The following is a 57,671-nucleotide window of genomic DNA, read 5'->3' as shown; positions in this document are numbered from 1 at the left end:
CCGCGACCGACGGGCTGCCGGTCGCCGACGCCATCGGGCTGGCCTTCGCGGTCGCCGCCTCGTCCTTCTGCCCGCTGCTGGTGCTCGGCATCTGGTGGCGCGGACTGACCGACGTGGGCGCGCTGCTCGGCCTGGTCGCCGGCGGCGGGCTGGCCGCGGTCGCCGTGGTGCTCACCAGCGTCCGCGGCGCCGGCCACGGCTGGAGCGCGGCACTGCTGGAGCAGCCCGCCGCCTGGACGGTGCCCGTCGCCTTCGCCGTGATGATCGCCGGGTCGCTGCTGACCAGGCACCGGCTCTCGCCGGCCGCGGTCGACCGGGTCATGCTGCGGATGCACCTGCCCGAGGAGGTCGCCTCCGGCGACCTGCCACTGCCCGCGGTCCGCCCGCCGACCGCTGGGCGCAGCTGAGGTACCGCCCGCCGTACCCGCGGCACCGCCCGCCGTACGGACCGCACCACTCGGCGACCGACGGTGACGGGCGTCTCGCCGGGGGTGAGCCCCGGTCCTAGCGTGTGCCGCGACCGAGACGGTCTCCCCACCGCCCTGCCGTTCCTCAATGAGGAGGGAAACCGCAGATGAGCACTTCTGCGTCCGCGCCCGCCATCGCCGACCCCGGCCCGCTGGGCCTGGCCGGCTTCGCCGCCACCACCTTCGTCCTCAGCTCCTTCAACGCCGACCTGATCGACGGCAGCCTGCTGCCGGTGGTCCTGCCGCTCGCCCTGTTCTACGGCGGGCTGGTCCAACTGCTGGCCGGGATGTGGGAGTTCAGGAAGGGCAACACCTTCGGCGCGACAGCGTTCTGCTCCTACGGCGCCTTCTGGCTGTCGTACGCCGCCTATGTGAAGTTCGTGGCGGGCACCCTGCCCGCCGACACCGCCCACCAGGCGACGGGGCTCTTCCTGCTGATATGGGCGATCTTCACCGTCTACATGACGGTCGCCGCCCTGCGCACCAACGGCGCCCTGCTCGCGGTCTTCGTCGCCCTGGCGGCGACCTTCGTCGTCCTGACCATCGCCGAGTTCGCCCAGTCGACCGGCACCACCAAGGTCGGCGGCTGGCTCGGCCTGATCACCGCGGTCCTCGCCTGGTACGCCTCCTTCGCCGTGGTCACCAACAGCACCTGGAAGCGCGCCGTCGTCCCGGTCTTCGCCGAGGCGACCTCGGGCGGCACGCCGGCGGGCGGCCCGGTCGAGAGCGCCCACTGATGACCGACGAGACACTGTCCAACCTGCTCAGGGAGGACCGGCGGTTCCCGCCGCCGGCCGCCCTGGCCGAGCAGGCGAACGTCACCGCGGCGGCCTACGACGAGGCCGCCGCGGACAGTGAGGCCTTCTGGGCGGCCCAGGCCGCCCGGCTGGACTGGGCCGAGCCCTGGACGCAGGTGCTGGACTGGAGCCGGGCGCCCTTCGCCCGCTGGTTCACCGGCGGCCGGCTGAACGTGGCCGACAACTGCGTCGACCGGCATGTACGGGCCGGGCTCGGCGACCGGGTCGCGTTCCACTGGGAGGGCGAGCCGGGCGACACCCGCACCCTGACCTACGCCGACCTCAAGGACGAGGTGAGCAGGGCCGCCAACGCGCTGCTCTCGCTCGGCGTCCGGGCCGGCGACCGGGTCGCGATCTACATGCCGATGATCCCCGAGACCGTGGTCGCGATGCTGGCCTGCGCCCGTATCGGCGCCCCGCACACCGTGGTCTTCGGCGGCTTCTCCGCCGAGGCGCTGCGCGGCCGTATCCAGGACTGCGACGCCCGGGTCGTCGTCACCGCCGACGGCGGCTACCGCAAGGGCGCGGCCTCCGCGCTCAAGCCCGCGGTGGACGCGGCGCTGGAGGAGTGCCCCGACGTCCGCAGCGTGCTGGTGGTCCGCCGCACCGGGCAGGACGTGGCGTGGACGGAGGGCCGCGACGTGTGGTGGCACGACCTGGTCACCGCCCAGCCGGCCGACCACACCCCCGAGGCCTTCGACAGCGAGCACCCGCTGTACATCATGTACACCTCGGGAACCACCGCCCGCCCCAAGGGGATCCTGCACACCACCGGCGGCTACCTCACCCAGGTCGCCTGGTCGCACTTCGCGGTCTTCGACGTCAAGCCGGAGACGGACGTGTACTGGACGGCCGCCGACATCGGCTGGGTCACCGGGCACTCGTACATCGTCTACGGCCCGCTGGCCAACGGCGTGACCTCGGTGCTCTACGAGGGCACCCCGGACACCCCGCACCAGGGCCGCTGGTGGGAGATCGTGCAGAAGTACCGGGTCACGATCCTCTACTGCGCGCCGACCGCGATCCGCACCTTCATGAAGTGGGGCGACGCGATTCCGGCCGGCTACGACCTGGCGTCGCTGCGGCTGCTCGGCTCGGTGGGCGAGCCCATCAACCCCGAGGCGTGGATGTGGTACCGCCGGGCCATCGGCGGCGACCGCACCCCGGTCGTGGACACCTGGTGGCAGACCGAGACCGGCGCCCAGATGATCAGCCCGCTGCCCGGGGTGAGCACCTGCAAACCCGGCTCCGCGCTGCGCCCGCTGCCGGGCGTGTCCGCCGAGGTGGTGGACGACGCGGGCGAGCCGGTGCCCAACGGCTCGGGCGGCTACCTGGTGCTGACCAGGCCGTGGCCGGCGATGCTGCGCACCATCTGGGGCGACGAGCAGCGCTACGTCGACACGTACTGGTCGCGCTTCCCCGGCCGCTACTTCGCCGGCGACGGCGCCAAGAAGGACGAGGACGGCGACATCTGGCTGCTGGGCCGGGTGGACGACGTGATGAACGTGTCCGGGCACCGGATCTCCACCACCGAGGTGGAGTCGGCGCTGGTGTCGCACCCGATCGTCGCCGAGGCCGCGGTCGTCGGCGCCACCGACACCACCACGGGCCAGGGCATCGTCGCCTTCGTGATCCTGCGCGGCGACGCGGCGGACAAGGGCGCCGAGGAGGACCCGGCGCAGGAGCTGCGGGCACATGTGGCCAAGGAGATCGGGCCGATCGCCCGGCCGCGGCAGATCCTGGTGGTCGCGGAACTGCCCAAGACCCGCTCGGGCAAGATCATGCGCCGGCTGCTGCGGGACATCGCGGAGAACCGGGAACTGGGCGACGTCACGACGCTGACCGACTCCACGGTGATGGACGCGATCCGCGAGAGGCTGCCGGAAGGCTCCTGAACTCCCCGGCGCCGCCTCCCCGGTGAACCCCGGCCTCCGGCCGGACGGGGGGTGGGCGGCCGGTCCGCTGCTACCGCGGACCGGCCGCCCACGCATGTGCGGCGCGCTGTGCGGCCGTTCAGCAGCCGATCGGCGAGGAGCCGACCGCCACGTCGTCGAACCACAGCGTGTCGTCACCGGTGCCGTAGCTCTCCCAGCCGAGCCGCAGCGCGGTCGGCCGCGGCGGGGTGGTGCGGGACAGCCACTGCTGGTCGATGTCGGCCGTCGGCACCCCGTCCACCCGCAGGCCCGGCACGTCGTTGCCGTTGAGCCAGGTCTCCAGGTCGGGCGAGGTGGTGCCGATGGCGAACCGGAGGCACTGCCAGCTGCCGGTGGGCAGCGGGGTGCTCAGCGCGACACCCGCCGGGCTCTGGGCGGGCAGCGTCGCGTCGTCGCTCTCGCGGTTCCACTGCAGGGCGCCGTTCTGGCCGCCGACCCGCAGCGCGCGGCCGGACTGCGAGGAGTCCGGCATCGAGACGAAGGCGACATGCGCGGAGGGCAGCGCGGTGGTGTGCCGCACCCACATCCGCACGTACATCGTGGGACCCACCGACGACAGGTCCTGGGTGTCGGCGATGAACATGTGGTTGCAGTAGCCGGCGTGGCCGTCCACCCGGATCGACCTGCTGCCGCTGTGCGCGACCGCGGTGTCGACGGTGGCGGTGCCGCTGCCCGAGCAGTCGGGAGCGGCGGTCGTCCACTGGCCCGACGGCGCGGTGCCGGTCTGGTCCTCGAAGTCCGAGCAGATCACCGCGCCCGAGCAGCCGGCCGGCGGGTTCGTGGTCGGCGGTGTCGTCGGCGGGGTGGTGGGCGGTGTGGTGGGCGGTGTGGTCGGCGGGGTCGTGGGGGGCGTGGTCGGGGGAGTGGTGGGCGGGTTGGTGGGCGGCGACCCGTTCGCCGTGCAGCCGAGGCCGTTGAGGGTGATCACGGTCGGCGAGGGGTCGGCAGAGCTCCAGGTGCCCTGCACCCCGAAGTCGACGGAGCCGTTGGTCGGGATCGACGCGTTGTAGCCGGCGTCGGTGGCGGTGACCGCGGTGCCCGACTGGGTGACGGTGGCGTTCCAGCCGCTGGTGATGTGCTGGTCGCCCTGGTAGCTCCAGGTCGCCTTCCAGCCGGTGATCGGGGCGGCGAGGTTGGTGAGCTTGATCTGTGCGGTGAAGCCGCCGGTCCACTCGTTGACGGTGTACGTCATCGAGCAGCCGGTTGCGGCGCCGTGGGCGGTGGGCAGGGCCACCAGGGCGGGCAGCAGCAGCGCCACGGCCACCACCGGCCACAGCCACGGTCTGACGACTAACCGCCGCGAGGATGCGCGCACGGGGACCTCCTGGGCATGTGGGGGGAGTTCCGCTCCCGCACAGGAGTGTGGGAGCGCTCCCACACTATGGAATCGTGTCAAGCCCCTGTCAATGCCTCCTGCCGCCGCGGCCGGAAGACGGCGGCGGGGCCGGCGGCGCACCCCGCGCCACCGGCCCCGTCCGCACCGCCCTGCCCGCTCAGCCCTTGCTGGCGCCCAGCGACAGGCCGGCGATGAACTGCTTCTGCAGCAGGATGTAGACCACCAGGGTCGGCACCGCCGCGATCATCGCGGCAGCCGCGATGAGGTTCTGGTTGCTGACGAACTGCCCCTGCAGGTTCGCCAGCGCCGAGGTCACCGGGCGCTTGTCGCCCGACGACATCAGGGTGATCGCCCAGAAGAAGTCGTTGTAGATCCACGTCGTCAGCAGCGTGGCCAGCGCCGCGAGCGCCGGCCGGCACAGCGGGATGGTCAGCCGCCAGAAGCGGGTCCACAGCGACGCCCCGTCCACCAGCGCGGCCTCGTACATCTCCTCGGGCACCGACTTCATGTAGTTGCTCAGCACGAAGACGCAGAAGCCCAGCTGGAAGGCCACGTTGATGGCGATCAGGCCGAAGATGGAGTTGTACATCAGCCCGCTGTCGCTCACGAAGTGCGGCAGGGTGATCTTCAGGTACAGCCGGTAGAGCGGGGTGATGATCACCTGCTGGGGCAGCAGGTTGCCGGCCGTGAACAGGATCAGCAGCGCGACGTTGAACTTGACGTCCACCCGGCTCAGTACGAAGGCCACGCCCGACGCCAGCGCCAGCACGATGACCACCGCCGGAACCGTGATCATGACCGAGTTCCAGAAGAAGTGCAGCATGTCCGACTGCGTCCACGCGTCGCTGAAGTTCTTCAGCGTCAGGTGGTGCGGCATCGAGACGTAGCCGTACTTGCGGGTGTCGCTGTACGGCCGTACGGCCACGTACAGCGCGAACGCGATCGGCAGCAGCCACAGCACCGACGCGACGATCAGGAAGGCCTGGGAGGCCACCTGGCCCCACGGCCGGGTCCTCCTGCGGCCGGGGGCGGACGGCGCCGCCGCCTTCCCCGGCCTGGTGAGGGCTTCGGTCGTCATGATGCTTCCTCCCGGCGGAACGTCTGGTACAGGAACACCGAGATCGGCACCAGCGAGATGACCAGCAGCACCACGCCCAGCGCAGACCCGAAGCCGACCCGCTGGGTCTCGCCGACGATGTTCGAGGTGACCAGCACCGACAGCAGTTCCAGGCCGTTGATGCCCTTGTTGGTGATGTAGACCAGGTCGAAGGCGCGCAGCGACTCGATGACGGTGACGACCATGACGACGATGTTGATCGGCTTCATCACCGGGAAGATCACCCGCCAGAACGTCTGCCAGGCGTTGGCGCCGTCCATCAGCGCCGCCTCGCGCAGCGTCGGGTCGACCGCCTTCAGGCCCGCCAGGTACAGCACCATCACGTAGCCGGACTGCCGCCAGGTCGCCTCGACCAGCACCGACCACAGGTTCAGATGCGGATTGCCGAGCCAGTCGATGGCGTTGCTGTCGCTGGTGCGCCCGAGCACGGTGTTGATCAGCCCGTAGTTCTGCGAGTACATGAACTCCCAGATGATGCCGACCAGCGCGAGCGAGAGCATGACCGGCAGGAACAGGATGCTCTGGTACATCCGGCTGCCCCGGATGCCACGGTCGATCAGCACCGCGAAGAGCATGCCCAGCGGGGTGGCGATCAGTACGAAGACCGCCAGCCAGATGAGGTTGTGGCGGACCGCGGGCCAGAACTCGGGGTAGATCGTGGCGGCCTGGTGGTAGTTCTGGACCCCGTACCAGCAGCCGTTGTTCAGGATCGACGGGACGTTGGGCTTGCAGGTCTGGGTGTGCAGGCTGCCCACGCCGTTCCACTTGGTGAACGACAGCAGCGCCGTCCCGATCGCCGGGAACCACACGAAGGCCAGGTCGAGCAGCAGCGGTATGCCCAGCAGTACCCCGACCACGACCCTGTCGCGGACGCTGAGCCTGCGCACACCACGGCGGCGGCGCGAGGCCGGGGCCGGAGCCCCGTCCTGCGCCGCTGCCGCGGTGTCCGCGTGGGACGTCGAACTCATGAGGTATAGATCGCCTTCGCCTGCTGCTCCGCGCTCTTCTGCAGGGCGGCGATGTTGCCGGAGCTCGGGTCGTCGATGAACTTCTGGATGATCGAGATCATCGCCTTGGCCATGGCCGGGTCCGCGTCGCGGTCCATGAACTGCGCGACGGCCTTGCACTTGCCGATCTCGGTGACCGACTTCTTCTGGATCGCGTTGTACGTCGGCACCTGCAGGCCGTTGGCCAGGCCGACGTCCCACTGGTCGGTCTTGAGGTACTCGGCCTCGGCCGGGCCGGTGCCGATGTACTCCAGGATCGCCTTGGCCGCGTCCTTGTTCTTGGACTTCTTGCTCAGCATGAAGCCGTCGGTGGGGGCGTCCATGTAGTCCTGGCCCCACTTGGGGTTGATCTCGGGGAAGACGAAGAAGTCCAGGTCCTCCAGGTTCGCCTTGTCCGTCACGTACTGGGCGGCGACCTGGTTGGTGCCCTGGAACATCATGCCGGCCTGCTTGGCCTCCAGGGTCTTGGCGGCGTCCTGCCAGATGCGGCCGTTGGCGCCGGACTGCATGTACGGCATCAGCTCGGCCCAGTGCTGGAAGACCGTGGCGACACCCGCGTCGGTCCACGGGATCTTGTGGGTCATCAGCTGCGTGTGGTAGTCGTACCCGTTGATCCGCAGGTTGAGGATGTCGAAGGTGCCCAGCGCGGGCCAGCCGTCCTTGTCCGCGAACGCGAGCGGGATCAGGCCGTCGGTCTTCATCTTCTTGGCCAGCGCGATGTAGTCGTCCCAGGTGGTCGGGACGGTGTAGCCCTTCGACGCGAAGACCGACTTGTTGTAGAAGACCACCCACGGGTAGTTGTACAGCGGCACCAGGTACTGGTGGCCGTCGAGACCGGTGGACAGCTGCTTGGCCGCGGGGCCGAAGTTGCCGCCGATCTTCTCCCAGACGTCGTCCAGCGGCTCGGCCAGGCCCTGCGCCGCGAAGTACTGCATGCGGTAGCCGGCGAACCAGGTGAACAGGTCGTCCGGGGTGCCCTGCAGGTAGCTGGTGATGTTGTCCTGGAAGGTGTTGTGGTCGACCGTGTTGACGTTCACCTTCACCTTCGAGGACGCGGTGGCCGCGGTGGTGAGCGCGGCGAACGCGGTCTTGGCGGCCGGGTCGGAGTAGTTCGACCCGAAGGTGACGGTGCTGCCGGCCACCGAGCCGGTGCTCTTCGAACCGCTGGACTTCTTGTCATCAGAGTCCGAGCTGCTGCACGCCGTCAGCAGGCCGCCGGAAACTGCCGCGAGCCCCGCGGCACCGGCCGCGCCCCTGAGCAGATTCCTCCGCGACGGGGACGGGCTGCTGCCCGTGCCGGTTCCCGACGTCTCGACGTCCGACATGGTGCCTCCATGTGTGTGTGGGCGCTTATAGGGGACTTGTGGGAGAGCTGAAGGCGAAATGCTGACGGAGCGGAGGCTCTGACGGGTCTACTAGCGCCGAGCCGTTTCCAACAGAAGTCACCAAGATGAAACGCCATCGCAACTGCAGGGTAGTTCTACGCCACATGCAGGGGGCCGTCAACGCCCTGATCCTGATGCGTTGCCGGACCGTGATGTCCCGTCGGTGTTGAAACATGTTTGCTTCGGTTGGCATCGCGCAGCGCGACGCACAGCGGCCGCTGTACGCCCCGTGAAGGGCGTACAGCGGCCGCTCGGCGCCGCGGGTCACCCGATGAGCAGATCGGCCGTCCTGCTCGCGGGCGGGACCCCGTCCTGGCTCACGGTGACCGTCAGCCGCAGCAGGTCGGCCGTGCAGTCGGCGAAGACCAGGTAGGCCGTCGACGTCACGACCCTCTCATGCGGGCCGAAGGTGACCGATCGCGGCAGCGGGTCGATCACCGGGCAGCCGGCCGGCACCCCGGTGGAGCTGCCGGACAGGAAGCGGGCGGCCCAGGTCTCGCGGACCGTGACGTCGTGGTCCGAGCAGTTGGTCGCGGTCAGGGAGGCCGTCGAAGTGCCGCCGGCGGGCACCGACGGCGGGTCGAAGGCGAGCCCGTCGAGCCGGACGCCGCCTGCGGCGGTGGCGCACGGGGCGCCTGAGGTGGGGGGATCGGCGGGCGCCGCCGCCGTGGCGGAGCCGGCCGACACCGCCGCGGCGGCGAGGCAGGCGGCTGCGGTGGCGAGGACGGAGAGTCTGCGGGGCACTGCGGGTCCTTTCCTTGTGCCGGGCGTGAGGGGCCGCCCGGGGACCGAACTGACCGCACCAAAGTGCGGCCCCGCAGGGGGCGTTGGCAACGCCCGGGACGGCACGGCGGGCGGCCGCAGACCCGAACCGGCCGTCCTGCGGCCGGGCCTTCGCCCCAGCTCGCCGCACCGCCGGTCCGCCGCGGGCCGAAGATACGCCCGCCATACAATGGACGCCCGGTCGTACGCCTTCCCGGCAGCAGCCCGGCAAGCGGCAGCATCCGCTGCGGATCGGAGAGATCATGCCCCGGTACCGTGGTTCGTTCCCGTCCCGGTCGATGGCCTGAAAGGCTCCCATGAAAGCTGAGATCGCCGTGTCCGCCGGTGCGCGGCACACCCGGATCCTCGGGGTCGGCGCCTACCGCCCGCGCCGGGTCGTCGACAACGCCGAGGTGTGCCGGCACATCGACTCCACCGACGAGTGGATCCGGTCGAGAACCGGCATCGTCACCCGCCGCTGGGCGGGACCCGACGAGACCCTGGGCGTCATGGCGGAACAGGCCGCGAGCAAGGCCATCGCGGCAGCCGGGCTCGCCCCCGACGCCATCACCTGCGTGATCGCCGCGACCTTCACGCACCTGAAGCAGACGCCGGCGATCGCCACCGAGATCGCCCACCGCATCGGCGCCACCGGGGCCGCGGGCTTCGACATCTCGGCCGGCTGCGCGGGCTTCGTGCACGGCATCGTGCTGGCCTCCGACGCGGTGCGCGCCCGCGGCGGTCACGTACTGGTCGTCGGCGTCGAGCGGATGACCGACATCCTCGACCTGACCGACCGCTCCACCGCGTTCATCTTCGGCGACGGGGCGGGCGCCGTCGTCGTCGGCCCGTCCGACACCCCGGGCATCGGGCCGGTCGTGTGGGGCGCCGACGGCTCCCAGGCCGACGCGATCACCCAGAGCGTGCCGTGGGACGCGCTGCGGGACGCACCGGGACAGCCCTTCCCCGCACTGCGGCAGGACGGCCAGCGGGTCTTCCGCTGGGCCGTCTACGAGATGTCCAAGGTCGCCGTCCAGGCCGTCGAGGCCGCCGGCATCACCCCTGACGACCTCGACGCCTTCGTGCCGCACCAGGCCAACGAGCGGATCATCGACGCGATGACCCGCTCCATGGGCCTGCCCTCGCGGGTCGCGGTCGCCAAGGACATCGTCACCACCGGCAACACCTCGGGGGCCTCCATCCCGCTGGCGATGGAGTCGCTGCTCGCCTCGGGCCAGGCCGTCACCGGCGACACCGCCCTGCTCCTCGGCTACGGCTCGGGGCTGTCGTACGCGGCACTGGTGGCCGTCCTGCCCTGACCCGGGCCGCGACCGGCCGCCCCGTGGGGCGGCCGGTCCCTCAGCCGCGCGGCGCCTCCGCGGCCAGGAAGCCGTCCACGACCGCCTGCACCACGTCGGTGCCGAACTCCGCCCCGGCCAGCAGCCGCCGGTAGACCAGCGGGCCCGCGAGCCGGTCGACCGCCAGGTCCACGTCGAGGTCCGCGGGCAGCTCGCCCGCAGCCCGCGCCCGCTCCAGGATCTCCCGCTGCACCCGCGAACCGGCCGCGTACAGCTCCTGCTTGAGCCGGGCGAAGACCGGGTCCACCCCGGCCCGCTCGATGACCGCCCGCATCCCGTGCTCGCTCACCGGGTCGTGCAGCAGCCGGCGCAGCGCGTCCAGCTCGCCCACCAGGTCCGCGCGCAGGTCGCCGGACGGGGTGATGTGCGCGGCCTGTATGCGCTGCACGACCGCGTCCCGCAGCATGCCGGAGGTGTCGGGCCAGTGCCGGTAGAGGGTGGTGCGCCCGACCCCGCTGCGGGCGGCCACCGCGACATGCGTCACCGCGGCCCACCCCTGCTCCACCAGCAGCTCCTGCGCGGCGGCCAGGGCCGCGGCCCTGCTCCTTGCCGCGCGCGGGTCGGGGCCGCGCCCGGGCGTGCCCGGCGGCCCGTACGCAGCGGAGGACGTGGACATCGCCGCTCCCCTTCTCTCGCCCGCCCGGGCCACCCCGGGCGGCTCCCTACGGTAGGGGACGCGCCGGGCCGCGGCGCCGACGGCCCGCGGGCACCCTGCCGTGAGCCCGCGGGCCCCCGGGTCACAGCACGGCAGGCACCGCCGCGTCCCGCTGCCCGGCCGGCACCCGGATGGCCAGCGCCGCGACGGCCGCGGCGCCCAGCAGGACGCAGCCGGCCACCAGGAAGCCCACCCCGTAGCCGTGCACGAGCGCGCCGGCCGGGTCGGCGCCGGGCTGCGCCAGCCGGTGCCGGGTCGCGGTCGCCGCGACGGTGCCCAGCACCGCGAGCCCGAGGGCGCCGCCGACCTGCTGGGCGGTGTTCAGCAGCGCCGAGGCCACCCCGCTCTCCTCGCCCCTGACCCCGGCGACCGCGGTCAGGGCCAGCGGTACGAAGCACAGCCCGAGCCCGCAGCCGCCGATCAGCAGCGGGCCGAAGACGTCGGCGCCGTAGGTGCTGTGCGCGTCGATCCTGGACAGCCACAGCATCCCGCCCGCCGAGACCGCGGTGCCCGCGGTCAGCAGCGCCCGCGGTCCGGTGCGGCCCACCAGGGCGCTGCTCGCCGTCGCGCACACCGCAGCGCCGACGGCGAAGGCGAGGAAGGAGAAGCCGGTCCTGAGCGGGCTGAAGCGCAGCACGACCTGCAGGAAGAGGGTGAGGAAGTAGAACAGCACGATCAGCGAGGAGCCGACCGCGAGCATCACCGCGAAGGCGCCCGACCGGTTGCGGTCGGCGAAGATCCGCAGCGGCATCAGCGGGGTGCGCGAGCGCACCTCGATCACCAGGAAGGCCGCGAGCAGGGCCGCGCCCGCCGCCAGCGGCGCCACGGTGGCCGCGCTGCCCCAGGAGTGCGAGGCGGCGTTGATCAGCCCGTAGACCACCAGCGACATGCCGCCCGTTGCGGTGCTCGCGCCCGGCAGGTCCAGGCGCCCGGCGGCCGGCTTCGACTCGCGGAAGGCGAGCGGGGCCGCGACCAGCACGAAGGCGCCGACGGGCACGTTGATGAAGAGCACCCAGCGCCAGCTCAGCTCGTCGGTGAAGACCCCGCCGAGCACATTGCCCAGCGCGCCGCCGACCCCGGAGACGGCTCCGTAGACGCCCATCGCCCGGTTGCGCTCTGCGCCCTCCGCGAAGGTGGCGGTCAGCAGGGCCAGTGCGGCGGGGGCGATGAGCGCGCCCGCGACGCCCTGCGCGGTCCTGGCGGCGAGCAGCCAGGCCTGGCCGGTGGCCAGGCCGCCGAGCAGCGAGGCCGCGGTGAGCAGGGCGGCGCCCGCGGCGAAGGTCCTGCGGCGGCCGTAGCGGTCGGCGACGCGACCGCCGAGCAGCAGCAGGCCGCCGAAGGCCAGCGCGTAGGCGTTGACGACCCACTCCAGGTGGGCGGGGGAGAAGTCCAGGGCGTGCTGGATGGACGGCAGGGCCACGTTCACGACCGAGACGTCGAGGACGACCATCATCTGCGCCAGCGCGATCAGGGTCAGCGCCAGTCCCTTGCGGGACGCCGGCCGCCCCGCTGCGGCCCGCACGGACGGCGGGCGGGTGTCGGTCATGGGAGGTCTCCTGTCCCGTGCTCGGGGAAGTGGGGCATGATGCCCCGCATCTATGGAACAGAATGCCCCGAAAGTTGGCTGTGGGGCAAGCTGCCCCACAGGGCCGGGTGCATGCGGACAGCGTGAAGGGCGGAAGCCTGCGCCCTTTACAGCGTGGGGGTCAGCTGCCGGCGGCGACCGCGTCCAGGGCGGCGGTCAGCCGCGGCGCGGTGAAGTCCCTGACCCAGGTGAGGCGTTCGCCCTCCGCGCCGCGCGGCACCGTCTCCGCCAGCATGATCAGGTACAGGTAGCAGCGGTAGAGGGCCAGTCGGACCCTGGCCGCCGCGTCGAAGGACGTCCGCCCGCCGGCCGCCCCGTAGCCGGCCAGGAAGGCCGGGTCGTCCTCGGCCGGGTCGTCCATCAGCGACAGCGAGGCGAAGTCCGCCAGCGGGTCGCCCCAGAACATCCGCTCGCCGTCGATGAGCGCGCCGACCGTACGCGACCCCGGCGCACCGTCCAGCAGGACGTTGCCGGGCCACAGGTCGTAGTGGACCAGCGCGGGCTCCGTCACCTCGGCCAGCGCCGCGGCCCCGCCCGCCAGCACCGCCCGTATCCCGCCCGCGGGCCGCGGCAGCCAGGACCCGAAGGCCTCGGCGTCGTCGAGGATGGTGCGTGTCATCGCCTCGAAGGCCGGCGCCCAGCGGTCGGTCAGCGGGGCCACGCTCTGCGCCGGGTAGCCGAAGCCGGGGCCGCGCACCGTGTGCAACCGCCCCACCAGGGCGCCCAGCTCCTCGCGCAGCCGCTGCTTCTCGCCTGCCGCGAGCGACCCGGCGACCTCGTACCACGGCACCCCGGTCGCGTGCGTCATCAGCAGGAAGGGCGGCTCGGCGGCGTCCTCGGCCCACTCGTTGTGCACCACCCGCGGCGCGGGCACCCCCACCGCGGCGGCGGACTCGTAGAAGAGCGCCTCGCCGCACAGCAGTTCCGCCTCGTAGCGCAGCCGGGGCCGGGCGGGCGGCGGCGGGACCTTCAGGACCAGCCGGCTGCCGTCGTCCAGTTCCACGCCGTAGAGGGCGTTGTACGTCCCGCCGGTCAGCGCCGTCCGCGCGACCACCCGCCGCGCGTCGACACCGCCCCTGGCCAGCAGTGCGTCCACCGCCCCGTCGTCCACCGCGTGCACCGCCACCGGCCGCCCCCTTCGTCCTGGGGCACCCTACGCCGCCGTGCCGCCGCCGCGGACGTACACCCGCCAGGGTGCCGGGGCTGCGGCGGGCGGGTGCTTCTCGCGCCGCGGGGATTGGGCTCCGCCCCGGTCGGACAGGCAGATCAGCGGAAGATCAGGACAGCGGGGACGTGACAGCGGGGAAGGACCGGGATGAGCCAGCAGACCACCGAGCCGCGGCCGGAGGGGCAGGCGGCGAACGCGGGCGGCACGGGCGCCGCCACCGGCCGCCGCCGGCGCCGGCTGCTGCCGTGGAAGCACCGCCGCGACCTCACCCCGGAGCAGCTGCGCCGCCGCCGGCTGGTCACCCGCGGGATCACCGGGGTCTGCGTGGTCTGCGTCGGCACCCTCGGCTGGTCCGTCGGCCAGGCCCTGACCTACCCCGGCAAGGACAGCACGGCGGCCCGCCTCGCCGAATGGGCGCGCGACCACGAACTCGGCTTCGTGGTGAACAAGCTGGAGGACATGCAGTACTCGATGAACCCGCCGAAGGTCGGCGGCGACCTGCCCGCCGACGCCCTCGCCCGGATGAAGGCCACCCAGGGCACCGTCCCCACCCCGGCCCATGTCCCCGCCCAGCCGCTGGTCCCGCTGCGCGACCCGATGCGGCCGCTGGTCAGCCCGGCGCTGCCCGGCGAGGGCGTCTACCGCACGCTGGCCGCGGCCCACGGCCAGCCGATCGTGCAGGGCACCTATGTGCGCCCCGACGGCGAGCACACCTCCTACGAGGCCGCCGTGGCCTGGATCAGCGGCAAGTACTCCCGCTTCCAGCTGCACCCCGGCTTCCGCGAGCCCGGCGGCACCTTCGACGTGCCGCCGACCATCCCCGAGGGGCAGCGCACCGGCCTTGTCGCCACCTGGAACGGCGGCTTCCGCATCACCGACGGCGGCTCGCGCGGCGGCTTCTACCTCGACGGCCGCACCGCGGGCGAGCTGCGCGACGGCGCCGCCTCCGAGGTCTTCTACCGCGACGGCTCCATCCGCATCGGCGTGTGGGGCCGCGACGTGCGCATGACGCCCGACGTCACGGGCGTACGCCAGTGCCTGGAGCTGATGGTCGACGGCGGCCGGGTCGTCCCCGACATCGGCGACGACTCCAAGTGGGGCGTCAGTGACCAGAGCCGGATGTACGTGCCGCGCTCCGGCGTCGGCGTCACCGCGCAGGGCGACGTCGTCATGGTCGTCGGCCAGGCGCTGTCCGCGCAGACGCTGGCGCAGCTGATGCAGCGGGCCGGTGCGGTGCGCGCCATGCCGCTGGACATGAACAGGGCCTGGCCGTCCTTCATGTCCTACGACGGCAGCCGCACCCCGGCCGACCCCAAGCCCACCAACATCCTTGACTTCGAGGACCCGCCGGACCGCTACTACACCCAGGCCACCCGTGACTTCGTGGCGGTCTACGCCCGCTGAGCGGCCTGCCCGCCGCGGGCCGTGCCGCCTCCCGGCCCGGGACCGGGGGCGGTTGACACGACCGGCGCCGCTGCCTAGCGTTCATATCCGTATGTGACCGAGATTCACATGTCGGAACGGGCAGAGGAGTGGGACCGTGGCTCAGCAGCGTCGCGTCGTGGTGTCGGGCGGCGGCACCGGAATCGGCAGGGCCACCGCGGCCGCCTTCGCCGCCGACGGCGAACACGTCACCCTCATCGGCCGCCGCGAGGACGTCCTGCGCACCGCGGCACAGGAGATCGAGGACACCTGCGGCAAGGGCCTCGCCGACCACTTCGCCGCCGACCTCTCCGACCCCGCCCAGGTCCGCGCAGCCGCCGCCCACATCACCGCGGGCGGCCCGGTCGACGTCCTGGTCACCAACGCCGGCGGCAACGTCGCCGCCGGCCACGACGGCACCCTCGAAGGCATCGCCGACGGCTACCTGCGCAACTTCCACGCCAACGTGCTGACCGCGGTCCTGCTCACCGAGGCCCTGCTGCCGCACATCAGCAGGCCCGGCGGCCGCATCGTCCACATGTCCTCCATCGCCGCCCTGCGCGGCCCCGGCTCCTACGGCGGCGCCAAGGCCGCCGTGCACGCCTACACCTTCGAACTGGCCCAGCGCGTCGGCGCCGACGGCATCACCGTCAACGCGGTGGCGCCCGGCTTCGTCGGCGGGACCGAGTTCTTCGGCGACCGCGCCACCCCGGAGTTCGTCGCCTCCCGGGTCGCCCAGTCCCTCACCGGGCAGCCCGGGCACCCCGCCGAGATCGCCGCCGCCGTGCAGTACCTGGCGGCGCCGGCCGCCGCGTACACCACCGCGCAGATCCTGCACGTCAACGGCGGCGCCGCACTGGGCCGCTGACCGGCGCGGGAGTACCCCCGCGCCCCGCGGGAAACACCGTGTGCTGCCGCCGCCCGCCGCGTTAGGCTCACAGGTATGGCAGCTGCTGCACAGGAAGGGCACGCCGGGAGCGTGCGGGTCGACAGCTGGATCTGGTGCGTACGGCTCACCAAGACCCGCTCGCTGGCCGCCGCCGCGTGCCGCGCCGGGCACGTCCGGGTCAACGGCGAGCGGGTCAAGCCCGCCCAGTCCGTCAAGCCGGGCGACGAGGTGCGGCTGCACCACGCGGGGCGCGAGCGGATCGTCGTGGTGTCCAAGGTGCTGAACAAGCGGGTCGGCGCCGCCATCGCCGCCGACTGCTTCGTGGACAACAGCCCGCCCCCGCCGCCCCGCGAGGACGTCCTCGCCCTGGGCCTGCGCGACCGCGGCGCAGGACGCCCCACCAAGCGCGACCGGCGCGACCTGGAAAGGCTGCGGCTGCACGGCTCGGCCCGCCCCCGCACCGGAGGCTGACCCGTGGCCGCCGTCACCGCCGACGCACCCGAGTCCCTCTTCGAGCAGTACCGCCCGCTGCTGCTCGGCCTCGGCTACCGGCTGCTCGGCAGCATGTGGGACGCCGAGGACGTCGTGCAGGAGGCGTATCTGCGCTGGACCCGCACCGACCGCGACCAGGTACGCGAACCGCGCGCCTTCCTCGTCACCGTCGTCTCCCGGCTCGCCCTCGACCAGCTCCGCTCCGCCCGCGCCACCCGCGAGGCCTACGTCGGCCCCTGGCTGCCGGAGCCCGCCGACACCGGCGAACTCGGGCCGCTGGACACCGCGGAACTGCGCGACACCCTCTCCTACGCCACGCTGTACCTGATGGAGCAGCTCACCCCGCCGGAGCGGGCCGCCTTCGTGCTCCGCGAGGCCTTCGAGATGCCCTACGACGCCATCGCCGCCATCGTCGGCGGCACCGCGGCCAACTGCCGCCAGCTGCACCACCGCGCCACCACCCGGCTCGCCGCCGCCCGCGGCGACCGCTTCCGGCCCACCGGCGAGGACCACGCCAGACTCCTCACCCGCTTCCTGGACGCCGCACGCGGCGGCGACCTCGACGCGCTCACCGGCATGCTCAGCGAGGACGTCACCGCATGGAACGACGGCGGCGGCCGCGCCCGCGCCGCCCTGAACCCCATCGCCGGCCGCGACCGGGTCATCGCCTTCGTCCTCGGCCTCGCCCGCCGCTTCCCCATCGACACAGCCCGGCTCACCGAGAGCAACGGCCAGCCCGCGCTGTGGCTCACCGTCGACGGCAAGGACCAGCTCGTCCTGCTCGACATCGAGGACGGCGTCATCCACGGGGTCTTCGCCGTGCTCAACCCCGACAAGCTCACCCGCCTCGCCGCCCGGGAACGGGACCGCGACCGGGAACACGACGGCGCCGGGCAACACGACCGCGGCGCCGGGCAACACGACCGCGACCAGGAGCACGACCGCGACCAGCAACGGGAGTCCTCATGACCGGCCCTGACGGCGCGCACCTGCTCGCCATCAGCGACCTGCACGTCGGATACGCGGCCAACCGGGAGATCGTCGAGCAGCTGCGGCCGGAGCACGACGACGACTGGCTTCTCGTCGCGGGCGACGTCGCCGAGCGCACCACCGACATCACCTGGGCGCTGAGCACCCTCACCCGGCACTTCTCCACCGTCATCTGGCTGCCCGGCAACCACGAGCTGTGGACACCGCCCGGCGACCCCGTCCAGCTGCGCGGCCAGGACCGCTACCGCCACCTGGTCGAGCAGGCCCGCGCCCTCGGCGTGATCACCCCCGAGGACCCCTACCCGCTGTGGGAGGGGCCGCAGGGGCCCGTCGCGGTCGTCCCGATGTTCCTGCTCTACGACTACACCTGGCGTGACGGCACCCCCGGCGCCGGCACCAAGGACGAGGCGCTCGCGAAGGCCCGCGCCGCCGGCGTCGTCTGCACCGACGAGATGCTGCTGCACCCCGACCCGCTCGAAGGGCTCGACGACTGGTGCCGCGCCAGGGTCGCCGAGACCGCCCGCCGCCTCGACGCGCTCGACCCCGCCCTGCCCACCGTGCTGGCCAACCACTGGCCGCTGCACCGCGAACCCACCGAGATCCTCCACCACCCCGAGTTCGCCCTGTGGTGCGGCACCGAGCTGACCGAGCAGTGGCACACCCGCTACCGCGCCGCCGAGGTCGTCTACGGCCACCTCCACATCCCCCGGGTCATCTGGCGCGACGGCGTCCGCTTCACCGAGGTCTCGCTCGGCTACCCCCGCGAATGGGGCCGCCGCGCCTCCGGCCCCCAGGGACCCCGGCGCATCCTCGAAGGCCCCCGCCGGGCGGCCCGCCGGTGATCGAACACCTGCTGCCCGCAGGCGCCTTCTCCCGTGCGGCCTACGGCACCGAGCTGGACCAGGCGCCCCTGCACCCCGAGGAGATCGCGGCCGTCGCCCGCGCCGTCCCCAAGCGGCGGCACGAATACGCCGCAGGGCGTGCCTGCGCCCGCGCCGCCCTCGCCCGCCTGGGCGTCCCGCCGGGACCGCTGCTGCGCGACCCGCACCGGGGCGCCCCGCAGTGGCCGGCCGGCGTGGTCGGCAGCATCACCCACTGCGAGGGCTACCGCGCCGCCGCCGTCGCCCGCAGCACCGACATCCTCACCCTCGGCATCGACGCCGAACCCCACGACCGGCTGCCCGACGGCGTCCTCGACGCGATCGTCGCCACCGACGCGGAACGGGCCGCGCTCGCCGAACTCGCCCTGCGCGCACCGGACATCCACTGGGACCGGCTGTTCTTCAGCGCCAAGGAGACCGTCTACAAGGCCTGGTATCCCTACCACCACCGCTTCCTCAGCTTCCAGGAAGCCGAACTCCTGTTCACCGCCGGGCCGGACGGGACGGACACGGGTACGGGTACGGGTACGGGTACGGATGCCGGCACGGCGGACCGGCGCGCGCCCGGTGGGGAGGCCCTGGCCGTCACCGGCCTCGGCGGCTACACCGCCCGAGTGCTGCTGCCCGGGCCGCTGCTCGCCGACGGCGTCGGCCCCGAGGTCTTCACCGGCCGCTGGATCGTCCGTGACGGCCTGCTGGCGACTGCCATCGCCGTCCCGGCCGAGGACGGCGCGCCCGCCGCGTGACCGCGGCCGCGGGCCGCCGGCCGGGCGTCAGGCGGAGTCCCGCTCCACCAGCGACGTCTTGAAGATCACCGAACGGGTCTGCTGCGACGGGTCGTCGATCAGCGCCATCAGCAGCCGCGCCATCTCCGCCGCCATGTCCTCCACCGGCTGCCGGATCGTGGTCAGCAGCGGCCGGGAGGCGAGCGCCGCGCTGCTGTCGTCGAAGCCGATCACCGCCACGTCCTCGGGCACCCGCCGCCCCTGGTCCCGCAGCACCAGCAGCGCGCCCTGCGCCATCAGGTCGTTGGCGACGAAGACCCCGTCGGTGTCGGGGTAGCGCTCCAGCAGCTCGCGCATCGCCCGCTCGCCGCCGACCTGCGTGAAACTGCCCTCAACGCTGGGCACATACGCATGCCCGTGCTCGGCCATCGCCGCACGGAAACCGGCGAGCCGGTCCTGCCCGGCCGGCGAGTCGAAGGGGCCGGCGACCGTGGTGATCCGCCGGCACCCGCGGGCCAGCAGCCTTTCCGCCGCCAGCCGCGCGCCCGCCTGCTGCGCCACGTCCACGTAACTGATCGGGATCGGCGTCGAGGGCCGCGCGAACAGCACCGTCGGCAGGCCCGCCTCGGTCAGCAGGAAGGGCAGCGAGTCGCCCGGTGCTATCGACACCAGCGCCACCCCGTCGATGTGCTCCTGGCGCAGGTTGGCCACCAGGGTGTGCCGGGCGTCCTCGGAGTCGGCGAGCATCAGCACCGGGTGCACCCCGCGCGGGCGCAGCACCGTCAGCAGGCCGCCGACCACCCGCCCGAAGAAGGGGTCGCTGAACACCTGGCCGAGGAAGGGGTCGTCCGCGGTGCGGTGGGCCGGCACCGAGAAGACCAGGGCCACCGAGTCGGTGCGCCGGGTGACCAGGGTCCTGGCCGCCCGGTTGGGCACGTAACCGGTGGCCGCCACCGCCTCCTGGACGATCCGCTGGATCTCCGGGTCCACATTCCGCGTCCCGTTGACCACCCGCGAGACCGTCGCCCGCGACACCCCGGCCGACCGGGCGACGTCTTCCAGAGTGGGCTGGCGTGGCCCCGCCGGACGGCTGCTCGTCATGCGTGCAGTTATACCATGGGCGGGAGAGCGCTCTCCGGGTCCCGGTGCAGGCCACAGCGCGATGGGGCGGGGTACGGCAGCCCCCCACAGGCCTGCCGCGCCCCGCCCCTGTCTCATCCGGTCCTGCCGGTCGCTCCCGGCCCGGTCACCGGCGGCCGGCCCACCGGCCGGTCACGCGTAGACCCCGAACTCGTACAGCGAATCGCCGTACGCCGTCCCGCGCTGACCGATGGTCACCCGCACGTAGCGCCCGGAGCCGCTGACGTCGAGGGTGTCGACGCCGCCCGTGCCGGTCGAGGTGGAGTAGACGTTGGTCCAGTTGCTGCCGTCGTTCGACAACTGCACCTGGTACGCCTTGCCATAGGCCGCCTCCCACGCCAACTGCACGTGCTTGACGGCGGTGTTCGCACCCAGGTCCACCTGGATCCACTGCGGGTCGCTCCAGTCGCTCGCCCACCGGGTGCCCATGTTCCCGTCGGTGGCCATGGCCGGTGTGCAGGGGCAGCCGCCCGTCGGATCGCTCTGGTACGACGACGCCGTCGTGGGCTTGCCCAGCGCCACGTTGGTGCCGCCGACCTGCGGGGCCACCACCCGGAAGGACTTGGTCTCGATCCCGACGTTGCCGTGCCCGTCGAAGGCGTACACGTACACCTTCCACACCCCGAGCGTCTTCGGCGCGGTCACCGTGAACTGCCCGTTCCCGGTCTGCGTGAAGTCCACCTGGTGCAGCCCGGTGCCGTTGTCCACGTACTTCGAGGAGTACATCAGCTGGTACCTGATCGGGTCGCCCTGCGGGTCACTCGCCGCGGCCGACACCGAGAACTGCCCGCCGGCCGGCACCGATCCGCTGTTCGCCACCGTCATCGAGCTGATCACCGGCGGGGTGTTCGCCTGCGGCGACCCGCCGTAGTCCTTGGCCACCGAGTAGTACGCGAGCCGCTTCCAGCCGCTGGGGCGGACGTTGAACCACACACCGCCGAAGTCGTTCTCGTCGCCGTAGTGGAACATCGTCGCGCCGAGCCCGACACCGGTGTGCCCGACGATGCAGTTCCACGCGGACAGGTAGGCGTCGCGCTTCTGCACGTCCGTCGGCTCCGTCGGCACCCCGTTGGCGTCGTTCGGCACCTCCCACTCGCCGGCCTCACCGGACTCGGTCACGATGTAGGGCTTGCTGTAACCGCCGTTGATCCAGTCCTGCTTGACATTGCAGACCGCGCCGTAGGAGTTGACCGCATAGAGGTCGAGCGAGGGCGTGTACTGCTTGTAGTACGGCCACGCGCCCGTCCACGCGTCGGTCGACGTCACCGGGTGGTTCGGGTCGATCGCGTGGATCGCCTGCACCACCTGCTCCACGAACTGCGCGTACGCGATCCGCTGCTGTTCGATCGCTGCCCCCGAGTAGTGGTCCTGCGTGGTCAGGATCACCTCGTTGCCGACGTCCCACATCAGCACGCCCGGATGGTTCTTGTACGTGGTCACCCAGTTCTTGATGTCGTTGAGGGTGTTCGTCTTGTACGCCGTGTCGTTGACGTAGTCCGCACCCTGGTTCAGCCAGAAGCCGTTGACGACCTTCAGACCGTAGGCGGCGGCCGCGTCCAGCAGCGGCTTGCTGCTCGCGTCCGTCCCCCAGGTGCGCAGCGTGTTGACACCCATCGACTTCAGGTCCCGCATGTGCGAGTCGGCCGTGGTGTTGGCGGGGCCCCAGGTCATCCCGCGCACCTGGTACGGCTTTCCGTCCACCGTCAGCTGCCAGTTGCCCTGGCTGCCGGTCACGTGCACACTGCTCGGCGCCGTCGGCACCGGCGGGTCGGTCAGCGGGGCGGGGGCGCTGCCGGTGGTCTGCGACACCGTCACGTTGTCGATGCTCAGCACACCGCCCGAGGAGGTGTCGGCGGCCGGTGAGGTGCAGCCGCACACCGCGTTCGGGTACGAACCGCCGATGCGCAGGCTGAAGTCGACGTACACCCCGTGGTGCACCGCTGCGTTCCAGGTGGATACCCCGACCTGCGACTCGCTGACCTGCCACACCTGGTTGCCGTCGAGATACCAGCGGATCTGCTCGTCGGAGGTGGTGCGGTCGACGATCTCCGAGTAGGTGTGGTAGCCGCTCTGGCAGCCCGTGCAGGTCGCCAGGCCGCTGGTCAGGCCGTTGTACTCGGAGCAGTTGCCGCCCGGTGCGGTCCCGCAGTGCAGGGTCGCCGACAGCTGGTTGCGGCCGTTGACGTCCTCCATGATGTCGCTCTCCCCGACGGCCGGCCAGGACGCCAGGTTGCCGCGGTAGTCGGCGCCCATCGCCCGGAAGGAGGGCCAGTAGCCGAGCGCGTTGGCCACCGAGGGCTGCTTGAGGGTAGCCGAGATCTGCAGCCGGCCGCCGGCCGGCGCGGTGAAGTCGGTGCGCTTGGTCTCGATGCGTCCCGACGTCCACGCCGTACCCGACTTCAGCGCCGTCAGGTTGAGGTGGCCGCTGCCGTCGAGCCCCACGTTGGCGGGGGAGTTGGTGGCGGTCTCGACCTCGCCGGTGCCCCAGTTCGCGGGGCCGCCGGGGTAGGCGGTGCCGGTGTCGGTGATCCAGTTGCCCGCGTCGGGGGAGGTGCCGGCGGCGCCGTTGAAGTCGTCGCTCCACACGGTCGTCCAGTCGCCGGGCGGCGGGGTGCCGGTGCTGCCGCCGTCGTCACCGCCGGTGCTGCCGCCGCTGCCGGCGGTGCCGTAGACCTGGAACTCCCACAGCGAGTAGCCGTAGCCGTTGCTGCGGGCGGTGCCGTACATCCGCACGTAGCGGCCCGAGCCGCTGACCGCCAGCGTCTCGGTGCCCGCGGCGCCGGTCGTCGTGGAGTACACCTGCGTCCAGTGCGAGGCGTCGTCGGAGACCTGGATCTGGTAGGCCGACGCGTGGTTCTCCCAGGTGAGGACCACCTTGCTGACCGTGGACGTCGCGCCCAGGTCGACCTGCAGCCACTGCGGGTCGGCCCAGGCGCTGGCCCAGCGGGTGCCCGCGTCGCCGTCCACGGCGGCGGAGGCGGGGTAGCCGGCGCCCTCGGTGGAGGAGGCGGTCGCGGGCCGGCCCTGGGAGAGCAGGGTGTCGGCGGCGTGGGCGGGTGTGGTGGGGACCGCCAGCGCGTACAGCGCGAGGCCGACGGCCAGCAGCAGGAGGAAGGCGGCACGCAGCGGGGGAGGAAGGGCTCCCGCTCGCAGGCGTGCCGAGGGCGACGCTCTCATGGCGGACTCCAGCGGTGGGGGGTGGGAGGAGAGAGACGGGGAGAGAGGGCGGGGAGGGGGAGAGGGTGGGAGATATCTGGGAGAGCGCTCTCTCAGTGGCCCTGATGGTTGCCGCTGCGTTTCCGGGGTGTCAAGGGATGCGACGCGACCGGTCCGGTGAGGGTGGGGCAAGTGGCCGTCATGTACCGGAATGTGGCGGCTGTCGGGACGGACGTCCGGCGCTCGTGGCCGGGCGGGGCTTGACATGCGGACCGCGGGCAGGCGAGTGTACGCGTACTGGGAGAGCGCTCTCCCAGTTGTTGCCCCTGTCCTCTCGCGACGCTCGTCCCCAGCCCGCCCCTCACCGCGGCCTCCCTGCCGATGGGCCGTCACGCAGCGGGCGGCGCCCGGCAGGAGGCCATGAAGGGATGACCATGATCACCCCCGGGTCCGTGTCCGCCCCGCAGCCCGCCGACACGCCTCCGATCGGCGACGGGCAGATCGACGCCCTCGTCGCACGGCTCGACCTGCCCGCCAGGATACGGCTGCTGTCCGGCGCGGGCACCTTCCGTACGCAACGGGAACCGGCCCTCGGACTGCGGGAGATGGGCGTGTCCGACGGGCCGGCCGGCGTACGCGGCGAGAAGTGGGATGAGCGCGACACCGCCCTCCTGCTGCCCTCCGCCACCGCGCTCGCCGCGACCTGGGACGAGGACCTGGTCACCGCGCTGGGCGGGCTGCTCGCCGCGGAGGCCCGCCGCAAGGGCATCCACATCCTGCTCGCCCCGACGCTCAACCTGCACCGAACGCCCGCCGCCGGGCGGCACTTCGAGTGCTACGCGGAGGACCCGCTGCTGACCGGGCGCACCGCCGCCGCCTACATCCGCGGCGTCCAGGCCGGCGGGGTCGCCGCCACGGCCAAGCACTACGTCGCCAACGACTCCGAGACCGACCGGCTCACCCTCGACGCCCGCGTCGACGAACGCACCCTGTACGAGGTCTACCTGGCGCCCTTCGAGGCCGCCGTGCGGGCCGGGGTGTGGGTGGTGATGTCCGCGTACAACCGGGTCAACGGCGTCACCATGTCGGAAAGCCCGCTGCTGGACGAGCCGTTGAAGGGCTCATGGGGCTTCGACGGGGTGGTCGTCTCCGACTGGGGGGCGGTCCGCAGCACCGAGGGCGCCGCGGGCGCGTCGCAGGACCTGGCCATGCCGGGGCCGCACCCGCTGTGGGGCGAGCCGCTGGTGGCCGCGGTGCGCGAGGGCAGGGTGCCCGTCGCCGCGATCGACGACAAGGTGCTGCGGCTGCTGCGGCTGGCCGCGCGGGTCGGTGCGCTCGACGGCTTCCCGCCGCCCCCGCCCGCCCCCGCGCCCGCCGACCCGCGCGGGCTGCTGCGGCGGGCCGTGGCCGCCGGGTGCGTGCTGCTGCGCAACGAGGGCGGGCTGCTGCCGCTGAGCCCCGCGCCGGGCGCCTCGCCCGGCGCGGCACCGTACTCCGCGCCGGGCGGTACGGCCGGGGGGCTGCCCGGCGCGGACACCGGCGGCGCCGTCCCTGCGGTGGAACCGCCGCGCGCTGTCCGGCGGTTGGCGGTCATCGGGCCGAACGCCGCCGCCGCGCGGGTGCAGGGCGGCGGAAGCGCCGGGGTCTTCCCCGCGGCCGTCGTCTCGCCGCTCGACGGGATCAGGGAAGCGCTCTCCGGCACCGGGACCGAGGTCGTGTACGCCGAGGGCGTCACCCTCGACACCCGGCCCACCCCGCTGCACCCCGGCAACTCCCGCAACCCGCGCACCGGCGAGCCCGGAGTGCTGGTCCGCTACCTCGCCGCGGACGGCACCGAGGTCTGCGCAGAGCACCGCCTCAGCGGCCGCATCCTGGAGCCGGGCGACGCGCCCGAACTCGCCCGCACCGCGGCCGCAGTCGAGGTCAGCGCCCTGGTCGCCGTCACCGTCCCGGGGGAGTGGCGCTTCGCCGTGGTCGGCCTCGGCGCGGTCACCCTGCACGCGGACGGCGAACCGCTCATCGACACGCATGTCGCCGCCGAATCCGACGACCCGACCTATGTGCACGTCGCGCCGTCCTTCCGCACCGCCGTCCGCAAGGTCGCCCCCGGCGAGCCGCTGCACCTGGTCGCCACCAGGGAGCTGGCGCCCGAGCAGGGCCTTGCCGTGGCACTCGCCGCGGATCCGCCGCGCGCGGACGAGGACCAGGCGCTCGCCGAGGCCGTCGCCTGCGCTCGCGGCGCCGACGCGGCCGTCGTGGTGGTCGGCACCACCGACGAGATCGAGAGCGAGGGCTTCGACCGCCCCTCGCTCGCGCTGCCCGGCCGCCAGGACGAACTGGTCGCCGCGGTGGCCGCGGCCAACCCGCGGACCGTGGTGATCGTCAACTCCGGCGGGCCGGTCGAACTGCCCTGGCGGGAGAGCGCTCCCGCGGTGCTGCTGTGCTGGTTCCCCGGCCAGGAGGCCGGGCACGGCCTGGCCGACGTGCTCTTCGGCCGCGCCGAGCCCGGCGGGCGGCTCCCCACCACGTGGGCCGCGGCGGCGGAGGGGGCGCCGCTGCCCGCCACCGCGCCGTCCGCCGGGGTGCTCGACTACGCGGAAGGCCCGTACCTCGGTCACCGGGCCTGGCGCCGGGCGGGCGCGGCCCCCGCGTACTGGTTCGGCCACGGACTGGGCTACACGACGTGGGAGTACGAGTCGCTGACCGTCCGCGCCGCCTCGCAGGGCGCCCTCGCCCTGGTGAGCGTGCGCAACACCGGTGCGCGGCCCGGCCGGGAGGTCGTCCAGGTGTACCTGACCACCGGCCCGGACGACCACGACGACGGTACGCTGCGGCTGGCCGGTTACGCGGCCGTGCACGCGGCTCCCGGCGAGTCGGTGGTCGCCGAGGTTCCCATCGAGCCCCGCACTCTGGAACGCTGGTCCCCGGGTGACGCCGGCTGGGTGCCCCGCCCCCACCCGTACACCTTCCACGCGGGCCCGTCCGCCGCGCACCACCCCCTGACCGCCCCCCTGACCCCCTGATCCGGGGCGTCCCCCGCCCCTGACACGGGGGACGCCCCTCCGCATCCTGCGGGGTGCCTCCATCCCCCCGCCGGCCGGTGACCCGCCCCCGAACCGACCCGCGCCCCGGCGGGGGTTGCCGCTGCCCGGCGAGGGCACCCCCCAGGGGCGCGGGGAACTGCGCGCTCAGCCTCCCCCAGGGCTTCGCCTGGGGGTGCCCCCACTCGCTTCGCCCGCCGGCCGGTGGTCCGGGGCGGACCGAACTGACCCTTCGCCTCGGTGACGACCCGCGCGCGGGTGGTGGGCTGGTCGCGCAGTTCCCCGCGGCCCTGAAAAATGTTCGCCGCCAGGCGTACGGGTGCCCTTGCACGGGAGGGTGCCGGCCACCGGGCGGTGGTTCCGGGGCGGGGGGCGCCCGCGGGGTGCGGGGGGAGTGGGGGAGCGCCGATCAAGATCGGCGTTGTCAGTGGGGGGAGCTACGTTCGGTCGTGTCCCGCCCATCTGGCGTGGACATCCCCCTGGTGCAGAGGAGATGACGCGTTGTCGGACTGGGAGAGGTCGAGCACCGTGCGGGTGGTTCCGCCCGCACGGGCGCGCAGGCTCGCGAAGGTGCCCTTCGTGGAGTTGGCCGACGGGCGGCTGCAGGGAGTGGTCTCCAGCGGCTCGGACATCGAGCGGGTCTACGTCTCCTCGGTGGAGGCGGCCGGCTTCACCTTCGCGTGCAGCACCAACAACAACCGCCCCTGCGGCGGCGCCCGCGGCTACTTCTGCAACCACATCCGCGCGCTGATCGGCGAGGCGGTGCTGCAGTACGGGGTCGAGCGGGTCGCCCGCTACATGCGGGTGGACCTGCCGGACGGGGAGCCGGGCGTGATCGAGCTGCACGGCGCGATGAGCGCGGCCCGCCCGGCGCAGGGCGACCGCGCGGCCGCCGCCCCGGTGTTCAGCCGCTTCCTGCGCCACCTGGCGTATCTGGAGCTGGCCCCGACCACCGCCCCACTGCCGGAGATGCAGTGGTTCCCGCCGACGAGGGGGGTGGCATGATGCGGGCCGACCTGCTCGCGGACCCGGTCGACGGGCTCGACGAGGCGCTGGCGGCCGTGGCCGCTTTCGACGAGGTGCTCGTCGGCGGGCTGCTGCGCCCGCAGCCGGCGCAGGCCGCGGGCCTGGCGGGGCTGGCCGCGGCGGTCGCGGGGACACCGCTGGCCGCCAAGGTGGCGGAGGCGGCGGAGAAGGCGGTGGCGGGCGCCGCGGACGAGGACCACTTCGTGGCGCTGGCCGCCGCCCGCAGCGCACTGCTCGGGTCGGTCCACGACGCGCTGACGGACCGCGTGCAGCAGGCGGCGGGCCGTACGCCGGGTGAGTGGACGGCACCGGCGCCTGCCGCGCAGCAGCCGGCGGGCGTGCTGGCGGCGGCCCGGTCGTGGCTTGCGGACCTGGCGCGCTGTGGCTGGCGCGGCATCGACCACGACGTGGTCTCGGGTGCCGCGCAGGTGGTCGGCGCGATGCTGCCCGACCCGGCGCTGCGCCGCCAGGCGGCCCTGCTGGACGGTTTCGCGGCCGAACTGGCCGCGTCCTGCCCGGGTTCCGCGCTGGAGCGGGTCCCGGCCCGCCGCTGGGCGGACCTGTGGTCCCGCGGGATGCTGCTGACGCTGCCCGGCGCGACCGCCGCGGCGCCGGCCGGCACTGCGACGGGGCGGCTGCTGCCGCTGGGCGTGGACCTGCACGAGCACGCGACGGCCGTGCAGGCCCAGGTGCACGGGGTGTTCGAGCCCGCGGACGGCGGCACACCGCTGCTGGTGCGGGCGAGCGTGTCGGCGCCCAAGCCCGACACGGTCGTCGGCGCGGGCCTGTGGCAGCTGCTGCGGCCGCACATGTCGCTGCTGGCCGCGGTCAGCGAGGGCCGCTCGATGGACCTGGTCGGCATGCCGGTCACCGCGGAGGGCGACCTGCTGTGGAGTGACGCGTACGCGCGGCAGGGCGAGGCGGCCGACGCGTTCAGCACCGCCCGGGTGGCTCTGCCCACGGCCGCAGGCGGGCCGACCGCACCGCTGGACCGGCACCCGGCACGTATCGCGGTCCCGGTCTTCCTGGAGGGATACACGGCGGAGACGGGTGACGAGGGGCTGGTGTTCGCGCTGGCCGGGCAGCGGCTGGCCGTGGACACCGACCGGATACCCGCGGCAGGACCGCTCACCCCGGAGGCGGTCGCCGCGTCGGTGGCCTGCATCGGGCTGCTGCGCTGGGACGCCGGCTCCTTCCTCGTGCAGCCGCTGGCCGTGGAGACGACCGTGCGCAAGAAGCCCGTCGCCGTGCAGGCGGGGGCGTGGGCGGGCGGCACCGCGGACAAGGCGGGCGTGAAGGCGGAGAAGGCCGCCACGGACGCGGCGGCGGTGCTGCGGGAGCGCGCGGGAAGGCTGCTGCGCAAATGACCGGGCACAGTGCACAGGGAATGCAGCCGCCCTCCCACGAGGCGCGCCGCCAGGTCGTCTACTGGCGGCTGCTCGCCCGGCTGTTCGACCCCGAGGAGCAGCCGGCGCTGGAGTCGGCGAGCCTGGCCGTGGTCGAGGACCTCGGCCTGCCGCCGGCGCTGCTCGACCCGCAGGCGTCCGTGGACTCCGTGGTGCAGCGCCACCCGGACCTGGCCGCCGAGTTCGACGGCCTGATGCTGCCGCCCCAGGACGGCGAACCGGGCGACGGCGAGCCGGACGCCGGCGCGCGGGACCGGGCTGCCGAGGTGCGCAGGGCCGCCCTGGTCTCGAAGGTGCTGCTCAACGTGTTCGCGACCGGCAGCGGCACGGTCACCGCGGGTCAGCTGGCCCGGTGGCAGTCCGACGCGGGCTGGCTGGAGCGCGCGCTCGGCTGCGCGCCGGGCGAGCTGCGCGGGGGCCGGGCGGCGGGCGGCAGCGGCCGCGGGTCCGGCGCGGCCGGCGGCTCCGGGGGAGGCGGCGGACGCGGCGTGAGCCCGTACGGCAGCGGCGGCGGGGGCAGGACCCCGGACCTGAGCCGGCTCGTCCCGGCGATCGGCCCGGAACTGGGCGCGATCGAAGCCGACCTGGTCAAGCGGATGCACCTGCGCGAGGTCCTGGCCGACCCGCGGCTCGCCTCGCAGCTGACGCCGAGCATGTCGCTGATCGAGCAGCTGCTGCGCGACAAGGACAACCTGTCGGGCCTGGCACTGGCCAACGCCAAGGCGCTGATCCGGCGTTTCGTCGACGAGGTCGCCGAAGTGCTGCGCACCCAGGTGGAGAAGGCCACCGTCGGCGCGGTCGACCGCTCGATCCCGCCGAAGCGGGTCTTCCGCAACCTGGACCTGGACCGCACCATCTGGAAGAACCTCACCAACTGGAGCCCCGAGGAGCAGCAGCTCTACGTCGACCGGCTCTACTACCGCCACACCGCCCGGCGTACGACCCCGCAGCGGCTGATCGTGGTGGTCGACCAGTCGGGCTCCATGGTGGACTCGATGGTCAACTGCACCATCCTGGCGTCGATCTTCGCCGGGCTGCCGAGGGTCGACGTGCACCTGATCGCGTACGACACCCAGGCGCTCGACCTCACCCCGTGGGTGCACGACCCCTTCGAGACGCTGCTGCGCACCAACCTCGGCGGCGGCACCGACGGCACCGTGGCCATGGCCCTGGCGCAGCCGAAGATCGCCGAGCCGCGCAACACCGCCGTGGTGTGGATCTCCGACTTCTACGAATGGCAGACGGAGCCGCTCTTCGCGAGCATGGCCGCCGTCCACCGCTCGGGCGCGAAGTTCATCCCCGTCGGCTCGGTGACCAGCTCGGGCCGGGGCAGCGTCAACCCGTGGTTCCGGGAGCGCTTCAAGGACCTCGGCACCCCCGTGCTCTCCGGCCACATCCGCAAGCTCGTCCACGAACTCAAGACCTTCCTCGCCTAGAAAGGCTCCGAAATGTCCGACCTGTTGCGCGCCCCCGCGGAGATCAAGTACGCCGAGGAGCTGGACTGGCTGGAATCGGTCGACGACGGTCCCAAGCCTTTCACCTGGCGGCTGTCGCCGAAGATGGTCCGGCTGTTCGTGCTCGGCTCCGAGCGCTCCGACGGGCTCGACCGGGAGATCGCCCCGAAGTGGTTCGGCGACCGCGGCTTCGTGGAGCGCTCCATCGTGACGCTGGCCTCCGACCGCGGACTGCTGCTGATCGGCGACCCCGGCACCGGCAAGAGCTGGCTGGCCGAGCTGCTGTCCGCCGCCATTTGCCGCAACTCCACGCTGGTCGTGCAGGGCACCGCCGGCACCACCGAGGACCACATCAAGTACTCGTGGAACGTCTCGATGGTCATCGCCAAGGGCCAGTCCCGCGAGTCGATGATCCCCTCGCCGATCATGACGGCGATGGAGGCCGGCGCGATCGGCCGCTTCGAGGAGCTGACCCGCTCCACAAGCGACGTCCAGGACGCGCTGATCTCGATCCTGTCGGAGAAGTACATCTCGGTGCCTGAGCTGGACAACGGCGGCGGCGACAACATCGTCTTCGCCAAGCCCGGCTTCTCCGTCATCGCCACCGCCAACAGCCGCGACCGGGGCGTCAACGACCTGTCCTCCGCGCTCAAGCGGCGCTTCAACTTCGTCCGCATCCCGGTGGTGACCAACAAGAAGAGCGAGGCGGAGATCGTCCGCTTCCGCACCGAGGAGCTGCTGCGACGGCACCAGATCGAACTGGACGTGCCGCCGACCCTGCTGGACGTGCTGCTGCAGAGCTTCGCCGACCTGCGCACCTCGGCCGCCGCGGCGGGCAGCGACGACGAGAAGCTGGAGTCCGCACTGTCCACCGCCGAGCAGATCGGCGTCCTGGAGGACGCCATCCTGCACAGCAACTTCTTCGGCGAACGCGCCCTGACCGCCCACACCCTGGCCTCCTCGCTGGTCGGGTCGCTGGCCCGCCGCGAGCCCGAGGACCTGGCGATACTGAACAAGTACCTGCACGGTGTGGTGGAGCCGCGCAGCAGGGAAGAGGGCGGCTCCTGGCCGGAGTTCCTCGAAGGCGGCCGCGACGCGATCGCCACCCTGTCGTGACGGCCGTCGAGCAGGCACCCGCACCGGCCGGGAAGACCGACGGGTCCTTCGACGCGCTGCGCGCGCAACTCCAGCAGGCGGCAAGCGACTTCGCCGACGGCCCGGACGCCCTCGAAGGCATCCTGCGCGGCATCGTGGACGACGTCGACCGGGCGGTGCGCGAACCGCTGGAGATCTTCCCGGTCTGCCACCACTCGCCCGCCTCGGCCGTCGCGATGGCCAGGCGGCTGCGCGAGAAGCAGCCCAGGACCGTCTACCTGGAGCTGTGCGAGGACATGGCCCCGCTGCTGACCGAGCTGCGCAACTGCCGGCTCCCGGTGGCGGTCCAGGCCTACGCGGGCGACGTCGACGGCTTCCCGCCCGAGTGGGCGCCGCTGTCGGTCGTCGCGCCGATCACCGAGGCGTCGGCCGAGTACCAGGCCATCGCCTACGCGTTGGACACCCCCGGCGTCGAACTCGTCCTGGTCGACCGGTCGAGCGACCACGTCTTCCAGTGGCAGGCGCGCGACAGCAGGACCGCGGGACCCGACGGCGGCCGGGGGAAGGGCACCGGCCCCGACGCGGCACCGGCCGAGGAGGAAGCCGCGCTGCACGGCGACGCGGTGGGCGTGGAGATCGGCGACCTGCGCCCGCGCTTCGCCGAGCTGGAGGAGCACCTGCTGCGGCACGGACGGGTGCGGCACTGGTCGGAGTGGTGGCACCAGTACGTCGAACTCCCGCTCGGCGACAGCGACCACGACACGTACCGCCAGGTCATGCTCCTGATCGGCAGCCTCTTCCGGCGGCTCGCGCCGGGCGACGCCGAGCGCGTCGGCGTCGACGAGGACCGCGAGCGCTACATGTGGACCCGGATGCGCGAGCACCTGGCCGCGTCCGGCGCCGACCCCGCCGACTGCCTCTACGTGTGCGGCGCCTTCCACGCGGCCAGCCGGGTCGCCGAGTTCGGTGTCGCGGGCAGCGACGGCTTCGAGATCACCCCGCGCAGCGCCAGCACCTGGCAGTACGGCCTCATCCCGTCCAGCCACACCGCGATCGAGGCGCAGTTCGGCCTCGCCGCCGGCTCGGTGTCGATCGCGGCGGCGCAGTGGGCCAAGAACCTCAGGCGCACCCGGGTGCAGCCCTTCCGGCTCGCCGGGCAGGCGGGCGCGAAGAAGCCGGCCAAACGGGCCGCCGCAGCCGCCGCCGCACCCGTGGAAGGGGCGGTGCGGGCCGACCGGCTCACCGGCTTCCTGCAGCGCCCGCCGGTGCTCGACCGGCTCGACGAGGCCGAACTGCTCGGCTGGTCCGTCGACATCGTGCGGGCCGCCCGCAGAGCCGGCTACCTCGCCTCGACCGCCGACGCCATCGCGGTCTTCGAGACCTCGATCCTGCTGGCCGGCATGCGCGACCGGGCCAGGCCCACGCCGTACGACTTCCAGGACGCGGCAGTCACCTGCATCGAGAAGGACACCGTGCCGGGCCGCAGGGACGTGCGCCGGCTGGTCGAGATCATGATGGGCGGCGACCGGATCGGCCAGGTCGGCTACGACGCGTTGCCGCCGCTGGCCCGCGACGTCCACGACCGGCTCGCACCGCTCGGCCTCAAGCTCCAGCAGCGCGGTGTGCAGCGCGCGCTGCTGGACATGGCCTCGCAGCCGGAGCTGTCCGCCTGCTCCGACGTGCTGTGGATGCTGCGCCACCTGATGCCGCACGGCACCGCACGGCCGATCATGGGCGAGCGGCGGCTCGGCGAACGCCCCATCCAGGAGTCCTGGGACGTCGCGCTCGGCACCCACCAGCGGGCGCTTGTCGAGCTGGGCTACGAGGGCGTCAGCATCGAGCAGGTGCTCGAACAGCGGCTGCGGCGGGCGGCGTACGACCCGAAGGCGACCACGGCCACCGTGCTGCAGGCCGTCGAGGACGCCACGCTGTATCTGCGCAGCCGCCGGCTCGCCGACGAACTGGGACAGCGCGCCCTGGAGGTGCTGGCGACCGAGCGCAGCGTCGACGGCGCCCCCGAGGTGCTGCGCCGGGTCCGCGGGCTGCTGGCGTACTACCGGACCAGCGAGCCGGTGCTGCCGCCGTGGGTCGAGGCGTTCGTGACGACCGGTTACGCGCACTACTGCACACTGCTGCCGACCGCCTTCACCGACGAGGACGCCACGGTCGCGCAGGTCGCGGCGATGCTGGGCTTCCTGTTCAGCATGGAGAGCCTGGCGCTGTCGCTGGGCTGCGACCGCACCCAGCTGGAGCTGTCCTTCGCCCAGTCCCACCCGCAGGAGCCCGCCCGGGTGGCGCTGCTGTGGGCGGCTAAGGTGCGGCTCGGGCAGCTGACCCGGGCCGAGCTGCGGGCGCGCTGCGACGACCTGCTGGGCAACCCGCTGGTGGTGCCGGCCTACCCGCGCTACCTGAGCGGCTTCCTGCACGCGCTGGAACCGGTGCCGCAGCTGGCGGACTTCGTGGTGGAGCTGGTCTCCAGCGCCTTCGCCCGGCTGCCCGACCCGGTGCTGCTGCCGTGGCTGCCGACGCTGATCGGCACCCTGCGGGCCGGCGGCGCGGAGCTGGCGCCGCTGCTGATCCGCGAGGCGGGGCGGATCTTCCCCGCGCGGCTGGCGGACCTCGACACCTGGGTGCCGCCGTGGCTGGCGGAGGACGCCCCGGCCGCAGTGCCGCTGCCGGCGGCCGGCGCGGGCGGCGGTGCCGCCCTGCTGGCGGAGCACCCGGCGGCCTGCGACGCGCTGGCGGAGCTGCTGGGCTGCGAGGAGGGCTGGGCGCCGGCCGGGGCAGGCGCACCGGGCCTGGCGCTGGCCGGGCGGCACCCGCAGACGGCGGAGGCACTGGCGGCGCTGCTGACGGTGTGACGGGCCGACGGTGTGACGGGCCGACGAGGGGCCGGGCCGACGGGGGGCCGGGAGGGACGGCGGCGGGCACAGCGGCCGGGTGTACGGTCCGGCAGGATCCGCGCAATTCAGGGAGAGCGCTCCCCGAAGGGCGGCGGGAAGGCCGCGATCTGGCACTATGTGCCATGTCGTCGCGATTCCCCGGGGGTGCGGTGCGGCAGGGCGGCACCCCGGTTCCGACCGGCCGGGTCCCGCGCCGCGACCGGCGGACCAGGCGGACTGCAAGGACCGAGACCATGAGGGGGAGCCCGGTGACGCGCGAGGTGGGCCGGACGACGAGAGACCTTCGTCGGCACAATCGCACCTCCGTGCTGACCAGGCTCTACCTGCACGGACCCGCCAGCCGCTTCGACCTGATGAAGGCCACCGGGCTCAGTTCGGCCACCGTCAGCAACGTCGTCACCGGCCTGGTCGCCGACGGCCTGGTCGCCGAGGCCGGCCTGCTGGACTCCGACGGCGGCCGGCCGCGCACCCTGCTCGAAGTGCGCCCCGGATACGCCCAGGTGGTCGGGGTCGACATCGGCGAGACCCACGTCCAGGTCGGCCTCTTCGACTGGACCCTGGACACCGTCGCCACCGCCACCTACCCGATGGACGAGGGCCGCCCCGACCCCGGGGTGCTCGCCGAGCTGGTGCGGGCGGGCATCGAGGAGGTCACCGCGAAGGCGGGCGCCGATCCGGCCGCGCTGCTCGGCGTCGGCGTCGGGGTGCCCGGCGCGGTGCTGCCCGACGGGCTGGTGCACGCGCCGACCCTGGGCTGGGCCGACGTGCCCTTCGACGCGCTGCTGCGCCCGCACGTGCCTGCGCCGCTGCACCTGGACAACTGCGCGCGCACCCTGGGCCAGGCGGAGATGTGGCGGGGCGCGGGCCGCGGCGCCGAGCGGGCCATCGTCGGCCTGCTCGCGGTCGGCGTGGGCGCCGCGGTCGCCACCGGCTCGCCCGGCGGGGTGACCAGCACCACCAGCGAGTGGGGCCACACCGTGGTGGAGGCCGGCGGCGCGCTCTGCCGGTGCGGTTCGCACGGCTGCCTGGAGGCCTACGTCGGCGCGGACGCGATCCTGGAGCGCTACGGGCGGCTCGCCGGGCTGCCGGAACCGGCCGCGCCCGGGCGGGAGTTGCCGGAGGACGCAGGCGCCGCATCGGGCCGGCCCTCCGGCCGCGGCGCCGACACCGAGGCGCGGCTCGCCGCGCTGGTCGCCGACGCGGCTCTGCCGGGTCCCGCCGCCGACACGGTCCGCGCCACCGCCGAATACCTCGGCATCGGGATCGCGAACCTGATCAACCTGCTCGGCCCCGACCGGGTCATCCTCTCCGGCTGGGTGAGCGCCGCCATGGGTCCCGCGATGCTGCCCGCGGTGCGGGACGCGGCCCGCCGGCACACCCTGGACTACCTGGCCGAGCGCACGGTGCTGGAGCTGGGCCGCCTCGGCCCCGAGCAGGTCGCCCTCGGTGCGGCCACCCTGCCGGTGCACGAACTGCTGACGGCCGGCGGCCGCTGAGCCCGGCGGGCCCGTAGCAGCCCGCCCGTATCGGCCGCCCGCATCCGCGGAAAATCTTGCGTCACGACCGTTGACCCCCCATCGGCTTCTACTTAGTTTAAGTGCGAGAAAAAGCGGCGCGAGCCGTCACCCTTCCGCACCCTGGAGCACGTATGCCCTCCCAACCCGGCGACGGCCGGCTGTACATCGACGGAGCCTTCGTGCCCGCCGCCTCCGGACGCACCGGGGTCGTCGAGGAGAAGGCCACCGGCAAGCCGATCGGCAGCTACGCGCTCGGTTCGGCCGCCGACATCGACCGGGCCGTCGCCGCCGCCAGGGCCGCACAACCCGCCTGGGGAGCGCTCTCCGCGCCGGAGCGTGCCGGGTATCTGCGGGCGTTCTGCGGGTATCTGGAGGCGCACCGAGAGGAGCTGGTCGAGCAGAGCATGCGGGAGACCGGCGGAGTGCGGGCCAAGGCGGAGGACGAGGTCGGCACCAGCATCAAGCAGCTGGCCCTGTCCGCCGTCCAGGTCGGCGAGAACGCCGGCGACATCCTGCCCCCGTACAAGGCGGGCAAGCTCTCGCTGTCCCGTGCGGTGCCGCTGGGCGTGCTGGGGCTCATCACGCCCTGGAACTACCCGATGAACCTGGCGATGCGCGCCCTCGCGCCCGGGCTCGCCTTCGGCAACACCGTGGTCCTCAAGCCCGCCGAGCTGACCCCGGTGATCGGCGGCCAGGTGCTGGCCGCCGCCGCCGACCACGCGGGCCTGCCGCCCGGGGTGTTCAACGTCGTCACCGGCGACGGGCCGGACGCAGGCTGGCCGCTGGCCCGCCACCAGGGCCTGGACATGCTGGACTTCACCGGTTCACGCGAGGTGGGGCTCGCCATCGACCGGGCCGCGGCGGGCGAGCTGCGCGACATCCGCCTCGAACTCGGCGGCAGCAACGCCTTCGTGGTGCTGGACGACGCCGACATCGAGGTCGCCGCGAACTGCGCCATGATCGCCTCGCTGGAGTTCCAGGGCCAGACCTGTATCAGCGCCAGCCGGCACATCGTGCAGCGCGCGGTGGCCGACGACTACCTCGACGCCCTGACCCGGCGGGCCGCGGCCCTCACCGTCGGCGACCCCTTCGACCCCGGAACCGCACTCGGCCCGCTGATCAGCGCGGCCCAGCGGGACCGGGTGCACCGCACGATCGTGGAACCCTCGCTCGCGATGGGCGCCCGCCTGGTGACCGGCGGCACCTACGACGGGCTGTTCTACCGGCCCACCGTGCTCGCCGGCGTCACACCGCAGATGCCCGCCTTCCGCGAGGAGATCTTCGGCCCCGTCATCCCGGTGACCGTCGTGGACACCGAGGCGGAGGCCGTGGCCCTGACCAACGGCCTGCCGATGCTGATGAACTCGGTCTTCACCCGCGACCTGGTGCGCGGTCTGTCCGTCGCCGAGCAGCTGCAGGCCGGCGAGGTCCACGTCAACGACGCGCACGCCAGGCACGGCGCGGAGAACCAGATGCCCGGCTTCACCCGGCGCCAGTGGATCGGCCTGCAGCGCACCCCCCTGAACTTCCCGGACTGGGCCACCGCGCCCGCCACGCAAGAGAGCTGAGGACAACCCATGAGCGTGCTACCGAGAGGGCGGCGCGGTGCCGCAGCCGCCGCGCTGCTGGCGGCCGGGCTGCTGACCGCGACCGCGGCCTGCGGGGGCGGGGGCTCCGACGGCAAGGCCGGCGGCGCCGCCACGGCGAAGGGCAAGGACAAGGTCACCCTGACGTTCTGGGACTGGGACCCGAACATCGACAAGGTGGTGGCCAAGTGGAACGCCGGCCACCCCGACATCCAGGTCAAGCTCTCCAACCCGGCGGGCGGCGACCAGCTGGTCGCCAAGATGATCACCGCCCACGAGGCGAAGAACGGCCCCGACATCGCCAAGGTCGAATACCAGTCGCTGCCCGCGCTGGTGTCCAAGGGCGTCGTCGCCGACATCACGCAGTGGACCAAGGACACCGTCACCAAGTACGACGACGCGACCTTGAAGAGCACCGTCTTCCAGGGCAAGGTCTACGGCGTCCCGCAGGACGTCGCCCCGCTGATGTTCTTCTACCGCACCGACCTGTTCGCCAAGTACGGCCTGAGCGTGCCCAAGACGTGGGACGACTTCGCCGCCGAGGCCAAGACCGTGCGCAGCAAGGCCCCTTCGGCCTACCTGACCAACTTCGACGCCGCCGACCCCGGCTGGTTCACCGGGCTCGCCCAGCAGGCCGGCGCCAACTGGTGGACCACCAGCGGCGACAGCTGGAAGGTCGACATCGCGGACGCGCCCACCAAGAAGGTCGCAGGCTACTGGCAGGGCCTGGTCGACGAGGGCAGCATCGCCAAGAACCCGTCGTTCTCCCCGCAGTGGAACAAGCAGATGAACGACGGGACCCTGCTCGGCTGGATCTCCGGCGCCTGGGCGCCCGCCCAGCTCGGCGGCATCGCCCCCGCCACCAAGGGCAAATGGGCGGTCGCACCGCTGCCGGCCTGGACCGCGGGCGACCCGGCCACCGGCATCTGGGGCGGCTCGGCGACCACCGTCACCACCGACTCCCACCATCCGGAGCAGGCGGCGCAGTTCGCGTCCTGGCTCAACACCGACGACGCGGCGGTCACCGAGCAGGTCAGGCAGATCAACGTCTACCCCGCCGCTACCGCGGGCCGTTCGCTGCCGGTGCTGGCGGCGCCGCCCGCCTTCTTCCCCAACCAGCCGGACTTCTACGCCGAGGTGAAGAAGGTCGCGCCCGCCGCCCGCAGCTTCCCGATGTGGGGACCCGACGTGACCGTCACCTTCACCGGCTACACCGACGGCTTCGGCAAGGCCCTGCAGTCCGGCGGCTCCTTCACCGGCGCGCTCGACAGCATGCAGAGCGCGACCGTGGCCGACATGAAGAAGCTCGGATTCACGGTCGGCTGATGGCACGCACCACGACGAACCGGCGCAGGACCGGCGGATTCCCGTATCTGCTGGTCCTGCCCGCCGTGACGCTCTTCGCCGCCTTCGTGGTGGCCCCCGGCGGCTATGCGCTGCTGCTCAGCTTCCAGCGCCGCAAGGTCAACGGCGGCCTGCTCGGCGGCGGCACCCACACCGTCTTCGCGGGCCTGGCCAACTACCGCGACGTACTGGGGGATTCGCAGCTGTGGTCGGGAGTGCTGCGGATGCTGGCGCTCGGTGCCGTGACCGTGCCGGCCACCGTCCTCTTCGCGCTGCTCTTCGCGGTGCTGCTCGACCTGGAGCGGACCCGGCTCAAGCGCGTCACCCGGCTGACGATCTTCCTGCCCTACGCGGTCCCCGGAGTGATCGCCTCGCTCATGTGGGGCTTCCTCTACCTGCCCGCCACCAGCCCGATCGGCGGCGACCACGTGGACTTCTTCGGGCAGGTCGCCGTCTACTTCTCGGTCGGCAACGTCGCGGTGTGGGGAGCGGTCGGCTTCAACATGATCGTGATCTACACCGCGCTGCGCGCGCTGCCCCCCGAACTCTTCGAGTCCGCACGGCTCGACGGCGCATCGGAGCGGCAGATCGTGCTGCGCATCAAGGTGCCGATGGTGATGCCGGCCGTGGTGATGTGCACCCTGTTCACGGTGCTCGCCGCGCTCCAGGTCTTCAACGAGCCCAACACCCTCAAACCGCTGTCCAACGCGGTCTCGTCCACCTGGGTGCCGCTGATGAAGATCTACGACGACGCCTTCGGCAACTCCGACATCTACTCGGCCGCCGCCACCTCCGTGGTGCTGACCGCGGCGGCCCTCGCGGTGTCCTTCGTCACCGCCCGCATCGTCTCGTCCCGGGTCCAGCAGGAGGCCGCATGACCGCCACCGCAGGGACCTCGGCCCCGCCTCGCGCGCGTACGGCGCAGGCACCCGCCGTCCGCCGCCCACGCCGGGTCGCGGTACTGCCCACCACCGCCCTGGTGCTCGGCGCGCTCTACTGCATCGTGCCGACGCTGTGGATCCTGGTCGCCGCCACCAAGTCCCGCACCAAGCTGTTCTCCACCGACACCTACACCCCCTCCTTCGACCTCGGCATCGTCCGCAACATCCGCGACCTGTCGCACTACCAGGGCGGCATCTTCTGGCACTGGATGCTCAACAGCTTCTTCTACGCGGCCGTCGGCGGCCTGCTGGCCTCCTTCGTGTCCGCGGCGACCGGCTACGCGCTGGCGAAGTACGAATTCCGCGGCCGCAGCGCGCTGTTCAACACCATCCTGGCCGGGGTGCTGCTGCCGCAGATCGTGCTGGCGGTGCCGCAGTACCTGCTGCTGTCCAAGGTGGGCCTGACGGACAGTCTGATCGGGGTGCTGCTGCCGCAGTTGTTCAACCCTTACGGCATCTACCTGTGCAAGATCTACGCCCAGTCCGCCGTCCCCGACTCGCTGCTGGAGGCCGGGCGGATCGACGGGGCGGGGGAGGGGCGGCTGTTCCTGTCGGTGGGCCTGCGGCTGATGGGACCGGGGCTGGTGACGGTGTTCCTGCTGCAGTTCATCGCGATCTGGAACAACTTCCTGCTGCCGTACGTGATGCTCACCTCCGACGACAAGTTCCCGCTCACCGTGGGTCTTTACAGCCTGCTGCGGCACGGCGCCGCCGAGGCGTCGCTGTACTCGCTGGTGATCACCGGGACGCTGCTGTCCGTGCTGCCGGTGATCGCGCTCTTCCTGTCGCTCCAGCGCTTCTGGCGCATCGACCTCGTGACGGGGGCTCTCAAGTAGGGGACCGCGACTCGCGCCTGTGTCCGGCCCCGAACCTGTGCGGGCTTCAGGAGTCTTCATTTCTTGAAGCCCGCACAGGGGATTGACTGCGGTCAGCGGTGAGGAGTTAATTCCTTGTGAACGTGGGAGCGCTCCCATGTCGGCAGTACCACCAACGGAGAGCGCGTCCCAGAACGGCACCCCGTGTCCGCTTTCCAAGGAGCCCACCCGCATGACCGCACGCGTCCGCGCACGTACCCGTACGCTCACCGTCGCCGCGGCCACCGCCGCCCTTGCCGCCGTCACGGCCGCCGTGCCCGCGCACGCGACGGCACCCGGCCACCACGCAGCCGCCCCCACCACGCTGTTCACCCCGCCGGCGAACCCGGACGCGAACGCACAGATCCTCGACCTCCTCAAGCACTGGCAGCTCAAGGACGCCGCAGGGCTGCTCGCCATGACGCTGATCCCGCAGGCCGTCTGGTTCGACGGCGGCACCAGCCCCGCCGACACGAAGAAGGCCGTCGACAAGACCGTCAGCGACGCGGCCCGACGGCACGCCCTGCCGGTGCTCGCGCTGTACAACATCCCCGGCCGCGACTGCGCCCAGTACTCCGCGGGCGGCGCCGCCGACACTGCGGAATACCAGGCGTGGATCGACGCGGTGAAGGCCGGTATCGGCAACCGCCCCGCCGACGTCGTCCTCGAACCCGACTCGCTCGCCCTGGTGCCCTCCGACTGCGGAATGGACGACGCCCAGGGCACCATGACCGCACAGCGCTACGACCAGATCCACTACGCCGTCGACGCCCTGGAGCCGCTGGCCGGCACCAAGGTCTACCTGGATGCGGGCCACAGCGGATGGCACAGCATCAACGACATCGTGCCCCGCCTGGTGGCCGGCGGCGTCGACGACGCCACCGGCTTCTACCTCAACATCTCCAACTACCGCTCCGACACCGAGATCGCCTGGTACGGCAAGCTGCTGTCCTCCTGCCTCGCCTACGTCTCCGGCGGCGGCCAGGCGAGCGCCTGCCCCAACCAGTACTGGCCCGTCAACGACGCGCAGGCCTGGCTGGACGCCAACGTGCACACCGCGCCCTCGGCGATGAAGCACTTCATCGCCGACACCAGCCGCAACGGCCAGGGTCCCTGGACCCCGCCGGCCGGCGTCTACAGCGACGCCCAGGACTGGTGCAACCCGCCCGGGCGCGGCCTCGGCGCCCGTCCGACCCTGAACACCGGCGACCCGCTCCAGGACGCCAGGCTCTGGGTGAAGATCCCCGGCGAGTCCGACGGCCAGTGCACCCGCGGCACCGCAGGCCCGAACGACCCCGAGCGCGGCTACCAGGACCCCGCCGCGGGCCACTGGTTCCCGCAGCAGGCGCTGGAACTGGTCCACAACGCGAACCCCGCGCTGCTCCCGCACTGACCGCACACCCCCTCGAACGTCCCGCCCGTCCGATCCGTCGGACCACCCGGCCCCTCCGCACCCCGCGCCCCCGCCCTGGCGCACCGGGTGCGGGTGGGGCCGGTGTGACGTTTTCAGCGTCCTGTGCGCTGTGAGAGTCAGGACCGTGCGCCCGAGGGCGGCGCGCGGTCCGCCAGCCACCGGAAGGGAGCGGCATGGCGCGACGGGCGCACCGCCCGGCACCCGGCGCACGTCGCCGGGTCCTGCAGTGACACCTGCCGCGGCCCCGGCGCTGTACCTGTCGGGACGGCCACCCCGCGGGGACCACCGCCCGGGGGGCATGGGCACGATGCGCGGTGCCGCGACATACGAAGAGGCAGCGGTGGTCGGTGCCGGTGGGCGGCGGCGTGCCCGTCCGGACGACGGGGCGCTCGGCCGCGCCGTGACGCGTGCGCGGGACGGCGACGAGGCCGCCTTCGGCGAGGTCTACCGGGCCGTGCAGCCGATCCTGCTGGGGTACGTGCGCGGACTCGTCGGCGACGACGCCGACGACGTGGCAGCGGAAGCCTGGCACGACATCGTCCGCGACCTGGCAGACTTCCACGGCGACGGCGCCGCGTTCCGCGGCTGGGCCGCGACCATCGCCCGGCACCGCGCACTCGACCACCTGCGCAGGATCGGCTCCCGGCCGCGCACCACGGCCCTCGACTCGGTCGCGGCGGAACCCGCCGCGGCTCCCGACTCGGCGGGCGTGGCCCTGGAGAACCTCTCCACCGCCCGCGCGCTGGCGATGATCGCCACCCTGCCGCCCGACCAGGCGGAAGCGGTGCTGCTGCGCGTGGTGATCGGCCTGAGCGGCCCGGCGGCGGCCGAAGTCCTCGGCAAACGCCCGGGCGCGGTGCGCACCGCCGCCCACCGGGGCCTGCGCCGCCTGGCCGAACAACTCGCGCCGCCGGCCGGGGACGGGGCCGAGTCCGGAACCGGTGACGGGGCCGCGGATTCGGCCGGCACGGACGGTCGTGACGGGGACGACAGGGAGGTGTGGGGTGGGTGGGGGTAAGGACTCGGGTACGGACGTGGAGCGGCTGGTGGGGAGGGTGGCTGCGGGAGCGGAGGACGATCCGCGGTGGAGCGCTCTCCTGCGGGTGCTGACCGCCGCCTCCCGCGGCGCCGACCTCGACCCGGACAGGGAGCAGGCCGCAGTCCGCGCCTTCCGTGCCGCCGCGAACACCCGTCCGGCCCGCGGCGTACGGAACCGGCGCCGCCCGCCGCGGTCCGCACGGGCACTGGCCGGCGGCCTGGCGGCGGTCCTCGCGCTCTGCGGTGTCGCGGTCGCCGCCGGCGCCGGTGTGCTGCCCGCCAGGAGCCACACCGCCCACGGCGGACCGCCGCCCGCGCCCGTCGCCCGTACGGCGACCGCCCCCGCCCCGGCGAGCCCGGCGCCCGACGCCACCCGCCGCCCGGCACCGGCGCAGCCGCCGGGCGCGGACCGGACGCCCGGCACCGTGCAGCCCTCACCCCGGGGCACCAGGACGCCCGTGCCGCCGCGGGCCAAGGCGATGTGCCGGGCGTACCTGGCCGCGGCGTCCGACGGCCGCAGGACCGCCGTCGAGCCGGACGAGCGGCTGCGGCGGGCGGCGGGCGGCAGCCGCCGGGTCGCCGCCTACTGCCGCGCCCTGCTGTCCGGCGGGCCGGGCACCGGGGGCGACGGGACCCGGGACGACGGGACCCGGGACGACGCGACCCGGGACGACCCGACCGGTTCGACATGACCCTGGTCACGGCGTGGACGCGCGACCCGCGCGGCGCGGGATCGGGCACAGTGTCGGCATGCAGCCTGACGTACCGTCGCCGAACGACCCGCACATGCGCCACATGCGCGCGGTCTTCCTCGCCGTCATCACGGGGAGCTTCCTCTTCCTCATCCCGTGGATCGCCTACCTCTCGGTGAGCCTGCCGACCCGGCGGACGGTCAGCAACTGGCGCTACGCCTGGGTCGGCTTCGACGGCGCCCTGATCCTGGCGATCGGCATCACCGCGCTGTGCGCCTGGCGGCGCCTGCAGGTGTTCATCCCCTGGGCGGTGGCGACCGCCACCCTGCTGTGCTGCGACGCCTGGTTCGACATCGTGCTGGACTGGAACAGCGACGACCTCACCGGCGCCGTCGCGACCGCCCTGGTCGCGGAACTCCCGCTCGCCGCTCTGCTGCTGTACGCGGCCAGGAGGATGATCCGGCTCACGGTCGCCATCGCCTGGCGCCGCGCGGGCCGCACCGGCCCCGTACCGCCGCTGTCCCGGCTGTCACTCGTCCTGCTGACCGAGCACGACGCCGGCGACGGCGACCACCGCGACCAGAGCGGCCGCCGCGACCTGCCGTGACCAGCGCGCCCCATGATCTGGTGCGCCGACCGGCCGTTCGGTAATCTCTTGCTGCAACTTGCAGCGCGCCTTGCTGCGTTGGACCACGACGGGGAGCACGGATGACCAGCACCGCACCGACCGGCCCGCAACCCCCTGCGTACGACGTCCTGGTGGTCGGCGGCACCGGGGTCGACACCATCGTCCTGGTCGACGACCTCGCGGTGCCCGGCGGTGACTCCGTCGGCGTCCCGCCGATCAGGGACTACGTGGCGCACACCGGCAACGGCGTGGCCCTGGGATTCCACGCGCTGGGCCTGGCGACGAAGTTCATCGACTTTCTCGGCGACGACCCGCAGGGCCGAATGATCCTGGACCGCTACGCCGCCGCGGGCCTGGACTTCAGCCATCTGCCCGCACCGGCGGGCACCCCGCGCAGCGTCAACCTGGTCGACCGCGAAGGGCGCCGCTTCTCCTTCTACGACGGCCGCCACCCCGGCGGCCTGCGGCTGCCGCGCGACTTCTACCTGCCGTACGTCGAACGCGCCCGGCATGTGCACGTCTCCCGCTCGCCGCACGCGGAAGCCGTCTTCGCCGACGCCGTGCGACTCGGCCGCACCGTGTCCACCGACCTGCATGCCTGGGACGGCGAGGACACCTCGGCCCACCCGTGGGCGTACGGCGCCGACCTGGTCTTCCTCAGCGCCGCCTCGGTCGGCGAGCGGATTCCCGCGCTCATGCGGCAGATCCTGGAGCACGGCAGGGCGGAGCTGGTGGTGGCCACCGACGCGGCGGCCGGCTGCCATGTCATGCAGCGCGGCGACGCCGAGCCCCGGCACTTCCCCGCCGTCGCCCCCGAACGCCCGGTCGTGGACAGCAACGGCGCCGGCGACGCCTTCCTGACCGCCTTCCTCAGCCGCCGCTTCTCCGGCGCCGCACTGGAGGCCTGCGTGCTGGCCGGAGCGGTCTCCGGCGCCTACGCCTGCGGGAGTCCCGGCACCCACGAGGAGCTGATCAGCGCCGCCGCGCTCGCGGCGGCCGTCGAGCGGGCGGAGCGCACCGGCCCCGCGGCGCCCGTCCGCTGAGCCGCCCGCCGGGCCGCCGTCAGCTCGCCTCGATACGCCGGATCGCGGTGTCCAGTGCCGCGTCCTGCGAGGTGTAGACCTCGCACACCGGGTCGCCGCTCGGCGTGCGGGTGTGGTCGATCTCCCACAGGCTCAGCTCGCTGCCGTCCAGCAGCAGGAAGGCGTGCTCGTACAGCGACCACGACACATGGCGGCCGTCGACCACCGCGGTCCTGCGGGTGACGATGCTGATGGCGTGCGCGACGGCCGCACGCAGCCGTATGCCGACGTCGCCGCCGGGCGCACCGGCGTTGGCCGCCCTGCGCAGCAGCCGCCTGGCGTGCTCGGCCGAGTCGCCCTCGGTGTACGCACGGCGGAAAGCGGTCTCCCGGCCGCCCGGCGCCAGCAGCGCGTCCAGGTCCTCCGCCCCGTAGTCCTGCCCCGCGGTTCCGGGGCCGTCACACGGCACCTCCTGCGGTCCCGCCGACCCTCCGAAGGCCGTGTCGACCTCCCATTCGGCCAGCGACAGCTGCTCCTGCCCGGTGAAGACCGAGCGGTGCACGGCCGCGTCGGGCGCCGTGTCGTGCTCCAGCTCCCACAGCACCCGCACACTGCCGTCAGGCAGCAGGAAGCTGTGCCGGAAGGTCCGCCGGTTCATCCGGCGCAGCGGACCCTTGGCATGGCGGCACGACTGCAGCCAGCAGTGGTGCATCAAGGCCGAGCCTAAGATCTCCAGTTCACCTGCCGCGGCGGCGCCGTCGTCCGCCCTGGCGAGCAGTCCGGCCAGCTGGTCCGCCGGCACACCGCCCGACCGCTCCGGTTCTGCCGTGTCCGCGCCGTCCACGTCCATACGGTCCTCCCGGCCTCAGCCGTACTCCACCCCGCCCGGCGACTCAGGGTAGTAGCGCCGTCGCCGATTGCGCCCGCATTCGACGACAATTGCGGGCGTGCGGCCGGTTTTCGCGCCCCCCGCCGACCGGATCAGGCCTGCGCCCCGCCCTGTCGGGCGCCGCCGCTGTCTGCGCCGGCGCCGTGGAAGGGGGTGCCGCAGCGCGCGCAGCGGGCGGCCCGCATGTCCTCGCGCATCGCCCCGCACTCGTCGCAGACCCGGTCCAGCCAGCACACCGGGTCGCCGCCCTCGGTGTACTCGTGGTGCCCGGTGTCCTGCCCGCCCTCCGGGTCCCGCCGGCCGTCCGGCCCGCCGTCCTGGCTGTCGCTCATGGCGCCGCCGCCTCCTGTCCTGCCTCGGGGGCCGGTTCCGCTCCCGCGGCCCGGCCGGTGCCACCAGCCTGCCACCGGTTCACCGCCCGGCGCAGCGACCGTGCTTCGGCGAATCCGAGCTGGGCGGCGGTCTGCCGGGCGGACCCGGTGCCGGCGCGGCGCAGTCCCGCGGAGCGCTCGCGCCGTACGGCGTCGAGTTCCGCACGCCAGGTGGTGCCGGTCTCGGCGAGCCGCCGCTGCAGGGTGCGCGGGCTGACCGCCAGCCGCCGGGCGGTGCCGGCCAGTGACGGGCGGCCGTCGGCGAGTTGGGCCAGGATCGCGGCGTGCAGGCCGGGCAGCGGGCTCGCGTCCTGCCGCCGCGGCGGCGGGAAGGCGGCGGCCGACCGTCGGATGATCGAGGCCAGCACCGGGTCCGCACCGGTCATCGGCAGCGCCAGATCCCTGCGGTGCAGGGTGATCGAGTCGGCGGGGGCGCCGAAGTCCACGGCGGCGTCGCCGAAGCAGTCGGCGTACCCGGTAATCCGCCGCGGTGCCTGGTGGGCGAAGGACACCCGGGTCGGTGAGAGCGCTCTCCCGGTGTCGTGCCGCAGATGCCCCACCAGCAGGGCGAGGACGAACTCGGCGACCAGGCCGCGCAGTTCCTCGTCCGGGCGCAGCAGCCGGTAGGAGACGGTGACCTCGTCGTCCGACTCCTCGGTGGCGAAGCCGGAGCTGTTGCTCACCAGGTGCACATGGGCGGCGGCGAGCGCGAGCCCGTCGCCGAGGGTGGGCGCGGTGCTCAGGAGGTAGTCGAACAGGTCGAAGAAGCCGTGCCGGTACTCCTGGGCGGTCAGCAGGCCCGCGTCGCTCCTCCCCGTCCGCCGCACCACCTCGCGCCACAGCCGGAAGGTGCCGAGTGCGGGAGAGCGTGCGGTGTCGGGGGCGGCCAGAACCTGCGGTGTGCCCGCGGCCCGCACCATCGCCTCGGCCTCCGCGGCATTGCGCGCGGCGGCCCTGGCGATGAAGCGCGGCACCACGACGCAGTCGGTCAGCGGCACGGACCCGGCCGGCTCCGCTGCGGCCGGCAGTCCGGCGACCGGTGGCCCGGCAGGGGGCGGCCCTGCGGCGGGCGGCTCTGGGTACGGCATGGCGGGCACCTCGGTGGGTCTGCGGGCCGCGGCGCGAGCGGCAGGCGGGCAGGCGGGGGCGGACCGGGAGTGCCGGCGGGCGCCTGGGGGAGCGCTCTCCCGCAGCCTACGCCCGGGCTGGCGCGTTCTGTCCGCCGCCTGGCGCGTTCCGTCCTCCCCGGGCGGGACCGCCCGGTCCATGATCAGGGGCAACGGTGCCTGCGGGCGCCGGGTTCGCCCGCGCAGGGGAGGTGCGGCGACACCGGGGGGAGGGCGCCGGCGCGAGCGGGTCACCGTTCGCGCCGGCGAAAGCGCCACCGCACACGCGGCGGCGCCGGCCGGCTCGGGTGCGTCAGGCGCGGTGCTCCGCCCAGTGGCTGCGGCCCACGCTGATGATCTGCATCCGCAGCCTGGCCGCACGCATGACCTCCGCGCGTGCCGCCGGATCGTCCTCGGGCACCTCCATCATGGCCGCGGCGGTCAGCACCATGTGGTCGACGTACAGCCCCGCCAGCACCCGCAGGTCGTCAGGGCTCCAGCCCCGCGACACCGGCTGCGGTGCGAGGCCTGCCGCCACCTCGTCGGTGAAGCGCCCCAACTCCGCGGCGATGGCCGCGCGCACCGGCTGCACCCCGCCGTAGCGCTCCCTGGCGATGAAGCGGATGTGCGCCCGGTGCTCGTCCACGTAGGCCGCGGTTATCGCCACCGTGCGGTCGATCAGCCGCTCCGCGTCCAGCCCGTCGGACATCACGTCCCTGATCACCGCGTGCAGGCTGCCCAGCGCCTCGCCCACCAGGGCCACGCCGAGCGCCGCCATGTCGGGGAAGTGCCGGTAGAAGGCGGCCGGTGCGACGCCGACCGCCCGGGTGACCTCGCGCAGCCCCAGGCTGCTCAGGCTCTGCCGGTCCAGCAGCCGCAGCCCTGCGTCCAGCAGTGCCTGCCGGGTCTGCTCCTTCTGCGCCTGCCGGACGCCGCCCGATGTGTGACTCATGTCATTCAGTAAACAGCTGTTCGCCGAGTTGCGCCACTGTAGACTCGTACTCAGTGAACAAGTGTTATCCCAAACTCCAACTCCTCGGAGGTGCAGCCGACATGAGTCTCGTCGTCCTCCTGCTGGGCATCGGCGTGGTGATGGGCGCGAGCGCCCACATCTCGCTCACCGCCTTCACCCTCGCGTCCGCCGCCATCGCGGCCTGGCTGGTCGGCTTCGCGGTACGCGAGGCCGTCGCCCGCCACCGCGGCTGACCGCCGCACGCATCCCCCCGCACCACGAACCGCCCGTTCACTCCGACGTCTTCCGAGAGGACACCGTGAACACCGCAGCCCACCCGGTCGCGACGGGAACACCGGCCGCGACCACCCGCGACGCCGACGGCATGGCCGTCGCCTCCTTCCTGCTCGGCCTGCCCGGCCTGCTGGTCCTCAACCTGGTGCTCGGCCCGGCCGCGATCGTGCTGGCCCTGACCGCACTCTCCCGCGGCACCCGCCGCCGCGGCCGCGCCCTGCTCGGGCTCGCCCTCGGCGTGGCGGGCCTGGCGATCCAGGCGGTGCTGGCCGTCGCGGGCCACGGCGTGCTCTGGTCCTTCAGCTGATCCGGCAGCACGTGAGGGGAGGCCCGGCCGAACGGCCGGGCCTCCCCTCACGTGTGTCCCGCGGTCAGCTCAGGTCGATGCCCGAGTAGAGCGGGAAGCCCGCCAGCAGGTCGGACGCCCGCTTGGCGACCTGGTCGGCGACCGCCGCGTCCAGCACGTGGTGCGCCTTCGACAGCCCGCCCTTGGGCGCCGCCGCGGCTGTCGTACCGGACAGCACGGTGTCGATCAGGCCGGCGATCTCGTCCATCTCCGCCGCGCCGAGGCCGCGGGTGGTCAGCGCCGGGGTGCCGATCCTGATGCCCGAGGTGTACCAGGCGCCGTTCGGGTCCTGCGGCACCGAGTTGCGGTTGGTGACGATGCCCGAGTCCAGCAGCGCGGCCTCTGCCTGCCGCCCGGTCAGGCCGTAGCCCGACACGTCGATGAGCACCAGGTGGTTGTCGGTGCCGCCGGTGACCAGCTTCGCGCCCCGGGTGAGCAGGCCCTCGGCGAGCGCCCGCGCGTTGTCCACCACGGCCTGCGCGTAGCTGCCGAACTCCGGCCTCGCCGCCTCCGCGAGCGCCACCGCCTTGGCCGCCATCACGTGCGGCAGCGGACCGCCCAGCACCATCGGACAGCCCCGGTCGACGTGCTCGGCCAGCGCGTCGTCGCACAGCACCATGCCGCCGCGCGGGCCGCGCAGCGACTTGTGGGTGGTGGTCGTGACGATGTTCGCGTGCGGCACCGGGTCGAAGTCGCCGGTCAGCACCTTGCCCGCGACCAGGCCCGCGAAGTGGGCCATGTCGACCATCAAGGTCGCGCCGACCTCGTCGGCGATCTCCCGCATGATGCGGAAGTTCACCAGCCGGGGGTAGGCGGAGTAGCCCGCCACGATGATCAGCGGGCGGAACTCGCGGGCCGTCGCCCGCAGCGCCTCGTAGTCCAGCAGCCCGGTCTGCGGGTCGGTGCCGTAGCTGCGCTGGTCGAACATCTTGCCGGAGATGTTCGGCCGGAAGCCGTGGGTGAGGTGGCCGCCCGCGTCGAGCGACATGCCCAGCATCCGCTGGTTGCCGAACTCCGCCCGCAGCTGCGCCCAGTCCTGCTCGGTCAGGTCGTTGACCTGCCGCACACCCGCCCGGGCCAGCCCCGGCGTCTCCACCCGCTGGGAGAGCACCGCCCAGAAGGCGACGAGGTTCGCGTCGATGCCCGAATGCGGCTGCGCATAAGCGTGGGCGGCGCCGAAGACGTTGCGGGCGTGCTCCGCGGCCAGCGCCTCGACGGTGTCGACGTTGCGGCAGCCGGCGTAGAAGCGGCGGCCGACGGTGCCCTCGGCGTACTTGTCGCTGAGCCAGTTGCCCATCGCCAGCAGCACCGCGGGGGAGGCGTAGTTCTCGCTGGCAATCAGCTTGAGCATCTCGCGCTGGTCGGTCAGCTCTGCGGCGATCGCGTCGGCCACCCGCGGTTCGACCCCGCGGATCACTTCCAGCGCGCTGCGGTAGGCGATCGACTCCGTGCTGTACGGCTCTGCCATGGCGGTCCTCCGGTCGTCGGCAACGGGACGGCCCAGGCGCACGGCACTGTGTGGTCACGAAGAGCCGCTCCCCGATGGTTGACCCCATCCCAGCGCGCCAGTCACGGCTCGACCCGAGGGTATCAATTCCCCCGGGCACCTCGAAGGGCGCCCGCGGGGCGGCGGGTGTTTGGATGGGGGGCCGCGGAGGGCGACACGAAGCAGGGAGCAGTATGCGCAACCAGGACCGGGCCGGGACCGGGGAGCCCGTGGAGACCCGGGTCACCCGGAAGGGCACCGGCGTGATCACCCTGTCACGCCCGGCGTCGCTGAACGCACTGGACCTCACCATGGTCCGCCTCATGACCGACGCCCTCACACGGTGGTCCGCCGACCCTGCCGTGCGCTCGGTCCTGGTCCGCAGCGCCTCGCCCAAGGCCTTCTGCGCGGGCGGCGACATCCTGGCGATGCGGGCGGCGGGCCTGGCCGGCGACGACGACGCGGTGCGGACGTACTTCTCGTCCGAGTACGCGCTGAACGCGCTGATCGCCCGCTACCAGAAGCCGTACACCGCCCTGATCGACGGCTACGCGATGGGCGGCGGCCTGGGCATCTCGGTGCACGGCTCGGCCCGGGTGGTGACGGAACGGGCGTGGCTGGCCATGCCCGAGACCGGCATCGGCTTCTTCCCCGACATCGGCGCGAGCTACTTCCTGCCGCGGCTGCCCGGCGCCTTCGGCTGGTATCTGGCGCTGACCGGCGCCCGGGTCGGCGGTCCCGCGGCGGTGGCCTGCGGGCTCGCCACGCACTACGTGCCCGCGGCCGACCTGCCGGCGCTCGAGGCCGCGCTGACGGACGGCGGCGACGCCCCCGAGGCCGTCGTCGAGCGCTTCGCCGCACCGGTGCCGCCGCAGCCGGCCGGGATGGCGGCGGCCGTCGCGCGCTGCTTCGCGGAGCCCGACCCCGGGCGGCTGCGGACCCTGCTGGCCGCCGAGGCGCGGGACGCGGACTGGGCCGCCGACGCGCTCACCCTGCTGGACGTGGCCTCCCCGGCGAGCCTGGCGGTCACCCGCGAGCTGCTGCGGGCCGGCGCGGGCTCGACCCTGGAGGAGTGCCTGGCCCGCGAGTTGGAGCTGGCCTGCCGCACCGCCCGCACCGCCGACTTCCACGAGGGCGTACGTGCCGCCCTGGTCGACAAGGACCGCAAACCCACCTGGTCAACAGTGCTCTGATCCACGATATGAGATGCCGGTGTCATCATATGGACCAGCTGACGTACCGTAGGCCGTGAACTCGCCGCACCGCGGCGGGAGATGCCGTGCGCGACGACGACGGGAGCACCACGCCATGCCTCGGGAATGGGACGCGAAGACCTACGACTCGCTGCCGCTGCCGCACCTCGGCTGGGGGCGGCGCACGCTGTCCCGGCTGCCGCTCAGGGGTGACGAGCGGGTGCTCGACGCGGGCTGCGGCACCGGCCGCGACACCGAGAGCCTGCTGGACCTGCTGCCCGACGGCCGGGTGGTCGCGGTGGACGGCTCGGTCCGGATGCTGGACCAGCTGCGCGAGCGGCTGGCCGGCCGGCTCGACCGGGTCGAGGTGGTGCACGCCGACCTGACCCGGCCGCTGCCCTTCGACGGCGAGGTCGACGCGGTCTTCAGCGTCGCCGCCTTCCACTGGATCGAGGACCACGCGGCCCTCTTCTCCGCGCTGGCCGCCCGGATGCGCCCCGGCGCCCGCCTGGTGACCGAGTGCGGCGGCCGGGGCAACATCGCGGCGGTCAACGCGGCCGTCGCCGACGTGCTCGGCGGCGCCCCCGACATGTGGGACTTCGCCGGTGAGCAGGACACCAGGCAGCGGCTGGCCGCGGCCGGCTTCACCGACGTCGAGGTGGCGCTGCGGCCTGACCCGGCCAGGTTCGAGCCGGGCGAGCAGTTCGAGGCGTTTCTCGCCACGGTGATCCTGGGCGCCCATCTGGACGCGATGCCGGACGCCGACCGCGAGCCCTTCGTGTCCGCGGTCGCCGGCCGGCTCGCCGAGCCCGTCGCGGACTACGTACGGCTGGAGATCTCGGCGACCCGCGCGTGATCACCGGCGGCTCAACCGGTTGAGCCCGCGGGGCGGTCCGCGAGCGTGCGGGGCCGTTCCGGGGCGGGTTCCGCGTTGTTAAGGTGTGCGGGCCGATCACGCCCCCCACGCGACCGAAACCGTTCACGGCCCGCGGGCCGCCCTGCCGTATCGAGGACGACATGAGCCCCAAGAAGCGTCCCACCATTGCCGACATCGCCGAGGCCGCCGGGGTGTCCAAGGGTGCCGTGTCCTACGCGCTCAACGGCAAGGCGGGGGTCTCGGAGCAGACCAGGGCCAGGATCCTGGAGATCGCCGCCCGGATGGGCTGGCACCCCAGCAGCGCCGCCCGCGCGCTGTCCGACGGGCGCAGCGGCGCGATCGGCCTGGTCGTGGACCGGCCGGCCTGGGTGCTGGGCATCGAGCCGTTCTTCATGCAGCTGATCTCCGGCGTCGAGGCGGGCCTCGCGCCGACCGGCACCGCGTTGCTGCTCCAGGTCACCGACGACGCCAGGGCCGAGGAGGTCGCCTACCGCAGGTGGTGGGGCGAGCGCCGGGTGGACGGTGTGCTGCTGGTCGACCTGCGCGAGCAGGACCACCGGCTGGGCCTGGTCACCGAGCTGGGGCTGCCCGCGGTCGTGATCGGGCACGCGGCGGTCACCTCGGGGGTTCCGTCGGTGTGGATCAACGACGCCGCCGCGGTGCGCGAGACGCTGGCGTACCTGGCCGCGATGGGGCACCGCAGGATCGCCCGGGTCGCGGGACCCGCGCACTTCGTGCACACCAGGGAGCGCGGCGAGGCCTTCGACGCGGCCACCGCGGAACTGGGCCTGGACGGTGTGCCGTGCGTGTACACCGACTACTCGGGCGAGGAGGGCGCGCGGGCCACCCGGCGGCTGCTGTCCGGGTCGCTGCGGCCCACCGCGATCGTCTACGACAACGACGTGATGGCGGTGGCCGCGCTGAGCGTCACCCAGGAGATGGGTGTGTCGGTACCCGGCCAACTGTCCCTGGTCGCCTGGGACGACAGCGAGCTGTGCCGGCTGGTGCACCCCGCGCTGACCGCGGTCAGCCGGCAGGTCATGGAGTACGGCGAGCGGGCGGCCACCGCGCTGCTCTCGCTGATCGAGGGCACCCCGGTCCCCGACATCCTGCTCCCCTCTCCCGCCCTCGTGCCGCGTGGCAGCACCGCGCCCTGCGCGGGCTGAGCCCGGCGCCCGCGCCGGGCGCTGCGGTGTCGGCTGAAGCGGTCAACCGCCGTTCGTTACATGGTGTTTCACGCGCGCGCCCAGCGTGCGATCCCTTGACGGCCGTGATGCGCGCGAGTTAAATCACGTCGCGATATAAGTCGTGAAACAAGGTGTGAAACAAGCGTGCGGACCCCCTCACTGCACGCTCGTCCATGTCAGGCCCATGCCATCGTGCCGAGAAAGGCAACGACCCATGAGCGCAGCAACCCGGCCCCACACGGGCAGATCCTCCAGATCCCGACTGCGGCGCGTCGTCGTCGGGACGCTCACCGCCGCAGCCGCGGCGATCACCCCGATGCTCGCCGTACCCGTGACCGCACACGCGGCGGGCGAGAGCGTGCAGGTCTACCTCACCACCACCAACGACTCAGGCGGCCGCAACGTCGTCAAGGGCCTGGAGCAGCAGGCCCCGCTGTCCTTCGCCTCCGGCACCGGCGGCTCAGGCCAGAACGTGACGGTCGACGAGGGCACCACCTACCAGAAGTTCACCGGCGGCGGCGCGTCCTTCACCGACACCGCCGCCTGGCTGATGAACAGCAGCGGCGCCCTGTCGGCGTCCACCCGCAACACCGTCATGCAGAAGCTCTTCGACCCGGTGAACGGCATCGGCCTGGGCTTCCTGCGCAACCCCATGGGGGCCTCGGACCTCGCGCGCGGCAACTACACCTACGACGACATGCCCGCGGGCCAGACCGACCCGGGCCTGGCGCACTTCTCCATCGCCCACGACCTGGCCGACGTCGTCCCGCTGACCAAGCAGGCCCGGCAGCTCAACCCGGACGTCAAGGTCATGGGCACCCCGTGGACCCCGCCGCCGTGGATGAAGGACAACGACGCCTACAGCCAGGGCTGGCTGGAGTCGCAGTACTACGCCGCCTACGCGCAGTACTTCGTCAAGTACCTGCAGGCCTACCAGGCGCAGGGCGTCCCGGTGGACTACGTCACGGTGCAGAACGAGCCCACCTGCTGCAGCGGCTACCCGTCGGCGCAGTGGAACGGCTCGGGCCTCGCGTACTTCACCAAGACCGATCTGCTGCCCGCGCTGCACGCGGCCGGGCTGTCCACCAAGGTCCTCGCGCTGGACTGGAACTGGGACACCTACGACAGCTACGCGGCCCCGACGGTCACCGACTCCGCCGTGCGCAACGACCCCAACTTCGGCGGCATCGCCTGGCACGGCTACGGCGGCAACGTCGGCGAGCAGACCACGGTCCACAACCAGTACCCCACGCTGCCCGCCTTCGACACCGAGCACTCCGGTGGCACCTGGATCGCCAACCAGCAGAAGGAGGACATGGAGAACCTGATCGACTACACCCGCAACTGGGGCCAGAGCTGGGTCAAGTGGAGCCTGGCGGTCGACCAGAACATGGGCCCGCACAACGGCGGCTGCGGCACCTGCACGGGACTGATCACCGTGCACAACGGTGACAGCCGCAGCGGGCAGGTGGACTACACGATCGAGTACTACACGATGGGCCAGCTCACCAAGTTCGTGAAGCCCGGCGCCACCCGGATCGCCTCCACCGACAACTCCACCGTCCGCAACGTCGCCTGGCGCAACCCCGACGGCTCCAAGGCGCTCATCGCCTACAACGAGTCGTCCTCGGCCCAGACGCTGCGGGTCAACTGGGGCAACGAGAACTTCTCCTACTCGCTGCCCGGCGGCGCCTCCGCCACCTTCACCTGGTCCGGCACGCCCGGCACCGGCGGCGGGAACACCGGCGGCCACACCGGCACCATCACCGGCTACGGCGGCAAGTGCGTGGACGTCGCGGGCGCCTCCTCGGCCAACGGCGCCGCCGTCCAGCTCTACGACTGCAACGGCACCGCCGCCCAGTCCTGGACGGCGAGCGGCAGCACCTTCCAGGCGCTCGGCAAGTGCATGGACGTCGCCGCGGCCGGCACCGCCAACGGCACCCAGGTCCAGCTCTACGACTGCAATGGCACCGGGTCGCAGGTGTGGACAAGAGGCGCCGACAACACCCTGGTCAACCCGCAGTCGGGCAGATGCCTCGACGCGACGGGACCCAGTTCCGCCAACGGCACCCGGCTGCAGATATGGGACTGCACCGGCGCGGCCAACCAGCAGTGGAACGCGCCGGCCGCGTGATCCGCTGACCCCGTGACGGCCGGTGCGGACCTCTCACCGCCGCCGGCCTCGCCGAAGGAAGAAAAGGGGACGCCGGTCCCGCGCAGCCCGCGCGGGACCGGCGCTCCCGCACGCCCGGGGCACGGGCCGCGGGGCCGGCCGCCTACCGGGACGTCAACAGCTGTTTGTCAGACGTTGACCCAGGTGGCCGTGTGCGAAGGGGACGCGGCGGCTGTCGCCGCCTAACCTGGGCTGGAGCTGGAGCGTCCGCCCGCCGTGCCCCACGCGACGAGGAGTCCCCGTGTCCATCGCCCGCAACGAGGGTGCCGGCTGGCAGCGCGCTTCCGTGCGGTCGATGGCGGTGCTGCTGCCGGTGGCCGCCGTCGCGGTCGTGGTGACCAGCAAGTGGGCGATGATCGACTCCAGCGCCGGACAGCTGGGCTCCGCCGACGGCGAGTGGCTGGTGGTGGCCTGCTTCGCCGCTTTCATGACCTGGGTCTGCTCGGCCACCGCCCAGCAGGGCGCGGTCGTGGAGCGGCTGCCGCCCGGGCTGCTGCTGGCCGCCCAGTTCGCCGCCTCCGCGGCCAACCACATCCTGCCCGCCGGGGTCGGCGGCAATGCCGTCAACCTGCGCTTCCTGGTGCGCAGGGGGCTGAGTCCGACCCGTTCGGTCGCCGCCCTCGCGGTACGCGCCTGCGCCGCGGTCATCGGCCGGGTCGCACTGCTGCTCGCGGTGCTCGCGCTCTTCCCCGGCGCCCTGCACCTGCACCGGGTCACCGGCGGCGGACCCGGGGTCCCCGACCATCCGCTGGTGATCGCCGGTGTGGTCGCGGCCGTGGTGGCGGGCGGCGTCGTGCTGACCCGGTGCGCCCGCCGGCTGCGCGAGAGGCTGCGGGACTTCCTCGGCTCCGTCGTCCGCGACGTGCGGGTGCTGCACGGCAACCGCGCCCGGGTGGCGGCGCTGTGGGGCGGCTCGCTGGCCTTCCCCGCCATGCACGCGGCCGTGGTGGTCGCGGTGATGCGCGCGGTGCACGCGCCGGTGCCGGTGAGCGGGGTGGTGGTGGCGTACCTGTTCGCGAGCACGGCTGCGGGCTGGCTTCCCACGCCGGCCGGCCTCGGCTCGCTCGACGCGGCGCTGGGCCTGGCCCTGATGACCGCGGGCGCCTCCGCGGTGGCGGCCACGTCGGCGGTGCTGGGCTACCGGCTGGTGACGGCCTGGCTGCCGCTCGTTCCCGGCGTCCTGGTACTGGCGGTGCTGGTGCGGCGCAGGGAGCTGTGAGCGGCTCGGGCGAAGTTCTTGGTACAGACCTTTGTCGGAAGTATTGACGGCACTTCGCCCCGCCATTTAAATCACGTCCTGAACTAAGACGTGAGCGAAGTGGCCCCCGGGAGCGGTGATTGACCGGGGGTGCCGTACGGCTCACCGAATGTCAGGAGCATGACCTTCCTGTGTGCTCCGGTCCCGTGTTTCCGCCGCCCCCCACAGAGGAGCCCGGCATGTCGGCATCACCCCCCACCCGACGGATCAGACGGATACGCACCCTCCCGCTGCTGGCCGCGGGCGCCCTGCTGCTGGCCGCACTGCTCCAGCAGACCGCCTCGCCCGCCCGCGCCGGCGCCGCGCCAGCGG

The 57,671-nt window shown here is 73.2% G+C and carries 48 protein-coding genes, 2 pseudogenes and 1 riboswitch (2 of these 51 cut by a window edge); of the genes and pseudogenes, 34 read left to right on the top strand and 16 right to left on the bottom strand.

Annotated features, from left to right (window positions below; genetic code table 11):
* From JT723_RS17025 to acs, 3 genes are all read left to right on the top strand, one after another.
* A protein-coding gene (locus JT723_RS17025) for a sodium/solute symporter (protein ID WP_205045492.1) crosses the window boundary here: on the top strand, window positions 1–407 show its 3' end. 1,354 nt of this gene lie to the left of the window's left edge; only the last 407 of its 1,761 coding nucleotides appear in the window; the start codon falls outside the window, past its left edge; the stop codon is at window positions 405–407.
* A gap of 167 nt (window positions 408–574) precedes the next feature.
* The gene (locus tag JT723_RS17020; protein WP_205045491.1) at window positions 575–1,204 is read left to right on the top strand and encodes an acetate uptake transporter; all 630 of its coding nucleotides are present in this window, start codon (window positions 575–577) and stop codon (window positions 1,202–1,204) included.
* Entirely contained in the window at window positions 1,204–3,159 is a 1,956-nt protein-coding gene (acs, locus tag JT723_RS17015) for an acetate--CoA ligase (RefSeq protein ID WP_205045490.1), read from the top strand. Before JT723_RS17020 ends, acs begins: the two co-directional genes overlap by 1 nt.
* 118 nt (window positions 3,160–3,277) lie before the next feature.
* On the opposite strand, the gene JT723_RS17010 is transcribed toward acs, so the two are convergent.
* From JT723_RS17010 to JT723_RS16990, 5 genes are all read right to left on the bottom strand, one after another.
* Window positions 3,278–4,513, bottom strand: a complete 1,236-nt coding sequence (locus tag JT723_RS17010) for a cellulose-binding domain-containing protein (RefSeq protein WP_372441326.1) — start codon at window positions 4,511–4,513, stop codon at window positions 3,278–3,280.
* A 178-nt stretch (window positions 4,514–4,691) separates the two neighbouring features.
* Window positions 4,692–5,612 (bottom strand): carbohydrate ABC transporter permease, encoded by a 921-nt coding sequence (locus tag JT723_RS17005; protein ID WP_205045489.1) that lies wholly within the window; start codon window positions 5,610–5,612, stop codon window positions 4,692–4,694.
* Window positions 5,609–6,619: a carbohydrate ABC transporter permease gene (locus JT723_RS17000; RefSeq protein WP_205045488.1), complete on the bottom strand. Its 1,011-nt coding sequence runs from the start codon at window positions 6,617–6,619 to the stop codon at window positions 5,609–5,611. Before JT723_RS17000 ends, JT723_RS17005 begins: the two co-directional genes overlap by 4 nt.
* Window positions 6,616–7,983, bottom strand: coding sequence for an ABC transporter substrate-binding protein (locus tag JT723_RS16995; protein ID WP_205045487.1), 1,368 nt, complete (start codon window positions 7,981–7,983; stop codon window positions 6,616–6,618). Before JT723_RS16995 ends, JT723_RS17000 begins: the two co-directional genes overlap by 4 nt.
* Before the next feature lie 324 nt (window positions 7,984–8,307).
* Window positions 8,308–8,787, bottom strand: coding sequence for a hypothetical protein (locus JT723_RS16990; protein ID WP_205045486.1), 480 nt, complete (start codon window positions 8,785–8,787; stop codon window positions 8,308–8,310).
* A 335-nt stretch (window positions 8,788–9,122) separates the two neighbouring features.
* On the opposite strand from JT723_RS16990, the gene JT723_RS16985 reads away from it, so the two are divergent.
* The gene (locus JT723_RS16985; RefSeq protein WP_205045485.1) at window positions 9,123–10,124 is read left to right on the top strand and encodes a beta-ketoacyl-ACP synthase III; all 1,002 of its coding nucleotides are present in this window, start codon (window positions 9,123–9,125) and stop codon (window positions 10,122–10,124) included.
* 40 nt (window positions 10,125–10,164) lie between these two features.
* Here JT723_RS16985 and JT723_RS16980 read toward each other — a convergent pair whose 3' ends face one another.
* The 3 genes from JT723_RS16980 to JT723_RS16970 all read right to left on the bottom strand — a co-directional run bounded on the left by JT723_RS16980 (window position 10,165) and on the right by JT723_RS16970 (window position 13,529).
* Complete coding sequence (locus tag JT723_RS16980; RefSeq protein WP_205045484.1) at window positions 10,165–10,779, bottom strand: TetR-like C-terminal domain-containing protein; 615 nt, start codon at window positions 10,777–10,779, stop codon at window positions 10,165–10,167.
* A gap of 121 nt (window positions 10,780–10,900) precedes the next feature.
* Entirely contained in the window at window positions 10,901–12,364 is a 1,464-nt protein-coding gene (locus JT723_RS16975; protein ID WP_205045483.1) for an MFS transporter, read from the bottom strand.
* Between the two features lie 160 nt (window positions 12,365–12,524).
* Window positions 12,525–13,529 (bottom strand): phosphotransferase family protein, encoded by a 1,005-nt coding sequence (locus JT723_RS16970; RefSeq protein WP_251513659.1) that lies wholly within the window; start codon window positions 13,527–13,529, stop codon window positions 12,525–12,527.
* Between the two features lie 189 nt (window positions 13,530–13,718).
* On the opposite strand from JT723_RS16970, the gene JT723_RS16965 reads away from it, so the two are divergent.
* The 6 genes from JT723_RS16965 to JT723_RS16940 all read left to right on the top strand — a co-directional run bounded on the left by JT723_RS16965 (window position 13,719) and on the right by JT723_RS16940 (window position 18,991).
* The gene (locus tag JT723_RS16965) at window positions 13,719–14,975 is read left to right on the top strand and encodes a phosphodiester glycosidase family protein (protein ID WP_205045482.1); all 1,257 of its coding nucleotides are present in this window, start codon (window positions 13,719–13,721) and stop codon (window positions 14,973–14,975) included.
* A gap of 136 nt (window positions 14,976–15,111) precedes the next feature.
* Window positions 15,112–15,861 carry an SDR family NAD(P)-dependent oxidoreductase gene (locus JT723_RS16960; RefSeq protein ID WP_205045481.1) on the top strand — a complete coding sequence of 250 codons (750 nt, stop codon included), beginning with the start codon at window positions 15,112–15,114 and terminating at the stop codon, window positions 15,859–15,861.
* Between the two features lie 75 nt (window positions 15,862–15,936).
* Window positions 15,937–16,353 carry an RNA-binding S4 domain-containing protein gene (locus JT723_RS16955; RefSeq protein ID WP_205045480.1) on the top strand — a complete coding sequence of 139 codons (417 nt, stop codon included), beginning with the start codon at window positions 15,937–15,939 and terminating at the stop codon, window positions 16,351–16,353.
* 3 nt (window positions 16,354–16,356) lie between these two features.
* Window positions 16,357–17,343, top strand: coding sequence for an RNA polymerase sigma factor SigJ (gene sigJ, locus JT723_RS16950; RefSeq protein ID WP_205045479.1), 987 nt, complete (start codon window positions 16,357–16,359; stop codon window positions 17,341–17,343).
* A complete protein-coding gene (locus JT723_RS16945; protein WP_205045478.1) occupies window positions 17,340–18,206 on the top strand; it encodes a metallophosphoesterase family protein in 867 nt (288 codons plus the stop codon). The genes sigJ and JT723_RS16945 overlap by 4 nt, the downstream gene beginning before the upstream one ends.
* On the top strand, window positions 18,203–18,991 hold the full coding sequence (locus JT723_RS16940) for a 4'-phosphopantetheinyl transferase family protein (protein ID WP_251513662.1): 789 nt from the start codon (window positions 18,203–18,205) through the stop codon (window positions 18,989–18,991). Before JT723_RS16945 ends, JT723_RS16940 begins: the two co-directional genes overlap by 4 nt.
* Window positions 18,992–19,018: 27 nt before the next feature.
* Here the strand turns inward: JT723_RS16940 and JT723_RS16935 are convergent, their stop codons facing one another.
* From JT723_RS16935 to JT723_RS36440, 3 genes and pseudogenes are all read right to left on the bottom strand, one after another.
* On the bottom strand, window positions 19,019–20,071 hold the full coding sequence (locus JT723_RS16935; RefSeq protein WP_205045476.1) for a LacI family DNA-binding transcriptional regulator: 1,053 nt from the start codon (window positions 20,069–20,071) through the stop codon (window positions 19,019–19,021).
* A 171-nt stretch (window positions 20,072–20,242) separates the two neighbouring features.
* Window positions 20,243–21,898 (bottom strand): annotated as a pseudogene (locus tag JT723_RS36445) (discoidin domain-containing protein); the annotation flags it as partial.
* Window positions 21,899–22,801: 903 nt separating this feature from the next.
* Window positions 22,802–23,287: pseudogene (locus JT723_RS36440) on the bottom strand (discoidin domain-containing protein); the annotation flags it as partial.
* Between the two features lie 413 nt (window positions 23,288–23,700).
* Here JT723_RS36440 and JT723_RS16925 point away from each other — a divergent pair.
* From JT723_RS16925 to JT723_RS16850, 16 genes are all read left to right on the top strand, one after another.
* Window positions 23,701–26,289, top strand: coding sequence for a glycoside hydrolase family 3 C-terminal domain-containing protein (locus JT723_RS16925; protein WP_205045622.1), 2,589 nt, complete (start codon window positions 23,701–23,703; stop codon window positions 26,287–26,289).
* Window positions 26,290–26,808: 519 nt separating this feature from the next.
* Complete coding sequence (locus JT723_RS16920; protein ID WP_205045474.1) at window positions 26,809–27,312, top strand: hypothetical protein; 504 nt, start codon at window positions 26,809–26,811, stop codon at window positions 27,310–27,312.
* The gene (locus tag JT723_RS16915; RefSeq protein WP_205045621.1) at window positions 27,312–28,700 is read left to right on the top strand and encodes a hypothetical protein; all 1,389 of its coding nucleotides are present in this window, start codon (window positions 27,312–27,314) and stop codon (window positions 28,698–28,700) included. Before JT723_RS16920 ends, JT723_RS16915 begins: the two co-directional genes overlap by 1 nt.
* Window positions 28,697–30,175 carry a VWA domain-containing protein gene (locus JT723_RS16910; RefSeq protein ID WP_205045473.1) on the top strand — a complete coding sequence of 493 codons (1,479 nt, stop codon included), beginning with the start codon at window positions 28,697–28,699 and terminating at the stop codon, window positions 30,173–30,175. Before JT723_RS16915 ends, JT723_RS16910 begins: the two co-directional genes overlap by 4 nt.
* 12 nt (window positions 30,176–30,187) lie before the next feature.
* Complete coding sequence (locus JT723_RS16905) at window positions 30,188–31,309, top strand: ATP-binding protein (protein ID WP_205045472.1); 1,122 nt, start codon at window positions 30,188–30,190, stop codon at window positions 31,307–31,309.
* Window positions 31,306–34,149: a DUF5682 family protein gene (locus tag JT723_RS16900; protein WP_205045471.1), complete on the top strand. Its 2,844-nt coding sequence runs from the start codon at window positions 31,306–31,308 to the stop codon at window positions 34,147–34,149. The genes JT723_RS16905 and JT723_RS16900 overlap by 4 nt, the downstream gene beginning before the upstream one ends.
* A gap of 347 nt (window positions 34,150–34,496) precedes the next feature.
* The gene (locus tag JT723_RS16895) at window positions 34,497–35,687 is read left to right on the top strand and encodes an ROK family transcriptional regulator (RefSeq protein ID WP_251513665.1); all 1,191 of its coding nucleotides are present in this window, start codon (window positions 34,497–34,499) and stop codon (window positions 35,685–35,687) included.
* A gap of 152 nt (window positions 35,688–35,839) precedes the next feature.
* A complete protein-coding gene (locus JT723_RS16890; RefSeq protein ID WP_205045469.1) occupies window positions 35,840–37,276 on the top strand; it encodes an aldehyde dehydrogenase family protein in 1,437 nt (478 codons plus the stop codon).
* Between the two features lie 9 nt (window positions 37,277–37,285).
* Window positions 37,286–38,620: an ABC transporter substrate-binding protein gene (locus JT723_RS16885; RefSeq protein ID WP_205045468.1), complete on the top strand. Its 1,335-nt coding sequence runs from the start codon at window positions 37,286–37,288 to the stop codon at window positions 38,618–38,620.
* Entirely contained in the window at window positions 38,620–39,516 is an 897-nt protein-coding gene (locus JT723_RS16880; protein ID WP_205045467.1) for a carbohydrate ABC transporter permease, read from the top strand. Before JT723_RS16885 ends, JT723_RS16880 begins: the two co-directional genes overlap by 1 nt.
* Entirely contained in the window at window positions 39,513–40,415 is a 903-nt protein-coding gene (locus JT723_RS16875) for a carbohydrate ABC transporter permease (protein ID WP_205045466.1), read from the top strand. The genes JT723_RS16880 and JT723_RS16875 overlap by 4 nt, the downstream gene beginning before the upstream one ends.
* 211 nt (window positions 40,416–40,626) lie before the next feature.
* Complete coding sequence (locus JT723_RS16870) at window positions 40,627–41,826, top strand: glycoside hydrolase family 6 protein (RefSeq protein ID WP_205045465.1); 1,200 nt, start codon at window positions 40,627–40,629, stop codon at window positions 41,824–41,826.
* A gap of 328 nt (window positions 41,827–42,154) precedes the next feature.
* Window positions 42,155–42,865 (top strand): RNA polymerase sigma factor, encoded by a 711-nt coding sequence (locus JT723_RS16865; RefSeq protein WP_205045620.1) that lies wholly within the window; start codon window positions 42,155–42,157, stop codon window positions 42,863–42,865.
* Complete coding sequence (locus JT723_RS16860) at window positions 42,852–43,577, top strand: hypothetical protein (protein ID WP_205045464.1); 726 nt, start codon at window positions 42,852–42,854, stop codon at window positions 43,575–43,577. Before JT723_RS16865 ends, JT723_RS16860 begins: the two co-directional genes overlap by 14 nt.
* 58 nt (window positions 43,578–43,635) lie before the next feature.
* Complete coding sequence (locus tag JT723_RS16855; protein WP_205045463.1) at window positions 43,636–44,184, top strand: hypothetical protein; 549 nt, start codon at window positions 43,636–43,638, stop codon at window positions 44,182–44,184.
* Between the two features lie 101 nt (window positions 44,185–44,285).
* Window positions 44,286–45,248 carry a carbohydrate kinase family protein gene (locus JT723_RS16850; protein ID WP_205045462.1) on the top strand — a complete coding sequence of 321 codons (963 nt, stop codon included), beginning with the start codon at window positions 44,286–44,288 and terminating at the stop codon, window positions 45,246–45,248.
* 19 nt (window positions 45,249–45,267) lie between these two features.
* Here the strand turns inward: JT723_RS16850 and JT723_RS16845 are convergent, their stop codons facing one another.
* From JT723_RS16845 to JT723_RS16830, 4 genes are all read right to left on the bottom strand, one after another.
* Window positions 45,268–46,077, bottom strand: coding sequence for a DUF6227 family protein (locus JT723_RS16845; protein WP_205045461.1), 810 nt, complete (start codon window positions 46,075–46,077; stop codon window positions 45,268–45,270).
* A gap of 131 nt (window positions 46,078–46,208) precedes the next feature.
* Window positions 46,209–46,448: a hypothetical protein gene (locus JT723_RS16840; protein WP_205045460.1), complete on the bottom strand. Its 240-nt coding sequence runs from the start codon at window positions 46,446–46,448 to the stop codon at window positions 46,209–46,211.
* Window positions 46,445–47,575, bottom strand: a complete 1,131-nt coding sequence (locus tag JT723_RS16835; protein ID WP_205045459.1) for an AraC family transcriptional regulator ligand-binding domain-containing protein — start codon at window positions 47,573–47,575, stop codon at window positions 46,445–46,447. Before JT723_RS16835 ends, JT723_RS16840 begins: the two co-directional genes overlap by 4 nt.
* Before the next feature lie 331 nt (window positions 47,576–47,906).
* On the bottom strand, window positions 47,907–48,545 hold the full coding sequence (locus JT723_RS16830; RefSeq protein WP_205045458.1) for a TetR family transcriptional regulator: 639 nt from the start codon (window positions 48,543–48,545) through the stop codon (window positions 47,907–47,909).
* Window positions 48,546–48,646: 101 nt separating this feature from the next.
* Here JT723_RS16830 and JT723_RS16825 point away from each other — a divergent pair, with 101 nt between their 5' ends.
* Both JT723_RS16825 and JT723_RS16820 read left to right on the top strand, forming a co-directional pair.
* Complete coding sequence (locus tag JT723_RS16825) at window positions 48,647–48,799, top strand: hypothetical protein (protein ID WP_205045457.1); 153 nt, start codon at window positions 48,647–48,649, stop codon at window positions 48,797–48,799.
* 65 nt (window positions 48,800–48,864) lie between these two features.
* Window positions 48,865–49,146, top strand: coding sequence for a DUF4190 domain-containing protein (locus tag JT723_RS16820; protein WP_372441325.1), 282 nt, complete (start codon window positions 48,865–48,867; stop codon window positions 49,144–49,146).
* 64 nt (window positions 49,147–49,210) lie between these two features.
* Here JT723_RS16820 and JT723_RS16815 read toward each other — a convergent pair whose 3' ends face one another.
* Window positions 49,211–50,653: a glycine hydroxymethyltransferase gene (locus JT723_RS16815; RefSeq protein ID WP_205045456.1), complete on the bottom strand. Its 1,443-nt coding sequence runs from the start codon at window positions 50,651–50,653 to the stop codon at window positions 49,211–49,213.
* Window positions 50,654–50,676: 23 nt separating this feature from the next.
* A riboswitch (ZMP/ZTP riboswitch) is annotated at window positions 50,677–50,768 on the bottom strand.
* A 97-nt stretch (window positions 50,769–50,865) separates the two neighbouring features.
* Between JT723_RS16815 and JT723_RS16810 the strand changes: the two genes are divergently transcribed.
* The 6 genes from JT723_RS16810 to JT723_RS16785 form a co-directional block, all read left to right on the top strand.
* Window positions 50,866–51,864 carry an enoyl-CoA hydratase/isomerase family protein gene (locus tag JT723_RS16810; RefSeq protein ID WP_205045455.1) on the top strand — a complete coding sequence of 333 codons (999 nt, stop codon included), beginning with the start codon at window positions 50,866–50,868 and terminating at the stop codon, window positions 51,862–51,864.
* Window positions 51,865–51,979: 115 nt separating this feature from the next.
* Window positions 51,980–52,720 (top strand): class I SAM-dependent methyltransferase, encoded by a 741-nt coding sequence (locus tag JT723_RS16805; protein WP_205045454.1) that lies wholly within the window; start codon window positions 51,980–51,982, stop codon window positions 52,718–52,720.
* Window positions 52,721–52,881: 161 nt separating this feature from the next.
* Window positions 52,882–53,907: a LacI family DNA-binding transcriptional regulator gene (locus JT723_RS16800; protein ID WP_205045453.1), complete on the top strand. Its 1,026-nt coding sequence runs from the start codon at window positions 52,882–52,884 to the stop codon at window positions 53,905–53,907.
* Window positions 53,908–54,142: 235 nt separating this feature from the next.
* On the top strand, window positions 54,143–56,062 hold the full coding sequence (locus JT723_RS16795) for a ricin-type beta-trefoil lectin domain protein (protein WP_205045452.1): 1,920 nt from the start codon (window positions 54,143–54,145) through the stop codon (window positions 56,060–56,062).
* A 280-nt stretch (window positions 56,063–56,342) separates the two neighbouring features.
* On the top strand, window positions 56,343–57,320 hold the full coding sequence (locus JT723_RS16790) for a lysylphosphatidylglycerol synthase transmembrane domain-containing protein (protein ID WP_251513672.1): 978 nt from the start codon (window positions 56,343–56,345) through the stop codon (window positions 57,318–57,320).
* Window positions 57,321–57,538: 218 nt separating this feature from the next.
* Window positions 57,539–57,671 carry the 5' end (the start) of a glycoside hydrolase family 16 protein gene (locus tag JT723_RS16785; protein WP_205045451.1) on the top strand. 1,157 nt of this gene lie beyond the right edge of the window, so 133 of the gene's 1,290 nt are visible here — the first part of the coding sequence; its start codon is at window positions 57,539–57,541; its stop codon lies off the right edge, out of view.

It is taken from the genome of Actinacidiphila bryophytorum (genome assembly GCF_016916835.1).
In the GTDB taxonomy this organism is placed as follows: domain Bacteria; phylum Actinomycetota; class Actinomycetes; order Streptomycetales; family Streptomycetaceae; genus Actinacidiphila; species Actinacidiphila bryophytorum.
This window is presented reverse-complemented; position numbering and strand designations above follow the sequence as displayed.

Coding starts and splice junctions, on each gene's coding strand:
- JT723_RS17020 (WP_205045491.1), top strand. CDS start 575: ATGAGCACTTCTGCGTCCGCGCCCGCCATCGCCGACCCCGGCCCGCTG.
- acs (WP_205045490.1), top strand. CDS start 1,204: ATGACCGACGAGACACTGTCCAACCTGCTCAGGGAGGACCGGCGGTTC.
- JT723_RS17005 (WP_205045489.1), bottom strand. CDS start 5,612: ATGACGACCGAAGCCCTCACCAGGCCGGGGAAGGCGGCGGCGCCGTCC.
- JT723_RS17000 (WP_205045488.1), bottom strand. CDS start 6,619: ATGAGTTCGACGTCCCACGCGGACACCGCGGCAGCGGCGCAGGACGGG.
- JT723_RS16995 (WP_205045487.1), bottom strand. CDS start 7,983: ATGTCGGACGTCGAGACGTCGGGAACCGGCACGGGCAGCAGCCCGTCC.
- JT723_RS16985 (WP_205045485.1), top strand. CDS start 9,123: ATGAAAGCTGAGATCGCCGTGTCCGCCGGTGCGCGGCACACCCGGATC.
- JT723_RS16980 (WP_205045484.1), bottom strand. CDS start 10,779: ATGTCCACGTCCTCCGCTGCGTACGGGCCGCCGGGCACGCCCGGGCGC.
- JT723_RS16975 (WP_205045483.1), bottom strand. CDS start 12,364: ATGACCGACACCCGCCCGCCGTCCGTGCGGGCCGCAGCGGGGCGGCCG.
- JT723_RS16965 (WP_205045482.1), top strand. CDS start 13,719: ATGAGCCAGCAGACCACCGAGCCGCGGCCGGAGGGGCAGGCGGCGAAC.
- JT723_RS16955 (WP_205045480.1), top strand. CDS start 15,937: ATGGCAGCTGCTGCACAGGAAGGGCACGCCGGGAGCGTGCGGGTCGAC.
- JT723_RS16945 (WP_205045478.1), top strand. CDS start 17,340: ATGACCGGCCCTGACGGCGCGCACCTGCTCGCCATCAGCGACCTGCAC.
- JT723_RS16935 (WP_205045476.1), bottom strand. CDS start 20,071: ATGACGAGCAGCCGTCCGGCGGGGCCACGCCAGCCCACTCTGGAAGAC.
- JT723_RS16925 (WP_205045622.1), top strand. CDS start 23,701: ATGATCACCCCCGGGTCCGTGTCCGCCCCGCAGCCCGCCGACACGCCT.
- JT723_RS16915 (WP_205045621.1), top strand. CDS start 27,312: ATGCGGGCCGACCTGCTCGCGGACCCGGTCGACGGGCTCGACGAGGCG.
- JT723_RS16910 (WP_205045473.1), top strand. CDS start 28,697: ATGACCGGGCACAGTGCACAGGGAATGCAGCCGCCCTCCCACGAGGCG.
- JT723_RS16905 (WP_205045472.1), top strand. CDS start 30,188: ATGTCCGACCTGTTGCGCGCCCCCGCGGAGATCAAGTACGCCGAGGAG.
- JT723_RS16890 (WP_205045469.1), top strand. CDS start 35,840: ATGCCCTCCCAACCCGGCGACGGCCGGCTGTACATCGACGGAGCCTTC.
- JT723_RS16885 (WP_205045468.1), top strand. CDS start 37,286: ATGAGCGTGCTACCGAGAGGGCGGCGCGGTGCCGCAGCCGCCGCGCTG.
- JT723_RS16880 (WP_205045467.1), top strand. CDS start 38,620: ATGGCACGCACCACGACGAACCGGCGCAGGACCGGCGGATTCCCGTAT.
- JT723_RS16875 (WP_205045466.1), top strand. CDS start 39,513: ATGACCGCCACCGCAGGGACCTCGGCCCCGCCTCGCGCGCGTACGGCG.
- JT723_RS16870 (WP_205045465.1), top strand. CDS start 40,627: ATGACCGCACGCGTCCGCGCACGTACCCGTACGCTCACCGTCGCCGCG.
- JT723_RS16865 (WP_205045620.1), top strand. CDS start 42,155: ATGCGCGGTGCCGCGACATACGAAGAGGCAGCGGTGGTCGGTGCCGGT.
- JT723_RS16855 (WP_205045463.1), top strand. CDS start 43,636: ATGCAGCCTGACGTACCGTCGCCGAACGACCCGCACATGCGCCACATG.
- JT723_RS16850 (WP_205045462.1), top strand. CDS start 44,286: ATGACCAGCACCGCACCGACCGGCCCGCAACCCCCTGCGTACGACGTC.
- JT723_RS16845 (WP_205045461.1), bottom strand. CDS start 46,077: ATGGACGTGGACGGCGCGGACACGGCAGAACCGGAGCGGTCGGGCGGT.
- JT723_RS16840 (WP_205045460.1), bottom strand. CDS start 46,448: ATGAGCGACAGCCAGGACGGCGGGCCGGACGGCCGGCGGGACCCGGAG.
- JT723_RS16835 (WP_205045459.1), bottom strand. CDS start 47,575: ATGCCGTACCCAGAGCCGCCCGCCGCAGGGCCGCCCCCTGCCGGGCCA.
- JT723_RS16830 (WP_205045458.1), bottom strand. CDS start 48,545: ATGAGTCACACATCGGGCGGCGTCCGGCAGGCGCAGAAGGAGCAGACC.
- JT723_RS16825 (WP_205045457.1), top strand. CDS start 48,647: ATGAGTCTCGTCGTCCTCCTGCTGGGCATCGGCGTGGTGATGGGCGCG.
- JT723_RS16815 (WP_205045456.1), bottom strand. CDS start 50,653: ATGGCAGAGCCGTACAGCACGGAGTCGATCGCCTACCGCAGCGCGCTG.
- JT723_RS16810 (WP_205045455.1), top strand. CDS start 50,866: ATGCGCAACCAGGACCGGGCCGGGACCGGGGAGCCCGTGGAGACCCGG.
- JT723_RS16805 (WP_205045454.1), top strand. CDS start 51,980: ATGCCTCGGGAATGGGACGCGAAGACCTACGACTCGCTGCCGCTGCCG.
- JT723_RS16800 (WP_205045453.1), top strand. CDS start 52,882: ATGAGCCCCAAGAAGCGTCCCACCATTGCCGACATCGCCGAGGCCGCC.
- JT723_RS16795 (WP_205045452.1), top strand. CDS start 54,143: ATGAGCGCAGCAACCCGGCCCCACACGGGCAGATCCTCCAGATCCCGA.